A 55,960-nucleotide genomic window follows, 5' to 3' on the forward strand; every position below is an offset into this window, starting at 1 on the left:
CGATCACCATCACCCACTGATTTCACGCCACTGAACCTGCAGGAATGTGGCTTCGCGGAAACGCCGGGGTCCTGCCCCCTGGAACGAAGAAAGCCGGCCCCAGGGCCGGCTTTTATCGTTTCCACCGCTTCACCGGCAACGCCGGGAACAGGTGGTGGGCGGTACAGGGTTCGAACCTGTGACCCCTACCATGTCAAGGTAGTGCTCTACCGCTGAGCTAACCGCCCATCTTGTTCTTGCCGCCCGAAGGCTGGCCTTGTTACGTAAAAACCCGGCGCCAGGGCCGGGCTTTGCAGTTCACGAGAGCCCTTTTGCGAGGACTTCGTGGTGGGCGGTACAGGGTTCGAACCTGTGACCCCTACCATGTCAAGGTAGTGCTCTACCGCTGAGCTAACCGCCCGTTTTGCTTCTGCATTTCCGCGATTGCGTCGGTGCAGGCCGCGTATATTACGGATGCCGGCAGGGAAGCGCAACACTTTTGTGAAGATGATGCTGCACTGCCGCGTTCAGCCCAGGCTGGCTTCCTTCAGCTGGCGGATCTGGTCACGCACGCGCGCGGCATCCTCGAATTCCAGATCCTTGGCGTGCTGGTACATCTGCTGTTCCAGCGCCTTCAGACGGACAGCCAGCTGCGCCGGCGACAGCGAACGATAGTCGGTCGCCTCTTCGGCCACGCCCGCCCGGCCCTTGCCCTTGCCCTTCTTGGCTTCCTTCTCCGCGGCATCCGAACGCGCGCCCTCGAGGACGTCGACGATCGGGCGCGCCACCGAACGCGGCACGATGCCATGTTCTTCGTTGTACTCGACCTGCTTGGCGCGGCGGCGGTCGGTTTCATCGATCGCCGCCTGCATCGAACGGGTGATCCGGTCGGCATACAGGATCGCCTTGCCGCGCACGTTGCGGGCGGCGCGGCCGATGGTCTGGATCAGCGAGCCGGTGGAACGCAGGAAGCCTTCCTTGTCGGCGTCCAGGATCGCCACCAGCGATACCTCGGGCATGTCCAGGCCTTCGCGCAGCAGGTTGATGCCGACCAGCACGTCGAACTTGCCCAGGCGCAGGTCGCGGATGATCTCCACACGCTCGACCGTGTCCACGTCCGAGTGCAGGTAACGCACGCGGATGCCATGCTCGGTGAGGTATTCAGTGAGGTTTTCAGCCATGCGCTTGGTCAGCGTGGTGACCAGCACGCGGTCGCCCGCCTTGATGCGCGCGTTGGCCTCGCTCATCAGGTCGTCGACCTGGGTACCCACCGGCCGGATCTCCACCACCGGGTCGATCAGGCCGGTCGGGCGCACCACCAGTTCGGTGATCTCGTCTCCGGCCTCGCGGTATTCATACGGACCCGGCGTGGCCGACACGTAGATGCTGCGCGGGCAACGCTCCTCCCATTCCTCGAAACGCAGCGGACGATTGTCCAGCGCGGACGGCAGGCGGAAGCCGAACTCGACCAGGGTTTCCTTGCGCGAGCGATCGCCCTTGAACATGGCGCCGATCTGCGGAATGGTCACATGCGATTCGTCGATGACCAGCAGCGCATCGGCCGGCAGGTAGTCGAACAGGGTCGGCGGCGGCTCGCCGGCGGCCTTGCCGGTCAGGTGCCGGGAGTAGTTCTCGATGCCGTTGCAGTAACCGACCTCGGCCATCATCTCCAGGTCGAACTGGGTGCGCTGCGCCAAACGCTGCGCCTCCACCAGCTTGTTCTGCGCGTACAGCTGCTCCAGCCGCTCCTTCAGCTCCACCTTGATCGTCTCGATCGCCGCCAGCACGCGTTCGCGCGTGGTCGCATAGTGGGTCTTCGGATACACGGTGAAGCGCTGCATGTTGCGCAGCGTCTCGCCGGTCAGCGGATCGAACAGGGTGATCTTCTCGACCTCGCCATCGAACAGCTCGAGGCGCAGCGCTTCACTGTCCGACTCGGCCGGGAACACGTCGATCACTTCGCCGCGCACGCGGAAGGTGCCGCGCTGCAGTTCGTACTCATTGCGCGTGTACTGCAGCTGGGTCAGGTGGTTGATCAGGTCGCGCTGGTCGATGCGCTCGCCCTTGGACAGGATCAGGCGCAGCGACAGGTAGTCTTCCGGCGCGCCCAGGCCATAGATCGCCGACACCGTCGCCACCACGATCGCGTCCGGGCGCGACAGCAGGGTCTTGGTCGCGGCCAGCCGCATCTGCTCGATATGTTCATTGATCGAACTGTCCTTCTCGATGAAGGTGTCCGACGACGGCACATAGGCTTCGGGCTGGTAGTAGTCGTAATAGCTGACGAAATACTCCACCGCGTTGTGCGGGAAGAACGCCTTGAATTCGCCATACAGCTGCGCCGCCAGCGTCTTGTTCGGCGCCATGATCAGCGTCGGCTTCTGAATGTTCTGGATGACGTTGGCGATGGTGTAGGTCTTGCCCGAGCCGGTCACGCCCAGCAGGGTCTGCTTGGCGATGCCGGCCTCGAAGTTGCTGGTCAGCTTCGCGATGGCATCGGGCTGGTCGCCCGCCGGCGAATACGGCGAGACAAGTTCAAAACTGTCGCTCATGGTGTTGCCAGTTCCCGGGAAGGATGAGTATACGGGGCTAGGGGTGACGGCTGGCTGAGGGGTGGCCGGGCAGCCCGCCACGGGGATTCCCGATGGCGGCCGCGCAGCCGGGCGCGGAGGCTGGATGCATGCACCCGACCCATGCCCCCTGCCCCCTCGGCCCCCGCTCTGCGCGGGGCGTGCACCTGACCGAACTGCTGGTGGTCATCGCCGTGCTGGCGGTGCTGCTGGCGGCGTCCTGGCCGGCGCTGCAGCCTTTGCTGCTGCGGCAACGCGCCGATGCACTACAACTGACCCTGCACGCCAGCCTGGCCGGCGCGCGCAGCGAGGCATTGCGCAGACGCGAGCTGATCGGCCTCTGCGCCAGTATCGACGGCCTGCACTGCAGCGACGACTGGAGCGCCGGCTGGATCATCTACCGCAGTGGCGACCAGCGCGGGGAGCCAACGTCGCGGGAGGCGATCCTGAACCATCACACCGGGCGCTCGGACATATCGATCCTTGCCCAGGCCAGCAGCGGGCGGCCCCAGCTGTTCTTCCAGGCAGACGGACGCAGCCCAGGGGCCAACCTGACCCTGCGCATCTGCGCGGGCAACCGGCTGCACGGTGCGTTGATCGTCAACAATGGCGGCCGCGTGCGAAGTGAACGCGTGGACCGCGATACGCCCTGCTGACTGCCTGCGCAGAAAAGCAAAAGCCGCGATTTCTCGCGGCTTTTGCAGTGTCTGGCGCCCGAAGTTGGACTCGAACCAACGACCCCCTGATTAACAGTCAAGTGCTCTAACCGGCTGAGCTATTCGGGCGGGGAGGCGCATTGTACTGGTCGATTACAGGAAGATCAACACCTGTTTCACCAGCAGCTGGCAACGCCACCGTCGGCCGTCTTGCGGTTGGCCTGGTCCACGCTCATCGTGCCGCAGCTGTCCTTGGCCTGCGTGCCCTGCGGGGTGGCGGTGATGGTGAAGCTGGTGCCATCCCCCTTGTAGTCCAGGTTGTAGCGCACGGTACCGCCATCACGGGGCGACACCTTGGTCGGCAGCGCGTAGCCGGTGTAGGAGTTGTTGCTGGTGTGGTAGCGCTCGGCGCGCTGTGCGTACTCAGCCAGGTCCGCCTTCACCACGGCACGATGCGATCGGCGCACGTATTCCTGATAGGACGGAATGGCGATCGCCGCCAGGATGCCGATGACGATCACCACGATCATCAATTCGATCAGCGTAAAGCCAGCCGCGCGGCGAGGCATGTGAGTGTGCAACATGAGCGTGGATCCTCGCACTGGGGTTACTGGAGCTGGCGCCAGGACTGGCGACCGCAAGGGTAAGGCAGATACAGCGACTGGCTGCCCGCCGCGCCGACGGCCATCCAGCAGGAGCTGCCTCCGGGCGGCGCCTTGTTGTCCGTCGGACGCGGCAGCACCGACAGCGAAACGTCACGGACCGGCGCAGTTCCTCCGGTCTTCAACGCGATGGCGGCGGTCGCTGCCCCGGGCCGGCTGCCGGTCGGCGAGCCATAGCGCACGTTCTCCAACATCGGCAAGCCGCTGATCGACGACAGCCCGAACAGCCAGTTCGAACCGCTGGTCGAACAGCCTACCGACTGCATGTTGGGCACGTAGGTCGGCATGAAGACGATGCCACTGACCAGGATCGGGTTGCCCACCGCACGCTCGCCATTGCCGGCAGGCAGCTGGATCATCCAGCCCCGGGCATTTGCCGGGGCCGTCCCCGCCGTGATCTTGCGTTCATCAACGCCTGCAGTGGCGGCCGCGGCCGTGTACGGAACCAGGTTGGCAGCGGTCACCGTCGAGGTCACCGTCTTCCCCGACAGATCGTTCACGGCGTACAGCGCCTGCTGCGCCTTGTCATCCTTGTCGCTGGTGAAGGAGAAGCTGCCGGTGCCGAAATAGAGCATCACGCCGCCCGAAGGACCGGTGGCAGCAGTCATGCCACCGGTGATCGGCTGGCGGTAGGTCTTGGTGGAGGAGTCCTGGGCAACCTGGCTGGTGAACATCGGCACGGTCAGCGTGGTGTTCGCACTGCTGGTCAGGTCGAACTTCCACACGGCGCCACGCTGATCGGCGGCATAGACGGTGTCGGCCAGTCCATCACGGCCGCGCGCATCCTGGTTGGTACCGGTCCAGCGATCGACAACCACAACATTGCCCAGTCCGTTACTCCCGGAGATGCCGGCGCCTGACGTACCCTCGACGGCTTCGATCATCCGGATGTCGCCACTGGCCATGTCGACCACGAACAGCACCGCCTTGCCATTGGCGCTGCCGTACCCATTGCCGAAGATCGCCTTCCAGGCGACGCCGGTGCCGCTCTTCACCGGCACGATCACCGGCTTGCCCAGCACGAATCCGATGTTGTTGCGCACCTCGTCCCTCAGCGACGCGTTGATGTCGCTGATTTCCCACAGCACGTTGCCGGTGCCGAAGCTGCCCGGCGTGGTGACGTCCAGCGCGAACACCGAACGGCCACCTGCACCCGTGGTGCCCACCAGGCTGGTCTGCCACGCGGTGCCGTTGTAGGTATCGGCCACGGCAATCGGGCCATCGACGTAATAGCGGTGGCGGAAGGTCTGGTCGGCCGTATCGGACTTGTAGGGGAACAGCAGGTTGGCCATGTGCCCCAGCGCGGTGGCCGGGATGTAGGCAAAGCTCTCCGTGCCGCCGGTGCCGTCCTGCTTGGCATCGGCCTTCATGCCGCCATCGAAGGCGTGCAGCATGCCGTCATTGGCACCGACATAGACCATGTACCGCTGGGACTTGGCCTTGGTCGCCAGGTAGTCGGTGTAGCTCTTGGCGTAGGTGCCGCCGAGCTGGCGGTACCCGTAGTCGTCCAGCGGCGAGCTGACCACCGGCGCCGAATTGACGATGTCACCCAGCGGCGTGGTCCGGTCACGATACTTGCCGCCGTTGCGGACCTCGGTGGAGCTGTCGGCACTGAGATAGTTGATGGCACTGGCCAGATCGGCCTTGATCGTCGTCAGCTTGTCGGTGGAGCAGACCAGCATCGACGCGTACTTGCCGTCGGGTTTGCTGCACAGATCCTGCAGGCTGATACGGGCACTGTTGAAGTCCACCGGCGAACCCAGCTTGTTGGCCACGATCCGGCGGCCGGACGACGTCAGGCGGCTGGAGGCTTCCCACACCTCGGTGAGCTCCGCGACCTGGTCGGCGTTGACCTTGACGCTGGCCGCAGTCAGCTTGCTCGACCAGTCGGTGCCGCTGTTGGTGATGTCATAGCGTGGGGTGACCGCCAGTGAGCCGGTGCCGATGCGCGCACCACTGATACCGATCGTGCCTGAAGGCGACGCACCACCACTGATCGAGGACAGCACCCGACGCATGGCCTCGGTGACGTCCGCCGGGGTCTGCGCGTTGATGAATTCGCCACGGCTGTTGACGGCCGCATGCCACAGCTCATCGATGACGGTACCGTCATCGACGTCCAGCGGATTGCCATTGCCGGCCCAGTTCGGCGCCGTCTTGTACGGATCGGCGGTTGCGGCCTGGTTGACGCCGTAGATCTTGCCCTGCGCGCCCAGGGTCACGCCGTAGAAGTTCATGTGCAGGTCGGTCTGGCAGTCCAGGCGCTTCCAGTCCGGGCTGCTCTTGTCCAGGGAGCTGCACTTGTCACTGACCGGCACCTGCCCCGCCGGGAAGCTGGTCCCGGTGCGCAGGGGGGTCCGGGCGCCTGCATAAGCCGCCGCGGCGATGTCGGCGATGGTATTGCTGTAGCCGTCGGAGAACGGAATGGACGGCAGGTGGGTCGAGTTCACCGAGTCGGCGTCACCGAAGGACGCGCTCGGTGCATTGCCGGAGTTGGTGTAGCCATCGGTGAACAGCATGCCGCCATTACGCTGGCAGGCCAGCTGCACGGGGGCATCGGCGTCGGTACGACGGAACTGGTCGACCAGATACTCCACCGCGCGACGGTTGGGCGTGCCGCCGTTGGCCGTCAGCGCATAAATCTGCTTGTAGAGGTCAGCTCGGTTGGTGACCATGTCATACATGGTCGCGTTGCTGAGCTTGTTGATGGTGAAGTAGCCCACCCGCATCGTATCCACGCTCACCAGGGCGGCGGTCGACGAACCGACGATGGCCAGCACGCGGTTGCGGTGATACTGGAACCAGTTGGCGAAATTCTGGATCGCGGCGTTGTAGGCGGCCGGACTCGAGTAATTGCCCGGCTTGATCTGGTAGCGACGCAGGTTGCAGCCCGGACCACAGGCACCGGTAATCACCGGGCGACTGGCGTCGTCGGTCTTGTATCCGTCCGGTGCAGGCGCTGCAGCCGGCAGGTAGAATGTCGCCGGAAAATAACTGATGGAGTATGTGGTATTGCCGGTGTTGCTGATCGCGGCGGTCTTCCATCCACCATCCCACCAGCTGTCGACATAGTATTCATTGCCGGTACCGGAAAGGTCGGGAATCCGCATACCGTTGACGAACTGGAACTTTTCCGACGTGTCGGCCCGATTGACGGTCATGTTGTACACGGCGTTGTAGCCGCGCTGGCCGGACCGGGGATCGGCGCGGGTCTGGGTGATGGAGGCATCTGCCCACAGCGTGCCATCGGCATTGGTCCACGGCCGATAGGTCACTGCCGGGTTGAAGTAACTGGCGTTGTAGACATGCGAACGCGCGAAGCCGTAGATATCCAGCGGCGGAATGGCGCGGCCTGGCGAGTATTCCTTGTTGAACTCCGCGTGCGGATACAGGTAGAGGTAACAGTCCACCGAGTTGCTGGCGCACGCCGAGCCCACGCTGAAGAAGCTTCCATCGTTGTTGAAGAAGCTGTTGGTGTTGCTGTTCCAGCGCATGCGGCCGTCACCACCGGGGAACATGCGTTCGAAGTTCATCGAACCCGAATCGTCCACCGCCATGATGAACGCCGGTGTCGCGCGCGTCTGCACGTTCATCGGCTCCTGTGCCAGCACGCCCTGCGCCTGTGCGGCAAACAAGGTATGCGCCAGATAGCCGCCAGCGGCCAAGACGGCAAGGCCAACGCCTGCCAGGATCCTGCGGTTGCGAGTGTTCATGGGCTCCCCACCCTCACAGCTTGAATACGGTATCGATCGCCGCACGCGACGTCGCATCACTGGTGGTATCACCGGCATAGGTCGTGATCTGGTAGACCGGCGTCGGCTTCTCCACCGACTTGCCCATGTCCAGCGCACCCTCCCCCTGGATGCAGCCCTGGATCTCACGGACATAGATGGCCGGCTTGCTGCCCAGCTTGGTTTTCGCGACCCAGGCCGAGGGGTCGAAGCCGTCATCGCACTGCTGGTTGATGTCGGAGGAGGCCACGGCCGGATTGGCGCCGGCATCCTTGCGGTTGGCGATGTTCTCCACGGCGTTCTCGGCGCTGCGTGCCGCGCCTTCCGCGTTCTGGAGCGCCATGTTGGTCGCCCGGTAGCCGGCCGCCATGCGTTCCTGCATGCCGGCCACCTGCATGCCGATCACGCCCAGCAGGGCCAGCAGCACCAGCATGATCAGCGCGACATAGAGAACGGCACCCTGCTGTCGTGCCTGGGCAACGAAGGGACGGCGTCGGGAGGAAGGATGAATGCGCATGGTCGTCAGTTCCCGAACAAGCGGTTGCGCAGCGCAACGGACGCTTCATAGGCGCCACGATGGCGCTGGTCGTAAGGATCGGCCGGGGCAAAGCCCACCCCGAGGATGGCCGGATACGTGGCCGCACTGCCCGGCGCTTCGGCCGACGCACGCTGCGGACTGCGCGCCAGCAGGCCGACCTGCACCATGCCGACGCGGCGCCACTGCCCTGCGGCGGTGGCATCGGTACCGGTACTGACCGCACTGGCCACGCGCTGGTCGACGATGCGACCGGTCGGCGGCGTGGGCAGGGCGATATCCGGGGTGGCATCCAGTCCGTACAGGAACTGCATGTTCTCGATGCCTTCCACCAGCTCCTCGCCATCGGCGTAGCCGCCGGCGCCATTCGCGCGTGCCCGGTAAAGCGCCGGCTCGCCATTGGGATTGGTCGCGATGTAGTACGCCATGCCATCGGCGCGATACAGCATGGTCATCGCGTTGTTGATCGAATAGTTGCTCAGGTCGACCTTGTCCACCTTCAAGGTCGAACCGCTGATGGTGGCGGGGAAGACGTCGGCACGGGTGCAGTCGGCTATGCCGAAGACCGTCGGCGTACCTGCGGCGTTGGCCTTCAGTCGGGCCATGCCATCACTGGAGACGGTCAGCGTGGTCGCACCCGCGGCCACGGAGATGCCGGTCACCACGGCCCCTTCCGGACTCATCAGGCGCAGCACAAGGATGTCGCTGCCAGGCAACGGCGCCGGCTTGAGGTTGGTGATGCTCTTCGGTACCGACTGCGCCGCGCTCCACGCACGGCCCAGCGTCAGCGTGGCGCCCGGCGCCGTACCTGCTGCCTCATACCCCTGCACCGGAACCGAGAAATCCTGCGGGTCGCCACTGCCCGAGCTGATGCCCAGGTGATAGCCGATATCGCCGGTGTTCTTGACCACGTGGGCCTGGTCGTTGACGCAGCCGAAGTGGCCGGCCATGCGCAGGTCACGCTGCAGGAAATCCAGCGCGAAGCGCGCGTTCTCCTGGGTACGGGCCGCGCCTTCGGACAGCCGCGACGCCGCACGCGAGGCGATGAAGATCTGGGTGACGCCCAGCATCAGGACCAGGCCGATGACCATGGCGATCATCAGTTCGATCAGCGACAGGCCTCGGGCTCGCGAAATTGGACTCATGGGCGCGTTCACAGGAAGGTCGTCAGGCCGAAGGTGGTAAGGCTGTCGGGATCCTTCGGATCCCAGCGCTGGTCACCCCAGCTGATGGCCACGGTGACCTGGCCGGTGCTCTGCACGAAGGTCACCTGCGCGCTGGCCTTCTCGCCCAGCGTGCGCGCGACCTCGCACTGCCAGCGCGCCACGTTCGTCTTCGGCGTCACGGCAGCGCCGGTCGGCCAGGCGCAGACGCCGCTGGGCTTCACCGAGCCGGCCGAGAACGAGGCCGAGGAGTAGGCGCCACCGGCCAGGGTATCGGTGCGCTGGGCGCGCATCAGTTCGATCAGGTCGTTGGCCAGGTTGGTCGCCTGGGTGCGGTAGTTTGCGCTCTGCACGAAGCGGACGTTGGTGGTCTGCAGCAAGGCAAAGCCCAGCAGCCCGAACGCCAGGATCAGCACCGCCACCATCACTTCGATCAGGCTGAAGCCACCCTGCGACGAGCGCGGGCGGGCCAGGTTGCGGCGGCTCATGAGCAGGCTCCCTTGGTCACCCGGACCTGGCCGGATTGGTTGATCGTCAACGTGCTTTTCGATTCACCGGCCTTGCACGCATCCGGCGACAGCACCAGGGTCTGATCAGCGACCGCCCTGCGCCGGCCGCGCCCGTCGAAGGCGATGACCGCGCCCGGTGGGCCGACTACGCTCAGCTGCGGATTGCCCTGAGAAAAGCGCAGCGCGACGTCATTGCTGCCCATCTGGCCGTCGCCATCCAGGTCCGACCAGGCCAGCACACCCTTGGACCAGTCGCCATCACAGGCCTTGCCATCGGCGCTGCCACAGACACCGCCACCGTTGCTGTTGCGGATGCCTTCGCTGCGGGCCAGGTTGGCCAGCGCGATCAGTTCATTGTTGGCGGTCGCCAGCCGGTTCGAGCGGATCATCCCGCGGAAGCTCGGATAGGCGATCGACGCCAGGATCACGAAGACGGCCAGCGTGACCATCAGTTCAACCAGCGTGAAACCGTTTTGCCGGCGCAAAGACATTGGACGCTCCCCAGCGTGTTGGTGGCCACGATGGGCCATCGTCCCGCCACCGGCAAGCGGCGGCAGGATGAACGGTCAATCCGGGGCGACGGGCGTCAAAGGCTTGACGACCCGCCCTCCCCTGCCCGTGCCGGCGCGATCCCCATCGCGCCGGCACGGGTTCAGGCCAGCACCTGGTAGCAGGGCTGGTATTCGCCGGAGATCTTCATCCGGCGCTGCTCGACGAAGGCGCGCAGCAGCGCATCCAGCGCCTGCATCATGTCCGGATCCCCGTGGATCTGGAACGGCCCGAACTGCTCGATGCGGCGCATGCCGTCCTCCTTCACGTTGCCGGCGACGATGCCCGAGAACGCCCGGCGCAGATCGGCCGCCAGCGCGTGCGGCGCACGCCCGTGGTGCAGGTCCAGCGCCGCCATCGCCTCGTGGGTCGGCACGAACGGCTGCTGGTACTCCCACGGGATCTCGATCGACCAGTTGAAGAAGAACGAGTCCTTCTGCGCCAGGCGGTGCTCGCGCACGCGCTTGATGCCGTTGGCCATCTTCTTGGCCACCGCGACCGGGTCACCGATGATGATCTCGTAGCGCTCGGCAGCCTCATCACCCAGGGTCAGGCGGATGAAGCGGTCGATCTGCTCGAAGTACGGCGCCGCCACGGTCGGGCCGGTAAGGATCAGCGGGAACGGCAGGTCCTTGTTCTCCTCGCGCAGCAGGATGCCGAGCAGGTACAGGATCTCTTCGGCAGTGCCGACGCCACCGGCGAACACGATGATGCCGTGGCCGATGCGGACGAAGGCCTCAAGGCGCTTCTCGATGTCCGGCATGATCACCAGGTGGTTGACGATCGGGTTCGGCGACTCGGCCGCGATGATGCCCGGCTCGGTGAGGCCGATGTAGCGCGTCACGGTACGGCGCTGCTTGGCATGGGCGATGGTGGCGCCCTTCATCGGGCCCTTCATCGCACCCGGACCGCAGCCGGTGCAGATGTCCAGGCCGCGCAGGCCCAGCTCGTAACCCACCTGCTTGGTGTACAGGTACTCGTCGCGCGAGATCGAATGGCCGCCCCAGCACACCACCAGGTTCGGATCGCCCGGGTTGAGGATGCGCGCATTGCGCAGCAGGCCGAACACCGCGTTGGTGATGCCCTCGGACGACTCCAGCTCGGCCGCGTAGGCCGGGCCCATCTCGATGGCCATGTAGGCCAGGTCGCGCACGACGGCGAACAGCAGTTCGGCGACACCGCGGATGATCTCGCCGTCGACGAAGGCCATCGCCGGTGCGTTGACCAGGTCGATGCGCACGCCGCGATCCTGCTGCGCCACCTGGATGTCGAAATCAGGGTAGAGGTCGCGCGCCGCGCGCGGATCGTCCGAAGCGCTGCCGCTGGTCAGCACAGCCAGCGCGCAGCGGCGCAGCAGCTCATGCATGCCGCCGGCGGAGGCATCGCGCAGGCGTGCGACCTCGGCCCGCGACAGCACATCCAGCCCACCGCGCGGGTAGATCCGCGCATCCTGCACCGGCAGTGCACGGGCTGATTTTTCGTTCGTGGTCATATCCAATTTTTCGCTTCCTTCAAGGTTTCCGACTGTACTGCCGCCCCCTTAAAAAGCAAAACGGCCGGGAAGCCCGACCGTTGGATGTGTGCTGCCCGCGTTCGCCTGTCCGGGACCGCCTGGGCGGCGTTGACGCCGCGCACATTTCCAGATGCTACGCCGTTGCCCAGCGCCCCGCAAGGACTTTCGCCTGAACGGGAAACGGCCGGGTTTCCCCGGCCGTTTCCGTTTACAGCAGCGCTACGTCAGTGCATCAGAACTGGTAGCGGAAGCCCAGCTGCATCGACCACTGCGAGACACCGACGTCGAAGCCGTCAGCATCGGAGTTGGCGACGCTCGGCAGGTCCGCGCCACGGTAGTTGTAGACGTACTTGCCGTTGTACAGGCCCTGCAGGCTGGCAACACGAGCGTTGGCGTAGAAGCCGTAGTCGTAGATGTTGCCCCACTTCTTGTTGAGCATGTTGCCGACGTTCTGGATGTCCAGCCAGATCTCCGACTTGTGGCCCTTCATGAAGCCCGGCAGCTGCTGGCTGATACGGATGTCGAAGGTGTTGATCCAGCCGGTACGGAACTGGTTGGCCGGAGCCACTTGGCCTTCGTACTTGGCCAGCTGCGGGTTGGCCGCCAGCCAGTCGAAGAACGACTTCTCCATCGCCGCATCGGCGGTGAACTTGCCGTTGTTGGACAGGGTACCGAACAGGACCTCGCCGCGACGCGGCACGTAGAACAGGTCGTTGCCCGAACGGCCGTCGCCGTTGGCGTCGTTCACATAGATGTAGCTGTACGGGCGGCCGCTGCGGCCTTCGTACACCAGACCCACCTTGGTCTCGTAGTCGCCGAAGAACTTGTGCTTCCAGTTCAGCGAGCCCGACAGGCGGTCTCGGATCTGGTAGCGCGAGGTGTTCAGCATTTCCTCGTTGGCATTGAAGGCGTACTGGTAGCCCCAGCCCGAGCTGGCGGTGGAGCTGGTCAGGCTACCCACTTCCTTGGCATCGGTGTAGGTGTAGCCCAGGTTCCAGGACCAGTCGCTGCTCGCGCTCCACGGCTTGCTCAGCGAGACGGTGAACTGCGAGGTGCGGCCCTGATCGGTGTTGTCGATCAGGTAGACGTTGTTGAAGCCCTGTGCGGCATAACCATTACGCGCATCGTTGGTGCCCCACGCCCTGCCGTCAGCCGAAGGCACGTAGTAGTTCACGCGACCATCGGCACCGACCTGACGGCCCTTGCCCAGGTTCAGGTGCTGGTAGTACAGGCCATCCTTGACCTTGGTGACCAGCAGCTCGGCCGAGGCGACCATGCCGTACCAAGGCAGCTCGTGATCGAAGGCCAGGTTGGCCTTGTACAGCGACGGCAGCTTGAAGTCGCGGCCGACGAAGTTGACGTTCTGCAGCGCGCTGCCCGGAGTGGTCGGGACCGGCTGGTTGTCCTTGTCCGGATTGAACTTCTGGCCGTTGTAGCGGCTGATGTTGTACGAGTCGTAGTTGAAGCCGGTGGTGGAGTAGCTGTTGCTGATCCACACCTGCGGTGCATCACCCTGGAACAGGCCGATGCCGCCGCGCAGCTGTGTCGGGCGCTCGGTGTCGAAGGTGTAGTTGAAGCCGAAGCGCGGCTGGATCAGGAACTTGCTCGGGAACACCGCACTATTGTCATAACCGAAGACAGTCTGCGCCTTCTGGTTGTACGCCGGCGCCGGGCTCACCTTCGGCCGGTCGCCACGCAGACCCATGGTCAGGGTCAGGTTGCTGTTGACGTACCAGGTGTCCTGCACGAACAGGGCCAGGTTGCTGTACTTGTAGTCAGCCGCGATCGAGTTCGCGCTCTTTTCCTTGTTCAGCTGGTAGGTCTGCCACTGCCCCTTGGCGAAATTGTCCAGGCCATAGAAGGTGTAAGCACCCCACGAGCCAGCGCCAAAGTAGTTGTAGACATCGTTGGTGTCGTACGAACCACCGAACTTCAGGTCGTGGTCACCCAAGGTCAGCGTACCGGCGGCGTAGTAGTTCCACGCCTTGGTTTCCAGCACGTTGTTCTGCGAGTTGGTCTCGGTACCCAGGAACAGCGAGTCGCCTTCCGGCGTGGTCACATCGCCACCGCGCGGGAAGTAGATGCGGATGCTCGGGGCATTGGTCGGCACCTCGCGGACGGCCGAGTACTCGCGGTACGAAGCCTTCAACTCGGTCGAGAAGGTGTCGGTCCAGTCGCTGAAGACCTGGGCGACGTAGCTCTCGTTGGTCTTGACGTGCTGGTACCAGTAAGAGCTCAGCGAAGCCTGCGAGGTCGAGCCCATGCCGTTGATGCGCAGCTTGCTCTGCTCGAGCTTGCTGTAACGGATGTTGGCGCGGTGGTTCTCGTTGATGTTCCAGTCGAGCTTCAGCGCGTACTCTTCCAGATCCGTGTTGCCGTTGCTTTCGATACCGCCGGCATCGAAGCCATAACCCTTGGCGATTTCCTGGGCACGGGTCACGTCAGCCATGCTGTAGTCGGCATTGGCCTTGCCCAGCGCGGTGCTGGACAGATCGGCGCCCGGCGCGGACTGCTTGAACTTCTCGTAGTTGGCGAAGAAGAACAGCTTGTCCTTGACGATCGGGCCGCCCAGGGTCATGCCGTAGGTCTTTTCGTCATTGAAGCCGTTGAACTTCTTGCCTTCCGGGTTCTTGCCGAACCAGTCACCGTCACGGTAGGTGCCGTACACCGAACCGTGGAATTCATTGGTACCGGACTTGGTCACCGCATTGACGGTGGCACCGGCAGCGCCAGCGATGCTGACGTCGTAGTTGGACAGGTTGATGTCCAGCGCTTCGATGGCTTCCATCGCGACCGGCTGGCGGCGGGTCGGCATGTTGTTGCCTTCCAGGCCGAAGGTGTCGCTGGCCGAGACGCCGTCGATGTTGATCGAGTTGTAGCGCGGGTTCTGGCCACCGGCCGAGATCGAGCCCGAGGCGCGATCGATGAAGGTGACGCGCGGATCCAGGCGCATCAGATCCTGGATGTTGCCGCCGATGGACGGCGCAATCTCGATCTGCTCCTGGCTGATGTTGGTGCCCGAGCCCATCTTGGTGGCACTGAACACCTCCGAGCCGCCGCCGACGGCGGTGACCTGCACGGTGTCCAGGTTGGTGGCCTTGGCCACGTCACCGGTCAGGATGGCATTGATGGTGCCGGTCTGGTTCACGCCCAGGTAGACACCATCTTCGGTCTTGGTGCCTTCACCCGGCTTGGTGATGGTGATGGTGTAGGGACCACCCACGCGCAGGCCGCGCGCGTTGTAGCGACCCGCCGCGTCGGTAGTAGCGCGCGAAACCGTGCCCGACTCGGTGTGGGTGATGGTGACTTCAGCACCGGCGACGGGCTGGCCGCCGCTGGTCACGACCTGGCCGCCGACACCGGCAGTGGTGGTCTGGGCGAAGGCGGGAGCGGCAGCAAGTGCAGCCACGAGACCAAGGGTAAGCTTGGACATCCGGAGTGGGTGGGTCATTTTTCGGTAGCCTCGATGCGAGTTGGCGATGGCGGAAAAAAAGCGCATCCAAACAGCCCTGCGGGTGGCTGGTCGGAGAGTTATCTGGGGTTCCCTACCGCTTGGCTGAAGGCAGCCATAACGGTTAACACTAGATTAACACGCTACGCCATCAATGTGACGGTTGTGCGACAAACGGCACCGGTTCGCAACGCAATCGTGACGGGTTCTTCACTCCGGCTTTCCCCGGGGCTCACTCGCGGGGAACTGCCTCGCTGGCATCGAGAATCGTCCCCCGCCAGGCATGGCCGGCCCGGGACAACAGGGTGACGGCCGCAGCGGCGGCCGCTTCGGGCCCTTGCGCGGCCGGGTCCTGGTCGACGGAATAGGCGCGGGCGCGCAGTGCCGTGCGCAGGGGCCCCGGGTACAGGCCACTGACCCGGACCGGGCCGCGACCCAGCTCATCGTGCAGGCTGCCGATCAGGCCACGCAGGCCGTGCTGGGCCACGCCATACCCGCCCCAGTAGGCCTGCCCCACCCGTTCGGGGGCATCGACCGCGAAGACCAGGGCGGCATCCTCGCGCTGCCGCAGCAGCGGCAGGCAGGCCTGGGCCAACCAGGCCGGGGCGGTCAGGGTGACATGGACCGCGCGGGCGAAACTGGCCGGGTCGGCCAGCTCGAACGGGGTCAGGCCGGGGAAATGCGCGGCGCAGACCAGCAGGCCATCCAGCCGCCCCAGCTCACGCTGCAGGGCCTGGGCCAGTTCGGCATAGTCATCGGGGCCGGCACCCTCCAGGTCCATCGGGTACAGCAGAGGTTCCGGGCCGACCGCCTGGACCTGGGCATAGACCCGGTCCAGCCGGCGCGGCTTGCGCCCCAGCAGGACCACCGTAGCCCCGGCCGCCGCAGCGGCAATCGCCGCCGCACTGCCCAGCCCGCCGCCGGCACCGGCAACCAGCACCACGCGGTCCTGCAACGGGCGGCCATCGAGCGCCCCGTCAGTCGGTGACGTCGACGGCCAGGCACTCATCCCTGGGTCGCCTCTTCGACGATGCGCTTGAGCTCGCCGGATTCAAACAGTTCCATGACGATGTCGCAGCCGCCGATCAACTCGCCGTTGATGAACAGCTGCGGGAAGGTCGGCAGGTTGGAGAAGCGCGGCAGGTTGGCGCGGATCTCCGGTTCTTCGAGCACGTTGACGTTGCGCAGGGTGACGGCGCCGGCAGCCATCAACGCCTGCACGGCGCGGCTGGAAAAGCCGCACATCGGGTACTGCGGGGTGCCCTTCATGAACAGCACGAGCGGGTAACGATCGACCTCGGCCTGGATTTGCTGCATTACCGCCACAACCACACTCCTTGCTTCGCCGGACAACCCGACCGTGATGGTCGGCTAGACTGCCCACGGTAGCCGCCATTGTAAGCGGATGGAACAGGCTGCCGCCGTCCCCTGGCCACGAACCTGCACATGCCCGTCGAATTGCCCGCCCTGCCCTACCTCTCCGGCTCCCTGCAGCCCCACCTGTCCGCGCAGACCGTGGAACTGCATCACGGCCGCCACCACCGCGCCTATGTCGACGCGGTCAACGCCGGCACCCTCGGCACCGAGTGGGAGGAGGCGTCGCTGGAAGAGATCGTGCGCCATGCCCAGGGCACGCTGTTCGATGCGGCCGCCCAGGCCTGGAACCACGGCTTCTACTGGCAGTGCCTGCGCCCGCGCGGCGGCGGCGAACCGCAGGGCCGGCTGGGCGAGCTGGTCAAGCGCCAGTTCGGTGACGCGCAGCGCCTGCGCGAGGAATTCAACCGCGCTGCACTGGGCCTGTTCGGCTCGGGCTGGGTGTGGCTGGTGCAGCACCCGGGCGGCCAGCTGGGCATCCAGGCCACCCGCAACGCCGGCACGCCCCTGACCGGCGACAGCACCCCGCTGCTGTGCTGCGACGTGTGGGAGCACGCGTACTACACCGACTACCAGAATGACCGCGCGCGTTACCTGGACGCGTTCTGGCAGATGGTCAACTGGGAATTCGCCGAGAGCCAGCTGCGCTGAGGCAGCGGCTCTGTCACCGGGTAGTGCCGGCCGCTGGACGGCAACCCACTGGACGTACAAGGATGCCGGGGTTGCCGGCCAGCGGCCGGCACTACCGGGCAGCAGAGCGTGGCTTCACGCGCTCTCGTGCGCGGCCACCGCATCCATCACCCGCGCCGAGTACACCAGCGCGGCGCCGGCGTTGAGCGAGACCGCCACGCCCAGCGCCTCGGCGATTTCCTCGCGACTGGCGCCATGCTTCAGCGCCGCGTCCACGTGCACGGTGATGCAGCCGTCACAACGGGTGGTCACCGCCACCGCCAGCGCGATCAGCTCCCGGGTCTTGGCATCCAGGTGGTTGGTCTGGGCACCGGCATTGGCCAGGGTGGCGTAGCCCTTGACCGTATCCGGCGAGAGCTTGCCGATCTCGCCGATGCGGCCCTTCAGTTCCTTGCGGTAGGCATTCCAGTCGAGCATGGTCGTGACTCCTGTGAAAGGAGCTCCACGCTACCACCGGGAATGTTGCGCCGATGGCTGCACCGGTGCGCCACACCGTTGCACTGCTGGCCTGCGGCCGGCACTACCGGACTCAGCGGTTGCGCAGCGCGTGCACCGCCGGTGCCACCTGGGCCTGGCGGTCCAGTTCCAGGCCCACCTGGTCCAACGCGTCGGCCAGTGCTGCGGCATCGTCATCGCGCAACGTGGCATGGCCGACCTTGCGGCCTTCGCGCGACTCCTTGCCATAGTCATGCCAGTGGCCACTGGCCTGGGCCAGCACCGGCAACGGGTCGGGCATCCGGCCCAGCCAATTCAGCATGCAGGCATGGCCGAGCATGCGGGTGCTGCCCAGCGGCAGGCCCAGCACGGCGCGCAGGTGGTTCTCGAACTGCGAGGTCTCGCTGCCTTCGATGGTCCAGTGCCCGGAGTTGTGCACGCGTGGCGCCATCTCGTTGGCCAGCAGCTCGCCATCGCGGCAGAACAGTTCCAGCGCGAACACGCCGACGTACTGCAGGTGTTCGGCGACACGGCGTGCATAGCCGATGGCTGCCTGCTGCTCGGCGGCGGACAGCACGGCCGGGGCCACGCTGGCCGACAGCACACCGTCGACATGCCAGTTGCCGGTGATCGGCCAGGCTTCGAAACTGCCATCGCGGCCACGCACGGCCACCACGCTGACCTCGCGCTGGAAGGCCACGAAGCCCTCCAGGATCAGTCCGGTGCGCTCGACCTGTGCACCCAGCGCATCCCAGGCGGCATCAATGTCGGCTTCGCTGCGCAGGCGGAACTGGCCCTTGCCGTCGTAGCCCAGGCGGCGGGTCTTGAGGATGCACGGCAGGCCGAATTCGACGGCTTTCGCCGCCAGCTCGTCACGGCTGCGGATATCAGCGAAGGCCGGCAGCGGAATACCCAGCTGCTGGAACAGGGTCTTCTCGCTCAACCGGTCCTGGGCCACCGCCAGCGCGGCCGGCGGCGGGTAGACCGGCACGCGGTCGGCCAGGAACTGTGCACTGTCGGCGGGCACATTCTCGAAATCGAAGGTGACCACATCGACCTTGGCAGCGAAGTCCGCCAGCGCCTGGCGGTCGTCGAAGGCACCGACGGTGAGCGGCGCCAGCGGGCCGCTGCAGGCGTCGGCCGCCGGGTCATACAGTTCGAAGCGCAGCCCCAGCGGCGCACCGGCCAGGACCATCATGCGGGCGAGCTGGCCGCCGCCCAGGATGCCGACGGTCAGGCTCATTGGCGCGGATCGTCGTGGGCCATCACGTCTTCGGTCTGGCGTGCACGGAAGGCGTCGAGCGCCTGGCCGATCGCCGGCTGGTCGCTGGCCAGCATCGCGGCGGCGAACAGCGCCGCGTTAGACGCGCCGGCATTGCCGATGGCGAAGGTGGCGACCGGGATACCGGCCGGCATCTGCACGATCGACAGCAGCGAATCCATGCCGTTGAGGGCCTTGGACTGCACCGGCACGCCCAGCACCGGCACGGCGGTCTTGGCGGCGATCATGCCCGGCAGGTGGGCGGCCCCGCCGGCACCGGCGATGATCGCGCGCAGGCCACGCGGGCCCGCCTGCTCGGCGTAACTGAACAACACATCCGGCGTCCGATGCGCGGACACCACCTTCACTTCGAACGGAACACCCAGGGCTTCAAGCTTCTGGGCGGCGTGCTGCATGGTTTCCCAGTCGGAACGGGAACCCATGACGATGCCGACAAGCGGCGCGATCGGGTTGGGGGTCATTGGCCGTCACCTGCCTTAAAGACGTATTCTAGCCATCTTCCACGCAAGACGAAGAACCATGGATCGCAAGCTGCTCGACCTGCTGGTGTCGCCTGACACCCGCCAGCCCCTGTCCCTGCTGGATGGCAAGGGCCTGGAAGCCCTCAACAAGGCCATTTCCGCCGGCGCGGTGAACAAGGCCGATGGCAACCCGCTGGCGCAGCCGCTGCGCGAAGCGCTGGTCACCCGCGACCGCAAGCAGGTCTTCCGCGTCGACGACGGCATCCCGGTGCTGCTGGCCGAGGAAGCCATCCCGACCGCCCAGATCGCCGATTTCCCGACCGCATGAGCACGCTGCCGACGCCGGATGCGGCCGTTGTCGCCGCCGATGTCGCGCGTGCACTGGCCGAGGACCTGGGCAGCGGTGATGTCACCGCCGCCCTGCTGCCCGACCAGGCCGACAGCGCCTACCTGCTGTGCAAGCAGGACGGGGTGATCGCCGGCCGCCCCTGGTTCGACGCCACCCACCGCGCGCTCGACCCGGACGTACGCATCGAATGGCAGGTTTCCGACGGCGACGCGGTCACCGCAGGCACCGTGCTGGCCCTGCTGCACGGGCGCAGCCGCAGCCTGGTCAGCGCCGAACGCACCTCGCTCAACTTCCTGCAGACGCTGTCCGGTACGGCAACCACCACCGCCCGCTACGTGGCGGCGGTGGCCGGTACCGGCACGCGCATCCTTGACACCCGCAAGACCCTGCCCGGCCTGCGCCTGGCGCAGAAGTACGCGGTGCGCTGCGGCGGTGGCGAGAACCATCGTTTCGGCCTGTACGACACGGTGATGCTGAAGGAAAACCACATCCGCGCTGCCGGTTCACTGGCCGACGCCGTGGCGGGCGCACGCCGGCAGTGGCCTGCGCTGCCGCTGGTGGTCGAGGTCGAGGATCTGGCGCAGCTGCGCCAGGCGCTCGACGCTGGTTGCGAACGCATCCTGCTGGACGACTTCAGCCCCGACCTGCGCCGCGAGGCGGTACGCATCACGGCCGGCCGCATTCCGCTGGAAGTGTCCGGCAGCGTCGGCCTGGGTGGCCTGCGCTCGATCGCCGAGGATGGCGTCGACTGCATCTCCATCGGCGGCCTGACCAAGCACGTGCAGGCCATCGATCTGTCGTTGAAGCTCGGCCCACCGCCGGGCTGAGGCCTGGCTTGGGGTCCGATCCCTTTTTCATGGGAAAAGGGATCCGACCCCGTTCTCACACCCGGCGTTCACGACAGCGCTGCGACGCTGCGGGCATCCCCCACAGGAGCCGCGCATGCGCCGGATGCTCTTGCCTGCCTGTCTGCTGCTGGCCGCGGCCCCCCTGTCCGCAGCGGCGGCCGAAGCCTGCGATGTGCCACCGCGTTTCGGCCTGAGCCCATTGGCGGTGGCCATCCGCACTACTGCCTGCAATGAACACCGGCTCTGGTTCCGGCCCTTCATCGATCGCGATGGCCGCGCGGCGAGCCTGAGTGTCACCGAGGCCGAGAACGAACATCTCGCCGACAACGGGCTGATTGCCTGGCAGCGCGTGGCCGGCTACTGGCGCAACAGCGGCACGCTCAACGCGATGGGCAGCATCGCCGGCGCCAGCAGCTGTGTGGCACCACTGGGCACGCGCTACACCGACAGCGACTGCCGCACCTTCCTGATCGACAACCCGTGGTCGGCCGCGTTCATTTCCTGGGTGATGGTGCAGTCCGGCGTCCCCGGCTTCAACGCGTCGCCACGCCACATCGACTACATCCGTGCCGCGTACCAGGGCGGACCCTCGGGCGTGCCGTACCGGCTGGTCGATCCCGCGACCGCAAAGCCCGCACCGGGCGACCTGCTGTGCTTCCTGCGCGATCGCAGCACCACGCTCAGCTACAGTGGGCTGATGCAGGCACTGGGCAACGGTTCGGTGGGCCACTGGAAATCACATTGCGAAGTAGTGGTGGCCGCCAACCTGGGGGGCGACCAGACCCTGTACCTGGTGGGCGGCAACGTGATGAACACGGTGGCGATGCGACTGCTGCCGCTGGACCGCACCGGGTTGATCAAGCTGCCGCCGGCGCGCGAACGCAACAGCACCGGCATCGAGCCCAGCTGCACGCCGGGCCGCGAGGACGAATGCAGCTTCAACCGCCAGGACTGGGCAGCGCTGCTGCAGCTGACGGCGACCGCGCCATTGGTGATGCCTTCGCCCTCCGCCGCGCCGATGCAGACGGTGCCGGCGACGGCGCCGTCTACCGCGCCCGCATCACCGGCGTCCAGCGAACCGCAGCCACGGCGGTGAGTGCAGCGCTTGATCCAGCGCGCGTTCGCCGCCATCTTTGCGGGATCGACCTCTGACGGCTGACGCCATGCCCACCCTGCTGTTGTTGCTGATTGCCGGCGGAATCATCTATTTCTTCTGGAATGCGGCGCGTTCGGCCGCCGAGCGCGCGGTCGAGCTGGGCCGCAATGCCTGCCGCGCTGCCGACGTGCAGTGGCTGGATCAGGCGGTACATGCCACCGGCCTGCGACTGTCGCGTGGCGAGGACGGACGGCTCGGTTTCGAGCGCACCTTCAAGTTCGAGTATTCCTACGATGGCATCGATCGCCACGTGGGCCGCATGGTGCTGCGCGGCGACCAGCTGATCTCGTTCACCGGCCCCGGTGCCGCGCGGATCAGCCAGATCCGGCCGGATGTGGAGGATGCCGAGGATGTGTAAGAACTGAAGGTGTGCCGACCAACGGTCGGCACCCACACAATTCCGGCACCCACCGGTAAAACCTGCAAAGGAAGACGCCGCCCAGCGGGGCGGCGTCGGAATGGTTACTTGACCACGCGCAGGTTCGGGCGGCCCTTGGGCGGCGGACTGGCCGGTGGCGTATCGTCCGGCGGCGTGCCGTCCTCGTGCAGCAGTTCGTCACTGGTCGGCGCGGTCTCGCTGCCCGGAATGTCATCCGGCAGCGCCATGCCCTGCCCGGTCTCGCGGGCATAGACCGCCAGCACGGCGCTGATCGGTACCTGCACCGGGTAGCTGGTGCCGGAGAAGCGGGCCGAGAAGCTCACCATTTCGTTGTCGATCATCAGCCGCACGACGGCGCGTTCGGCGATGTTGAGCACGACCCGGCCATCCTTGACCGCCGAAGGCGGCACCTGCACGCCGGGGACGCCGGCGTCGACCAGGATGTGCGGGGTCAGCTGGTTGTCGTTGATCCATTCCACCAGCGCCCGCAGCAGGTACGGGCGGTGGCTGGTCATGTGGAAGAAGTCTTCGGTCATGCGTGAAGTGTACGCGCCCGGCGCCCCGCCGGGGCGGATCGCCTGCACGCCGGTCGGCGTGCAGACGGGTTACGCAAGGTCGGATCAGACCGGCAGATCGCGCAGCTTCTTTTCCTGGTCGGTCAGGCTGCGGACGAAACCCGGGTGACGGAAGATGCGGTTGCCATAGTCCTCGATCGCCTTGCCGTCCTTCGGCAGCGGCACGTCCAGCGACTGCAGGCGCCAGATGATCGGTGCCATTGCGCAGTCGGCCAGGCTCATTTCCGGATTGAGGAAGAACTTGCTGGCCTTGAACAGCGGCAGCGACGCGGTCAGCAGTTCCTTCAGGCGCTTGCGGCCGGCCTCGGCCTGGGTCTTGTTGCCCAGCTGGATGGCCTGCACCTGCGGTACCCAGTCGTGCTCGATGCGCAGCATGGCCAAGCGGATACGCGCACGCGAGAGCGGATCGACCGGCATCAGCGGAGGATGCGGGTAGCGTTCGTCCAAGTATTCGCTGACCACCGACGCGGCGTACAGCACCAGCTCGCGCTCGACCAGGGTCGGCACCGAGTGGTACGGATTGAGATCGATCAGGTCTTCAGGCGGGTTCTGCGGATCGACCGGGACAAAGTCGAAGGTGACCCCCTTGGCCGCCAGCACCAGGCGTACCCGGTGGCACAGTACGTCGTCGTTCGAGGAAAACAGCGTCAGTGTATTGCGCATGCGTACGCTCGCCGCCATCAAAGGCTCTCCCACGACAGGAGACCGCCTGCCGCATCGGCGCCGCCGGCACCGTGCCAGCGGTCGACTCCACCCCGAGTGTGCAACCGACCATCACAAAAGCCAATAGGCCCGGGCGATGGCCGGCGGCAGAATCAGTGGACGTCCTTCCAGTATTCCTTCTTCAGCAGGTACAGCAGGAAAGTCAGCAGGGCCAGGAACAGGATCACCCATACGCCCAGCTGCTGGCGCTTAAGCGCGGCCGGTTCACCGGCGTATTCGAGGAAGTTGGTGATGTCCCGAACGGCCTGATCGTACTGGCCGGCATCGACCGACCCGGGCGTTTCGATTTTCAGGCCGGTCACCGGCGGGTCCATGCCGGGCGCTTCCGCCTTGCCGTGCACCGCATGCTGCAGGCCCTGCATTTCCCACAGCGGGTTGGGCATGGAGGCATTGGCGAACAGCGCGTTGTTCCAGCCCAGCGGGCGGCTGCTGTCCAGATAGAACGACTTGAGATAGGTGTAGACCCAGTCACTGCCCCGCACGCGCGAGATCAGGCTGAGATCGGGCGGCATCTTGCCGAACCACTTCTCCGCGTTCTCCTTGGGCATCGCCACCGGGATCGGGTCGCCGATCGCCGAGCCGGTGAAGTTGAGGTTGTTCATCACATCTTCCTCGGTCAGGCCGAGGTCCTGCGCCATCCGCGAATAGCGCAGGTACTTCAATGCGTGGCAGCCGGAGCAGTAGTTCATGTACAGCTGCGCGCCGCGCTGCAGCGAGGCGCGGTCACCGAGGTCGTTGCCGGCCTGCAGCAGCGGGGTGCCGCCTTCGGCGGCGGAGGCCAGGAAACTGCCCAGCATCAGGGTGGCCGCCAGGGCCAGCCGGACCATCCAGCGCTCAGTCATGCGTGGTCACCCTCTCCGGTACCGGCTTGGTCCTGTCCAACCTTGTCCATAGCGGCATGGTGATGAAGAACGCGAAGTACAGGAAGGTCAACACCCGCCCGATGTAGGTCTCGTGCACATCGGTGCCCGGGCCGGAACCAATCACGCCCAGCCACACGAAGCACACCGCCAGCACGCCCAGCATCACCTTCGAGATCCAGCCGCGGTAGCGCACCGATTTCACCTTCGCCTTGTCCAGCCACGGCACCAGGAACAGGATCGCGATGGCCGAGAACATCACCAGCACGCCGCCCAGCTTGTTCGGCACCACGCGCAACATCGCGTAGTACGGCGTGTAGTACCAGACCGGCTTGATGTGTTCCGGGGTCACCAGGCGGTTGGCTTCGGTGAAGTTGTCGTGCTCCAGGAACAGGCCGCCGAAACCGGGGGCGAAGAAGATGATGAAGGCGGCGATGATCAGCAGGAAGCCGGCACCGACGCCATCCTTGAGCGTGTAGTACGGATGGAACGGAATGCCGTCGGCCGGGGCGTTCGGCGACCAGCGGTTGCCCTTGGGCCCCTTCTTGATCTCCACGCCATCGGGGTTGTTCGACCCCACCTCGTGCAGCGCGCCCAAGTGCAGCACCACCAGCAACAGCAGCACCAGCGGCAGTGCGATGACGTGCAGCGCGAAGAAGCGGTTGAGCGTGGCGTCACTGGGCAGGTAGTCGCCCATGATCCACTCGGTCAGGCCGTTGCCGATCACCGGTATCGCGCCGAACAGCGAAATGATCACCTTGGCGCCCCAGAACGACATCTGCCCCCACGGCAGCACGTAGCCCATGAAGGCTTCGGCCATCAGCACCAGGTAGATCAGCATGCCCAGGATCCACACCAGCTCGCGCGGCTTCTGGTAACTGCCGTACAGCAGGCCGCGGAACATGTGCAGGTAGACCACGATGAAGAACAGCGAGGCCCCGGTGGAGTGCATGTAGCGGATCAGCCAGCCCCACTCCACATCACGCATGATGTATTCGATGGAGCCGAACGCCTCGGCGGCGTTGGTCTTGTAGTGCATCGTCAGGAAGATGCCGGTGACGATCTGGTTGACCAGCACCAGCAGCGCCAGCGAACCGAAGTAGTACCAGATGTTGAAGTTCTTCGGCGCGTAGTACTCGGTGACATGCTTGCGATAGACCGGCATCAGGCCCGGCGCGCGGGCATTGACCCAGTCGGCCACGCCGCTGGCGGTACGAGCGAGGATATTGGCCATCAGGCTGCCCCCTGCGGATCGACACCGATGATGATGGTGTTGTCGTCCTGGTAATGGTGCGCGGGCACCTTCAGGTTGATCGGCGCCGGCACGTCCTTGAAGACGCGGCCGGACATGTCGAAGCGCGACTTGTGGCAGGGGCAGAAGTAGCCGCCCTTCCACTGCGGGTCATAGGGTTCAGGCCGGATCTCGGCGACCATTTCCGGCGAACAGCCCAGGTGCGTGCACAGGCCGACCAGCACGGAAATGTCCGGCTTGATCGAGCGCAGCTCGGGGTTCTGCTTCAGCACGTAGTCCGGCTGCTGGTCCTTCTCGCCGGACTCGGGGTCCTTGAGGCGGCCATCGAGCCCGTGCAGTGCATCGAGGATCGCCTTGGACCGCTTGACGATCCAGATCGGCTGGCCACGCCATTCCACGATCAGGCGTTGGCCTTCCTGCAGGGCGCTGATGTCGGCCACCACCGGTGCGCCGGCAAGCTTGGCACGGGCACTGGGGTTCCAGGATTTGATGAAAGGAACAGCGGTGAATCCGACGCCGACGGCGCCCACCACGGCTGTGGTGGCAGAAAGAAAACGCCGACGTCCGGTGTTGACTGGATCGTGTACCCCATCGTTGGCCATCCGGCACTCCGATATTGATTAGGTAGCTTTAAGGCTGCCAGCGGATCCGGTGGGGGCCAGAGCCGCATTGAATCATGGGCGAGTGTAGCGGAACCGTCGAGCGCCACACAACGCATTGCAACAACATTGATTACGGGGCTGCCAGCCAGTGGCCGGTCGGTACCGGCCATTGCCCAAGGTTGCCGGCCAGCGGCCGGCACTACTGGTGCGTCAATGCGGTGCGGTAACGCTCGGCCAGCTGCCCGACCCGGCGCACGTAGTACTGGGTCTCGCTGTAGGGCGGCACGCCACCGTGGCGGTCAACCGCGCCTTCGCCCGCGTTGTAGCCAGCCGCGGCCAGGGTCAGGTCGCCATTGAAACGCTTCAACAACCACGCAAGATACTGCACGCCACCGCGGATGTTCTGCCCGGCATCGTAGGAATCGCTGACTCCGAAACGGGCCGCGGTTGGCGGCATCAGCTGCATCAGGCCCTGCGCGCCGGCGCGGCTGAGCGCGGTCGGGTTGTAGGCCGACTCGGCGTGGATGATGGCGCGCACCACGGCTTCGTCGACGCCGAACTCGCGCGCGGCCGAGCTGATCTCGGTCTGGAACGCGGTGGTGTTCAACCGCACCGAACCGAAGTCCACGCGCGGGTTGACGCCACAGGCATAGCAGCGCTCCATGAAACTGTAGCGGATGGTGCGCACCGGGCCGAGGTTGGCGACCTGGGTCGGGCGCGCACTGGTGTAGTGGCGCACGCCGTCCTTCATGAAGGAATAGACCTGGCCGCTGACCATGCGCCCGCTGCGCGAGGCGACCGGGGGCGCGGGCACGGCGGCTGGCGCAGCCGCCGGTGCCGCAGCGCTGGCCGCCACCGCCACCGGGTTGCGCTCGATGCTGGCCACGGTGGTCGGCGCCGGCTTCGGCGCGGCCACCACCGGGCGCGGTGCCGGGCGGAGGTCGCGGCTGTAGCTGATGGCGCTGCAGCGGGCCCCGGCCAGGCGCTTGCTGACATAGCTGGTGACCCCGTCGGCGCCCTGGCACTTGAACAGGGTGCCCGCGCTGGCCGGCGCAGCGGTCAGCGCAGCGATGATGATCGCCGTTGTCCCCAGTATCCCCTTCATGCCGGCGAGTGTCCCAGCTTCGCCGGGGCTTGCCAAGCGACGCGGCTCAGCCTGTGACCGGCGGCACAGCCAGCACCTGCCCCAATCCGGCCAGGCGCTGTGCCAGTTCATCGCGCAGCCCCGGCGGCGTGGTCCACACCGCCACCGGCACCCGGTCCAGGCTGAGGATCTGCGCCAGCATCATGCCGCGGCTCTCGGCGCCCATGCGCAGCAGGCAATGGTCGGGCCCATCGTGCTCCAGCACACCACACCAGGGCGGGATGCGGCCTTCCAGCTCGGCGCGGCTGCCGGCCAGGCGGACGATGGCCTGCAGGGCGAACGGGGCCTGGCTGACCGCCTGCCGCACCATCACATCCGGCGGTGCGGGCGTACGGCGGTGCATGCCTGGCTCGGCGCATTCGCGCACCGCGCCCATCCGGTCCACGCGCAGGGTGCGCCAGTCCTGCCGGCCCAGGTCCCAAGCCAGCAGGTACCAGCGCCGCCCGTAGTTGACCAGGTGCTGCGCCTCGACCTCGCGCTGGGTCACCGCTTCCTGGGCACTGCGGTATTCGAAGGCCAGCCGTGACGCCTGCCGGCAGTGCTGGGCCAGCTGCCCGAGCAGGCGTGCGTCGGTGGACGGAAGGTCGGACAGGGTGGCGGTGGCGGCATGCACCTCGCCGGCCTGCTGGCGGCGACGGGTCGGCACCAGCGGATCGAGCTTGGACAACAGGCCGCGCGCGGTGTCGTCGATGCCGGCGACGGTCGCCGAGGCCGCGCGCAGGGCGATGGCCAGGGTAGTCGCCTCCTCCTCGTCCAGCAGCATCGGCAGCACCGGCGCCCCTGCCCCCAGCTGGTAGCCGCCGCCAACCCCGGACGAGGCCCGGACCGGATAACCCAGCTCGCGCAGGCGCTCGACGTCACGGCGGATGCTGCGCCGGTCCACGCCCATGCGCTCGGCGAGCTCGGCCCCGGACCACTGGCGGCGGGCCTGCAGCAGGGCGATCAGGCGAAGCAGTCGATGGGCGGTATGGCGCATGAAGGATCGAGGACAGAAGTCGTCCGCAATAGTGCCCCAGGATGGCCTCCAGTTCACCACCCACCGCAAGGAGCAATGCCATGAATTCACGCCAGATCACCCTGTACCACGCCGCCCGTTCCCGCTCGAGCGGCGCCGTGGCCCTGCTCGAAGCACTGGGTGCCGACTACCGCATGCAGGTGCTGGACCTGAAGGCGGGCGCCAACCTGGCCCCGGCCTACCTGGCCATCAACCCGATGGGCAAGGTGCCGGCGATCGTCCACAACGGTGCGCTGGTGACCGAGCAGGTGGCGATCTATCTGTACCTGGCCGACCTGTATCCAGAGGCCGGCCTGGCACCGCCGATCGGCGACGCCCTGCGCGGGCCCTACCTGCGCTGGATGGCCTTCTATGGCGCCTGTTTCGAGCCGGCGATGATCGACAAGGCGATGCACCGCGAGCCGCCGCCGCGCCTGATGTCGCCGTATAACGACGCCGAGACCGTGCTGCAGGTGATCGAGGCCCAGCTGGCGCAGGGCCCCTACCTGCTCGGCGAAACGATGAGCGCCGCCGACGTGCTGTGGGGCAATGCGCTGGCCTGGACCACGGCCTTCGGCCTGGTGCAGCCCGCGCCGGCCACGGCCGATTACATCGCACGGATGAGCGCGATGACCGCCTTCGACCGTTCGCGGCAGATCGATGCGGAGCTGGCGGCGTAAGCAGCGGCCCCTTGTAGAGCCGAGCCCACGCTCGGCTGCTCCTCCGCCTTGCAAAGGCAGCCGAGCACGGGCTCGGCTCTACGGTGATGGCCACGCTGGGCATGGGCTCGGTTGCACGGGCGCGGCGGCTGGCGCGGGATGCGGGTAGAATTGCCCGCTTTCCCGCCACCCGAATGGATTAAGCGCCATGACCGGGACGCCAGACGTCTTTCCGCCCACCACACCGGGCGGTACCCCGCTCGTTGCCCTGCCCGCTGGTCCGCGCAAGCCCGACCAGGTGAAAGGCAAGCTGTACATCAAGACCCACGGTTGCCAGATGAACGAGTACGACTCGGCCAAGATGGCCGACGTGCTTGCCGCCAGCGATGGCCTGGAACTGACCGACAGCCCGGACGACGCCGACGTCATCCTGGTCAACACCTGCTCCATCCGCGAGAAGGCGCAGGAGAAGGTGTTCAGCCAGCTGGGCGTGTGGAAGGGCCTGAAGAAGAAGGGCCGCGAAGTCATCATTGGCGTCGGCGGCTGCGTCGCCTCGCAGGAAGGCGAAGCGATCATCAAGCGCGCGCCGTTCGTCGACCTGGTGTTCGGCCCGCAGACCCTGCACCGGCTGCCGGAGCTGATCCGCGCACGCCGCGAACAGAAGCGCCCGCAGGTCGACATCAGCTTCCCCGAGATCGAGAAATTCGATCGCCTGCCCGAGCCGCGCGCCGAAGGTCCCTCGGCATTCGTGTCGATCATGGAAGGCTGTTCCAAGTACTGTTCGTTCTGCGTGGTGCCCTACACCCGCGGCACCGAAGTCAGCCGCCCGTTCGAGGATGTGGTGGTGGAGGTGGCGCAGCTGGCCGCACAGGGCGTGCGCGAGATCAACCTGCTCGGGCAGAACGTCAACGCGTATCGCGGGCCCTATGGTGACGGTGAGTTCGCCGACCTCGGCCTGCTGATCCGCACCATCGCCGAGATCGATGGCGTCGGCCGCATCCGCTTCACCACCTCGCATCCGCTGGAGTTCAGCGATTCGCTGATCGATGCGTTCCGTGACGTGCCACAGCTGGCCAACTTCCTGCACCTGCCGGTACAGGCTGGCAGCGACCGCGTGCTGTCAGCGATGAAGCGCGGCTACACCGCGCTGGAATTCAAGTCGAAGATCCGCAAGCTGCGTGCGGTGCGCCCGGACATCTCGATCAGCTCGGACTTCATCGTCGGCTTCCCCGGCGAGACCGATGCCGACTTCGAGAAGACCATGAAGCTGATCGAGGACATCGGCTTCGACCACAGCTTCTCCTTCATCTATTCGCGGCGCCCGGGCACGCCAGCCGCGGACCTGGAGGACACGATCAGCGATGCCGAAAAGCACGCGCGCCTGTCGCGCCTGCAGGAGCGCATCAATGCGCATGCCGCTGGCATTTCCGAGAAGATGGTCGGCACCGTGCAGACCGTGCTGGTGGAAGGGCCCTCGCGCAAGAACCCGAACGAGCTGACCGGCAAGACCGAGAACATGCGTTCGGTGAACTTCCCGGCGCCGGCGCGATTGATCGGCCAGTTCGTGGATGTGGTGATCACCGAAGCGCTGACCAATTCGCTGCGCGCGCGGGTGGTGGCGGAATGAATCTTCGGGTCGGAGCCCCTGCGGGGATCCGACCCCCTGCCTTCAATCCAGGCGCTTGCGGAAACGCAGGATGGCCAGGGTCATCATCACCACGATGAAGGCCAGCAGCGCCAGCGCGTCGTGCCACAGCTCCCACAATGAGGCGCCGCGCAGCATGATGCCGCGCACCAGGCGCAGGAAGTGGGTCAGCGGCAGCACCTCGGCCAGCCACTGCACCGGCCGCGGCATGCCGGCGAACGGGAACATGAAGCCCGACAGCAGGATCGACGGCAGGAACAGGAACAGGGTCATCTGCATCGCCTGGAACTGCGAGCGCGCACGCGTGGAGATCAGCAGGCCCAGCGCCAGGTTGGCCAGCACCAGCAGCACCGCGGCCAGATAGATGTCCAGCAGGCTGCCGCGAATGGGTACCTGGAACAGCCAGGTGCCCAGCACCAGCACCAGCGTGGTCTGCAGCAGGCCGATGGCCGCATAGGGCAGCACCTTGCCGACCATCAGCTCGCTGCGCGACACCGGCGTGGCGATCAGCAGTTCCATGTTGCCGCGCTCGCGTTCGCGCACCACCGCTACCGCCGTGAACATCACCAGGGTCATGGTCAGGATCACCCCGATCAGGCCCGGTACGATGTTCACCGCCGAGCGCCGCTGCGGGTTGTAGAAGCTGGTCACGCTGACCGGACCACTGGCGATGCTGCCTTCGCGCAGGGGACGGGTGTTGCTGGTCGGGCGCGTGTCCAGCGGCACCTGCGCCAGCTGGATCGCCGCGCTCTGCACCACGGTGTCGCTGCCATCGACCAGCACCTGCACCGCCTCGCGTCCATCGAAGCGGCGACGCTCGAAGTCGGCCGGCACCACGATGCCGACACTGATCTCGCCACGGCGCAGCGCCTGCATCAGCTGGGCAGGCGTGTAGGCTTCGCTGCGCGGCGTGATCACGCCGGTGGCCACCATGTCCTGCACCAGCGCGCGCGAAGCGGCGCTGTTGGCCTGATCGGCGACACCCGCATCGAGATGACGCAGGTTGAGGTTGATCGCATAGCCGAACAGCAACAGCTGCATCACCGGAATGCCAACGATCATCGCCAGCGTGATGCGGTCGCGGCGCAGCTGCCGCAGCTCCTTGAGCATGATCGCCCACAGCCGGCGCAGGTTCATGCCGCCGGCTCCCGGCCGCGGCCACGGGTGGCGGCCACGAACACATCTTCCAGGTTCGGCGCCACTGTCTCGATGCGGGCCTGCGGGTCAGCGTTGGCAAGTGCACGGGCCAGCACTGCGACGTCCGCTGCGCCCTCATTGCACAGCACGCGCAGCTGGGTGCCGATCTGCGCCACGCTCAGCACACCGGGCAGCTCAGACAGTGCGCGGCTGGCCTGCCGCGGCTGCGACGACGTGACCTGCAACGTGCGGCCGTCCAGCCGTGCGCACAGCTCAGACGGCGTGCCATCGGCAACCAGTGCACCACGGTCCAGGATTGCCAGCCGGTGGCAGCGCTCGGCCTCGTCCATGTAGTGGGTCGACACCAGCACGGTGGTACCGGCGTCGGCAAGTTCAAACAGGGCTTCCCAGAAATCACGGCGCGATTCCGGATCGACCGCGCTGGTCGGCTCGTCCAGGAACAGCAGCTCGGGCGCGTGCACGACGGCGCCGGCCAGGGCGAGGCGCTGCTTCTGGCCACCGCTGAGGGTTCCGGCCAGCTGCGGCTGCCGGTCCAGCAGACGGTACTGCTGCAGCAGCTCGTCGACCCGCTGCCGGGCCTGCGCGCGTGGCAGATCCTGGATGGCGGCGAGGAATTCCAGGTTCTCGCGCACCGACAGGTCCTCATACAACGAGAAGCGCTGGGTCATGTAGCCGATGCGCCGGCGCAGTGCTTCGGCCTGCTCGGGAACCTGCAGCCCCAGCACCTCGATCTGCCCAGCGCTCGGTTCCAGCAGGCCGCACAGCATGCGGATGGTGGTCGACTTTCCGGATCCATTCGGCCCCAGGAAGCCGTACACCTGCCCGCGCGGCACAGTCAGGTCGACATTGTCCACGGCCAGAAGATCGCCGAAGCGGCGGGTCAAGCCCTGCGCATGCACCGCGATGTCGTCGCCGGTGTTCAGAAGCGCACCTGCACCGGCAGTCCGGCCGGAAGCTTCTGCATGTCGGTGGCCGTGTCCACTTCGATCTCGGCCAGATAGCTCTGGCGCTCGACGTCATCACCGGTCAGTGCGTAGTACGGGGTGAACGAGGGCTCGCTGCGGATTGAGCGCACGTGCCCCTTCAGCACGGTGCTGCCGCCTTCCAGCTGTACCTGCGCGGCCTGCCCGACCTTGACCTGCAGGCGCAGCGGCTGCGGCAGGTAGACGCGTGCATAGGGGCGCTCGCCAACCAGCATCACCGCCAGCGGCGCCCCGATCGGTGCCTGGTCTCCCTGCCGGTAGGGCAAGGCATCGACCACGCCATCGCGGGGTGCGCGCAGCTGCAGCTTCTGCAGGTTGACGCCCTGCACCACCTGCTGCGCCTGTGCGGCGTCGGCGGCCGCCTGGCCCTGGGTGATGTCCTGCGCGCGACTGCCGTGCACCCGCTCCAGCCAAACCTGCTCGGCGGCCCGCACGCTGGCCTCGGCATTGCCGGCAGCCGCCCGTGCACGGTCCAGCTCGGCGGCGGCGATCAGGCGCTGGCGTGCCAGCGGTTGCACCCGACGGTAGTAGGCCGTGGCTTCAGCAGACTGCGCGCGCAACGCGGCCAGCTGCGCCTGGGCCTGCGCGATCTGTTCCTGGCGCGGACCGATCTTCAGTTCTTCCAGCTGGGCCTGCGCGCGCACCGTGTCGGCCTGCGCCGCGGCGAACTGCGCGTCGCCGCGGGCGGGGTCGAGCTGCATCAGCACTGCTCCGGCCTTGACCTGCTGGCCCTCGCGCACCTCCACCGTGGCGATCACTTCGGCCGCCGGCGCCGGCACCGTGATCCGGTCCCACTCCAGCGTGCCGAGCGCTGCAGGCGGCGCCTGCCCACACCCTGCCAGCAGGCCGATACCCACCAATCCGATTCCACGCATCCCGTTGCCGATGCCCATGCCATCCCCTCCTGCGACGGCGCCACGGTGCCATCCGCCCCGTGCACCCTCAATGATTCCGATCAGCCCTGACGGTTTTTTCACCATGCGTTGGCGAGCCTTTGGCTGCAAGGCTCCGCGCCACCTATCCACAGGTTGATTCGGCATCATTCCACAACCGGTGTGGAAAACCGGCAACACGGGATCCTGTTGCTCGCCTGGCAGCGGAACCTGCGCTGCGATCACGAAGAACGCCGGCGTGCCTTGGAAGTTCTCGGCCACGCGCTGCGACGTGCCCTCCCTCCCGGTCCGCCCGTCCTGCGGGTGCCGGCACGCCCGGGTCCGTGACGATTTTTTCACCACCCCCTCATGACGCTTGTGGCACAAGCACTGTAGAGGTCTATCCACAGGTTTCCGCAGCCCCCGTCCACACCGGGTGTGGAAAAGCATGTATCGACCCCGTGCTGGCCGCGCGCCCGCTGTGCGCGCTACCCTTGTCCTCCCTGAATACACTGCGGTGGAAGGCTTCCGCCCCACCCAAGGCAATGAAAAGCATCGAACATCGAGACTTCACCCTGTCGCCGGAAGACACCGAGCGGCTGGCCAACCTGTGCGGCCCCTTCGATGGGCACCTGCGCCAGATCGAGCTGAAGCTCGGCGTGGAGATCGCCAACCGCGCTTTCGTGTTCCGCATCAGCGGGCCCAACGAAGCCATCGTCGAGGCGCAGAAGCTGGTTGAAGCGCTGTACGCCGAAGCCGGCGAAACCACCTTCGACAACCACGCCATCCACCTGCGCCTGGCGCAGGCCAACGTCGAGCAGATCGCCGAACGCTCCTACGAAGCGCAGGAGGTGGCGATCAAGGTCAAGCGCGGCACGGTGCGCGGCCGCGGTGCCAACCAGGGCCGCTACCTGCACCAGATCGCCACGCATGACATCAACTTCGGCATCGGCCCGGCCGGCACCGGCAAGACCTTCCTGGCCGTGGCCAGCGCGGTCGAAGCGCTGAACGAATCACGGGTGCAGCGCCTGATCCTGGTGCGCCCGGCGGTGGAGGCCGGCGAGAAGCTGGGCTTCCTGCCCGGTGACCTGAGCCAGAAGGTCGACCCCTACCTGCGACCGCTGTACGACGCCCTCTACGAGATGATGGGCGTGGAGAAGGTGGTCAAGCTGCTGGAAAAGAACGTCATCGAAATCGCGCCGCTGGCCTACATGCGTGGCCGCACGCTCAACGATGCCTTCGTGATCCTGGACGAAGCACAGAACACCACCATCGAGCAGATGAAGATGTTCCTGACCCGCCTCGGCTACGGTTCCACCGCCGTGGTCACCGGCGACCTGACCCAGACCGATCTCCCCAAGCACGTGAAGTCCGGCCTGCGCGATGCCATCGACGTGCTGCGCGAGGTCGAGGGCGTCAGCTTCACCTTCTTCGAGTCGCGCGACGTGGTCCGCCACCCGCTGGTGGCGCGCATCGTCAGCGCCTACGATCGCCGTGACCTGCATCAGATCCAACCTGGAGCAACTCCATGACCCGTGGTCCCGTGCGACTGGACGTCGCCGTCAGTTATGCCCTGCCGCGCACCGGCCTGCCGGCGGCGGTCAGCTTCCGCAAGTGGGTGGCTGCTGCGCTGAAAGGCCGCATCCGCGAAGCCGACCTGGCCATCCGCGTGGTCGATGCCAAGGAAGGGCAGTCACTGAACCGCCATTATCGCGGCAAGGATTACGCGACCAACGTGCTCAGCTTCCCGGCCGAAGTGCCCGAAGGGCTGCCCAAGGGCGTGAAGTTTCCGCTGCTGGGCGACCTGGTGATCTGCGCACCGGTGGTGGCCCGCGAGGCCGATGAACAGGGCAAGGCGCTCAACGCCCACTACGCACACCTGACCGTGCACGGCGTGCTGCACCTGCTCGGCTGGGACCACGAGGACGACAAGGAAGCCGACGCCATGGAACAGCTGGAGCGCGAGATCCTGGCCGAGCTCGGCATCGCCGACCCCTACGCCGGCGAGCGCTGAGGCCCACGCACACCGGGATCTTCACGGAGGACGCGCCCATCGCGCTGCTGCCCGCACTCATCGCCGCTCTTCTGCAGGTGACCACTGCCCCGGGCATCGACCCCGGCCGGGAACGACCGTCGCCGTTCCCGGCCAGCGACAGCGCCGCCGACATTGCCGCCAAGGTCGCCGAGGTGCAGGCGTTCTTTGACGTCAGCCAACAGACGGCCCGCCAGGCGGTCGCCGAGGCGCAGCAGCACGCATTGATGGAACGTTTGAAAGCGCGCCACGCGGCACGCCTCGCCGGAATCTGGGTGGACAACGCGGCAGGTTGGAACGTCGTCGTTCGACTGACTGGCCCAGCACCCGCGGCCGATGAGACACATCCAGGGGCGGATGGCCCACAACGCGTGCGCTACATCACCGGCGCCGCGATGACCGAAGCGGAGATGCAGCGCCGCCTGCACGCACAGCGGGACTGGCTGCTGGCCCAGCTGCCCGACCTGTTCGGCTATATCCTGGATGTCACGACCGGGGAACTGGAGGTTGAGCTGCGGGATACCCCGGCCAACCGCGCGACGGCGGCGGCCGTGCGCGACCACTTGCAAGTGCAACTGGGCTACCCGGTCAGGCTGCGCTGGTACCCAGCGACCACGCGCAGGCATCCGCCCTGATTGCCTTGGGGCGCTCGCGATGGCTGGCCGGGACCGGTACGATCACCGGCCTGCCTCCCGTTGCGGATCCCGTGCCCGTGCTGCGTATTGCCCTGCCCCTGCTGCTCGCAGTGTCCGCCCCGGCCGCTGCCCTGGACCTGCCGGCCCTGATTGAATGCCGCCAGGGCGTGGCCGAGCAGGCCGCGCTGGCGCCCCTGCTGGCTGATCCGCTGAAAGCCGTCGCCCACGGCCTGCAGCCGCTGCCGCAGGGCAACCAGTTCATGAGCGAGTACCGGCTGGCCCAGCCGATCAGCGTGTTCGGCGCCCGCACCGAACGGGTCGCCGTGGCCGGGTCCAGCGTCATGGCGATCCTCGACCAGGCCGATCCGCGGCCGCTGGCCAGGCAGCTGGGGCTGGAGACCGGCTACGATCAGGACGGCAAGTTCATGGCCGGCCGCGAGCTGGTCAGCCGCGACGTGACCGATCCGAAGACCGGCGAGGCCCGGATCGAGTCGATCATCCTCAGCGTCTCCACCGTGGCCTCCCATCCCGGCAAAACCCTGGCCGGCTGCACCTACAGCCTGGACCTGCCCGAGGAAGAAGCCCCCGCCCGGCCTGAACTGGCCCCGCCGCCGATCACCGGACCGGGCAGCGACGGTCACTGACAGGCCGCCACATCCTGCTAGACTTGGGCCAACGCCCGGCTTGCCGGGTGCCCTTTTTCCAGAGATGTCAGAAGACGACAGTAGTAGCTCCGCACAGGAGCCCAGTGAAAAGAAGCGCGGCTGGCTTGAACGCCTGACCTCCGCCTTCTCCGGCGAACCCCATACCCGCGACGAGCTGGTCGCTGTCCTGCACACCGCGCAGGAAGAGGGCCTGATCGCCGCCGATACCCTGAAGATGATGGAAGGCGCCATTTCGGTGGCCGAGTTGACCGTGGGCGACGTGATGATCTCGCGCTCGCAGATGGTTTCGCTGCCGGTCGAAGCGCCCTTCCTGGAACTGATGAAGCAGGTGGTCGAATCCGGCCATTCGCGCTTCCCGGTGCACGGCGAGAACAAGGACGACATCCTTGGCATCCTGCTGGCCAAGGACCTGCTGCGCGGCGTGGTCGCCGACAACGGCCCGGCCAACGTGCGCGAGCTGCTGCGCCCGGCAGTGCTGATCCCGGAGGCGAAGAAGCTCAACGTGCTGCTGAAGGAATTCCGCCTGTCACGCAACCACATGGCCATCGTGGTCGACGAGTACGGCGGTGTCGCCGGCCTGGTCACCATCGAGGACGTGCTGGAACAGATCGTCGGCGAGATCGACGACGAGCATGACGAGGCCGAGGATCCGTCGGCGCAGATCGCCATCCAGTCCGACGGCCAGTACGTGGTCGACGCGCTGACCCCGATCGGCGACTTCAACGAACGCTTCGGCGCTACCTTCTCCGACGAGGACTACGACACCATCGGTGGCCTGGTCACCGAGGCCGTGGGCCACCTGCCGGAAGTCGGTGACGAGCTGGCGCTGGACCGCTTCATGTTCCGCGTGGCCCGCGCCGATGCGCGCCGGGTCCAGGCCTTCCACGTGACCGTGCTGCCGCCGGACGCGCAGGACGACGCTTGAAGCGCGGCGCCCTCCTGGCACTGCGCCTGAGGCTGTGGCTGGCACTGTGCGTGCTGGCCACGGCCCTGCCGCTGGCCGCCTTCGCGCAGCCGGCGGCACCCGAACCTGCTGCACCCGCCACCAGCGCCGAGGCTCCCGCCCCGCGCATCGGGGTGGTGACCATGCAGCCGGGCACCGTGTTCTTCGAGCGCTTCGGCCATGACGCCATCGTCGTGATCGATCCGCTCAGTGGCGAAGCGACCTCGTACAACTTCGGCTACTTCGATCCGTCCGAGGACGACTTCATCAGCCGCTTCGTGCGCGGCGACATGATGTATTACCTGGTGGCGCTGCCGCTGCAGCAGGACCTGTCGTACTACGACGAGACCGGCCGCGGCGCCAGCGTGCAGTGGCTGGACCTGCGCCCGGAGCAGGCACGTGCACTGGCCGCCGACCTAGCCGAGCGCGCCAAGCCGGAAAACGCGCGCTACCACTACGACTACTACACCGCCAACTGCGCCACGATGGTACGCGACACGGTGGACAAGGCGCTGGATGGCGGCCTGCAGTCGCAGCTGTCGGGGCGCTCGCGCGGCAATACCTACCGCAGTGAATCGGTGCGCCTGGCCTCGCCGGCACCATGGATGTGGCTGGGCTTCGATGTCGGCCTCGGTCCGTTCGCCGACCAGCCGCTGTCGCGATGGCAGGAAGCCTTCGTGCCGATGCGCCTGGCCGACGCGCTGCGCCAGGCGCGCAACAGCGACGGCCGGCCGCTGGTGCAGTCCGAACAGGAACTGCTGCCGCACCGCATCGACCCGGAGCCGAAGGAGTTCGCGCGCCGCTGGTGGCCGTGGCTGCTGTGTGGCCTGGTGATCGCCGCCGGCATACTGGCGCTGCGCAGCCGGCCGCGCCTGCTGGCCGGGCTGGCCCTGCCGTTCTGGCTGCTGTGTGCCATCGCCGGCAGCCTGCTGGTGTTCCTGTGGGGCTTCAGCACCCACTACGCCGCCTGGGCCAACCGCAACCTGCTGCTGCTTTCGCCACTGGCCGTGCTGCTGCTGCCAGGCGCGATCGCGCTGCTGCGCCGGCGCGCGCCGGGCCGCATGTTCAGGGTCGTGCTGTGGCTGCTGGCGGTGCAGGCCGTGGCGGCGCTGGTGCTGCACTGGCTGAGCCTGCAGGCGCAGTACAACGTGCAGTGGATCGTGCTGCTGCTGCCCGTCCACGCCGCGCTGGCGTGGGTACTGGGGCGCCGTCCTCACTTGTCCGAAACACGGCACTGACGCACGATGGCGGGCATGTCATTGCCCGCCTCCGCTTCCGCCCCTGCCTCGGCCAACCCCGCCTGCGTCATCAACTGCGTCCACTACGATGACGACGGCAAACGCCACGACATCAGCCTGGATGCCATCAGCGATGTCATTGCCAGTGGCAACGGCTTCGTCTGGGTCGGCCTGTACGACCCCAACGACGATGTGCTGCTGAAACTGCAGGAAGAGTTCTGCCTGCACGACCTGGCCATCGAGGACGCGCGCAATGCGCACCAGCGGCCCAAGGTCGAGACCTACGGCAATTCGCTGTTCGTGGTGGTGACCACCGCGCAGATGGTGGACGAGCGCATCCAGTACGGCGAAACCCACGCCTTCCTCGGCCCGCGTTTCCTGGTGACGGTGCGCCACGGCGCCTCGCTGTCCTACGCTCCGGTGCGTGCACGGGTCGAGCGTGAACCGCAGCTGCTGAAGATGGGCCCGTCGTACTGCCTGTACGCGGTGACCGACTTCGTGGTCGACAACTACCTGCCCATCGTGCACCGCTTCCGCGACACCCTGGACCTGCTGGAAAAGGACATCTTTGCCGACAGCTACAAGCGCAGCACGGTGGTACGGCTTTACGAGCTCAAGCGCGAACTGAACAAGATGCGGATGGCGGTGGCACCGCTGCAGGATGTGCTGGCGCAGCTGCGCCGCTACCAGGGCGACCTGATTCCCGATGAAGTGAAGCTCTACGTGCGCGACGTGCATGACCATGCGGTACGCATCAGCGATGTGATCGACACCCTGCGCGAGATGCTGGGCACCGCGCTGAGCGTGAACCTGTCGCTGGTGACGCTGGCGCAGGGCGAGACGGTCAAGCGCCTGGGTGCATGGGCCGCACTGCTGGCAGCGCCGACGCTGATCACCAGCTGGTATGGCATGAACTTCAGCCACATGCCCGAGCTGAGCCAGCCGTGGTCGTATCCGCTGATGATTGTCGGCGTGGGCGGTGTGTGCGTAGGCCTGTACCGGTTGTTCAAGCGCGCGAAGTGGTTGTAGCGCGTATCGACCAACGGTCGATACCCACCATGCACGGGGGTGTCGATACCCAGCAATCCGGTAGGCCGCGACCGTTGGTCGTGGCACATGCCCCGCTTCTGGTAGTGCCGGCCGCTGGCCGGCAACCAGGGCAATGCCGGCCAGTGGCCGGCACTACCGTTCGGCATCAAGCCACGTAGACGGTCTTGATGTTCATGAACTCGTGGATGCCGTGGTCGGCCAGCTCCCGGCCGAAGCCGGACTGCTTGCTGCCACCGAACGGCAGCCGAGCGTCGCTCTTGACGATGGCGTTGACGAACGCGGCGCCGCATTCCATGCGCTGCGCGAAGGCTTCGCCGCGCACCGGGTCGCGCGTCCACACGCTGCCGCCCAGGCCGAAGCGGGTGTCGTTGGCCACGCGCAGCGCCTCGGCCTCATCCTTGACCCGGATCACCGCAGCCACCGGCCCGAACAGCTCCTCGTCGTAGGCAGGCATGCCTGGGCCGACCTGATCGAGCACGGTCGCCGGATAGCCCGCATGGGTGCCGGCAATGGGCTCGCCGCCGACCAGAACGCGCGCGCCCTTGGCGACGCTGGCCTGCACCTGCTTGTGCAGTTCGTCGCGCAGATCGGCACGGGCCATCGGCGCCAGCGTGGTGCCACGCTCACTGGGATCGCCATACTGGCGCTGGCCCGCGGCTTCAACGAAGCGTCGGGTGAAGTCATCGGCCACCGCATCGACCACGATGAAGCGCTTGGCCGCAATGCAGGTCTGCCCGCTGTTGTCGAAACGCGACTTCACCGCCGCCGCCACGGCCTTGTCGAGGTCGGCATCGTCGAGTACCACGAAGGCATCGCTGCCACCCAGCTCCATCACCGACTTCTTCAGCTGGCTGCCGGCATTGGAGGCGATCGAGCGCCCTGCCCGTTCGCTGCCGGTCAGCGTCACCGCCTTCACCCGTGCGTCGCGCAGCACCTCGGCAGCCTGGTCGTTGTCGATGTGCAGCACGTCGAACACGCCATCAGGCAGGCCTCCGTCACGACACACCGCCAGGATCAGGTCGGCGCACTGCGGCACGTTGCTGGCGTGCTTGAGCAGGGCCACGTTGCCGGCCATGAACGCCGGTGCCAGGAAACGGAACACCTGCCAGACCGGGAAATTCCATGGCATCACCGCGAACACGCAGCCGATCGGCTCGTAACGCACGTAGCTGCGCTGGGCTTCGGTGTCGATCAGCTGCGGCTTGAGATAGTCGGCTGCGTGGTCGGCGTAGTACTCGCAGGCGGCAGCGCACTTGTCGACCTCGGCCAGCGCCTCGGCCTTGAGCTTGCCCATCTCATGGGTCATCGCCTGCTGCAGGTCGTCGCGACGCGTGCGCAGCTGCGCGGCGATCTGGCGAAGGACGGCACCGCGATCCTGCAGCGAGCGATCGGCCCAGCCGGGGAAGGCATCGGCGGCAGCCTGCAGGCGCTGCTCGATGTCAGCAGCGCCCATCAGTTCATGGCGGTAGGTCACCTGGCCGGTGGCCGGGTCGATGATCTCGACGGTCATGGGGGATCTCCATCTGGAAGACCCCCATTGTGCGCCGCTGTCCGTGAGCCGGGTGTTGCCGGCGCTGTCGACAGGCCGTGTGCTCAGCCGTTGTCCTGCCGCGCCAGCTGCAGGTCGCGCTGGCGCCGCTTCTCGGCGCGGGCGTTGATGTACCAGCCGATCACCGCAGCGATCGACACCGCCGACACCAGCAGCGTGGCCAACGCGTTGATCTTCGGACTGATGCCCATGCGCACCGAAGCGAACACCTTCATCGGCAGCGTGGTCGAGCCCGGCGTGGCCACGAAGCTGGCCACCACCACGTCATCCAGCGACAGGGTGAAGGCCAGCAGCCAACCCGCCACCAGCGCAGGCGCGATGATGGGCAGGGTGATGCGGGTGAACACGGTCAACCGGCTGGCGCCCAGGTCCATCGCCGCTTCTTCCAGCGACAGGTCCATTTCCTGCAGGCGCGAGGACACCACTACGGTGACGAAGCAGAGGGTGAAGGTCACGTGCGCGATCCAGATGGTGGCCAGGCCACGCGCCGGGAAGCCGGGAATCGCGCCCATCGATGCCAGCAGCGCCATCAGCGAGAAGCCCAGGATCACGTCCGGCATCACCAGCGGCGCGGTCACCAGCGCGCCGAACAGTGGCTTGCCACGGAATCGCTTGAAGCGGGTCATCACCATCGCCGCCAGCGTACCCAGCACGGTGGCGGTACAGGCGGTCCAGAACGCCACCACCAGGCTGGTCCACATCGCGTCCATCAGCGCGCGGTCGGCGAACAGGTCGCTGTAGGCGCGGGTGGAGAACCCGGCCCAGACCATCGCCAGCCGCGAGCTGTTGAACGAGTAGAACATCAACAACAGGATCGGCAGGTACAGGAAGGCGAAGCCGAGCAGCAGCACGCCCAGCCCCAGGCCCTTGGCGGTACGCGGGCTCATGCCTGCTTCCCTTCCAGCAGGCGCTGCTGGGAACGGTTGAACAGCAGGATCGGCACCAGCAGCAACAGGATCATCGCCACCGCCATCGCCGAAGCGCCCGGCCAGTTGCGATTGTTGAAGAACTCGTTCCACAGCTGGCGGCCGACCATCAGCGTCTCCGAACCACCGAGCATTTCCGGGATCACGAATTCACCCACGGCCGGGATCATCACCAGCATGCAGCCGGCGATGATGCCGGCCTTCGACAGCGGCAACGTGATGCGCAGGAACGCCTGCCACGGCTTGGCGCCGAGGTCGTAGGCCGCTTCCAGCAGGCGGTGGTCATGCTTGACCAGGTTGGCGTACAGCGGCAGCACCATGAACGGCAGGTAGCAGTAGACGATGCCGATATAGGCGGCGGTCGGCGTATCGATCAGCTGCAGTTTCGGCAGCCCCATCGACGTCATCAGCGTCTGCAGGCCGGTGAACTGCAGGAACTGGTCAAGCAGGCCATTGCGGTCCAGGATCGCCTTCCACGCGTACACGCGGATCAGGAACGAGGTCCACGACGGCAGCACCACCAGCATCATCGCCACGTTGCGCGCGGCCGGCGACAGGCGCGCGATGGCATAGGCCATCGGATAGCCGATCAGCAGGGTGAAGAAGGTGGAGATCGCCGCGATCTTGATCGAGCTCAGGAACGCCTGCGCATAGATCGAATCGCGGAACAGCGCCAGGTAGTTCTCCAGGTTCAGCTTCAGCGAGAAGCCGCCGTCGGCGTACTGCAGCAGCCAGGTATACGGCGGCGAGCCGACCCGGCTGAGCGAGAAGCTGATCATCAGCACGATCAGGAACGGCACTGCGAAGAACAGCAGCAGCCACAGGTACGGAATGCCGATCACCGTGGCACGCAGCCCCGGCAGCCAGCGCTTCAGGCCGGCGACGCTCATGAGGTCAGCACCACGCCGTCGTTGTCGCGCCAGTGCACCCACACGCTGTCGCCCCAGGTCAGGCCATCGCTGGCCCAGCGCTGCGAATTGGCGAAATTGGCCAGCACCTTGGCGCCGCTGGGCAGGCGCACGTGGTAGACCGAATGGCTGCCGAAATAGGCGATGTCCTCGATCACGCCCTGCGCTTTGTTGGTGTGCCCATCCGGCTCGTCCTTGCCGATCATCACCTTTTCCGGGCGCAGCGCGAATGCGACCGGCTGCCCTTCGTAGCAGGTGATGCCATGGGCGATGTAGATCGGTGCCGGGAACAGCGGCGAGCGCACGGTCACGTACTCGGGCAGGTCCTCGTCGATCACCCCGTCAAACAGGTTGACCGAACCGATGAACTCGGCGACGAAGCGGTTGGCCGGCTGCTCGTAGACCTCGTCCGGCTTGCCGACCTGCTGGATCCAGCCGGCATCCATCACCGCGATGCGGGTAGCCATGGTCATCGCTTCTTCCTGGTCGTGGGTGACCATCACGCAGGTCACGCCCGACGACTCGATGATGCTGACCAGTTCCAGCTGCATCTGCGAGCGCAGCTTCTTGTCCAGTGCGCCCATCGGCTCGTCCAGCAGCAGCAGCTTCGGCCCCTTGGCCAGCGACCGCGCCAGCGCCACGCGCTGCTGCTGGCCACCGGACAGCTGGTGCGGCCTGCGCTTGCCCAGGTGGCCCATCTGCACCAGGTCGAGCATCTCGCCGACGCGCTTGCTGATCGCGTCCTTGCCCAGGCCATCCTGCTTCAGGCCGAAGGCAATGTTCTGTTCGACCGTCATGTGCGGGAACAGGGCATAGGACTGGAACATCATGTTGACCGGCCGCTGGTACGGCGGCAGCGCGTCCAGGCGCTGGCCATCGACGGTGATGCTGCCCTTGGTGGGCGTCTCGAAGCCGCCCAGGCAGCGCAGCAGGGTCGATTTGCCGCTGCCGGAGCCACCGAGCAGGGCAAAGATCTCGCCCTTGCGCACGTCCAGATTGACGTCGTCGACGGCGACGAAACCGTCGAATTCCTTGCGCAAATCACGAATGGAGAGATAGCCGGGCGCACCGGTCGTGTCGACGACGGCGGCTATCGGCTGGGCTTCAACGGGCATGGGGGCTCCGGGAGCGGGCGGTGGACAGCGGCCGCCATTCTAACGGCCGGGGGCCGCAGGGGATATGACGGCAACGGGTGGCACCCACCGGGCCGGGGGGGATCTGCAGATCTGGTGGGGGCCGACCGTTGGTCGGCCCTGCCGGAAAAGCATGCCGACCAACGGTCGGCACCCACCTGCCAGCCAGCCCTTAGCGCCCGGTCTTCACCTCGGTCCACAGCCGGGTGTAGAGCTTGTCGGTCTCCGGCGTGTTGATCGAGTAGGTGAACATCTTCTCGGCCACGTCGGCCGGCGGGTAGATGGTCGGGTCGGTACGGATCGCCTCGTCCACCAGAGGGGTCGCGGTCGGCACCGGATTGGCGTAGTGGATGAAGTTGGTGTTGGCCGCGGCAACCTTCGGCTGCAGCAGGTAGTTGATGAAGGCGTACGCGGCTTCCGGATGCTTGGCGTCCTTCGGGATCGCCAGCATGTCGAACCACTGCGGTGCGCCTTCCTTCGGGATCGAATAGGCCACGTGCACGCCATTGCTGGCTTCCTCGGCGCGGTCGCGGGCCTGGATGATGTCACCCGACCAGCCGACCACCAGGCAGGTACCGCCGTTGGCCAGCGAACCCACGTACTGCGAGGAGTGGAAGTTCTGCACGTACGGGCGGATCGACTTCAGCAGGTCGGCGGCCTTCTGCAGCTCGGCCGGGTCGCCGCTGTGCGGGTCCAGGCCCAGGTAATGCAGTGCGATCGGGATCATGTCCGCCGGCGTGTCCAGGATGGTCACGCCGCAGTCCTTCATCTTGCTGATGTTCTCCGGCTTGAACACCAGGTCCCAGCTGTTGGCGATGTCGGCGCTGCCGCCGAAGCGCTGCTTCAGCATGTCCACGTTGTAGCCGATGCCGGTGGTGCCGATCATGTACGGCACGCCGTACTGGTTGCCCGGGTCCTGGGTGGCGATGCGCTTCATCACCGCCGGATCGAGGTTGGCCAGGTTCGGGATCTTGCTCTTGTCCAGCGGCAGGAACACACCGGCCTGGATCTGGCGACCGAAGAAGTTCAGGGTCGGCACCACCACGTCATAGCCGCTGTTGCCGGCCAGCAGTTTGGTCTCGACCATCTCGTCACTGTCGAACACATCGTAGGTCACCTTGATCCCGCTCTCCTTCTCGAAGGTCGGAATGGTGTCCTCGGCGATGTAATCGCTGTAGTTGTAGACGTTCAGGACCTGGCTGTCCTGCGCGCCGCCATTGCCACCGCCACAGGCGGCGAGCATGGCGGAGGCCAGGCCGAGCGTGAGGATACGCAGCTTCATCGGGTGCTCCAGAATGCGGGAAGGGGGGGGCCGGCGGGGCCGGCGACGGGTGCCAGCCTACCCCCCGGCGGCGGATTTTTCTATTCCGGATGCTCAGACGTTCAGCAGCAGGAACTCGCGCTCCCACGAGCTGATGACGCGGAAAAAGGTCTCGTATTCCTTGCGCTTGACCGAGATGTAGGCCCGGCAGAAGCGCTCACCCAGCAGGGCCTGCAGCTCGCTGCACCGCTCCAGCCCGTCCAGCGCCTCGCCCAGCGAGCGCGGCAGGTTGTAGCCCAGTTCCTTGGCGCTGCCGGTCACCGGCGCATCCGGTGCCAGCCGCTCGCGGATGCCCAGCAGGCCGCAGGCCAGGGTCGCGGCCATCGCCAGGTAGGGATTGGCATCGGACCCGGCGAAACGGCTTTCCACGCGCATGTTCTCCGGCGTGTCCAGCGGCACGCGCAGGCCGCAGGTGCGGTTGTCGAAACCCCAGTGGACGTTGCTCGGCGAGACTTCGCCGAACACCAGCCGGCGGTAGGAGTTCACGTTCGGCGCGAAGAACGCCATCGCCTGCGGTGCGTACTTCTGCAGGCCGCCCAGGTAGTGGCCGAACACCGGGCTGAACTCGCCCTCGGCATCGGTCTCGCCAGCGAACACGTTGCTGCCATCGCTCACCCGCACCAGGCTCTGGTGGATGTGCATGGCACTGCCCGGCTCGTTTTCCATCGGCTTGGCCAGGAACGTGGCATACACCCCGTGGCGCATCGCCGCTTCGCGCATGGTGCGCTTGAACAGGAACACCTGGTCGGCCAGGTCCATCGCATCAGCATGGGTGAAGTTGACCTCCAGCTGCGCCGCGCCCGATTCGTGGATCAGCGTGTCCACATCCAGCTTCATCGCATCGGCGTAGTCGTACATCAGGTCGAGGATCGGGTCGAACTCGTTGACCGCATCGATCGAGTACGATTGCCGCGCGGTCTCCGGGCGCCCGGAGCGGCCGGCCGGTGGCAGCAGCGGGAAGTCCGGGTCGGTGTTCTTCTGCACCAGGAAGAACTCCAGTTCCGGCGCCACCACCGGGCGCAGGCCCAGCTCGGCGTAGGCTGCCAGCACGCGGCGCAGCACGTTGCGCGGCGCCAGTTCGTGCGGCTCACCGCTCTTGGTGTAGCAATCGTGGATGACCTGCGCGGTGGCGTCGGCCGCCCACGGCACCATGCGCACCGTGTCCGGATCGGGGCGCAGCATCATGTCCGAGTCCGACGGCGAGGTCAGCTCGTAATAATCGTCAGGGAACTCGCCGGTGACGGTGGTGGCGAAGATGCCCTCAGGCAGGCGCGTGCCGTAGTCGTGCGAGAACTTGTCGGCGGGAATGATCTTGCCGCGCGCGTTGCCGGTGATGTCCGGCACCAGGCATTCCACCTCGGTGATGCGCCGCTCCTTCAGCCAGCGCAGCAGCGTGCTTTCCTGCGGTGCGGGGGGCGTGGCCGTCTTGCGCGGGCGCGTTCGGGAACTCATCGGGAATCCAGTCGGTTCTGTTGGTGCTGCCGGCAAGCCTGGCCGAACGCACGGAAAATAGCGTGATAGAACGGCGCCTGCATGACACGCCACTCCGGGTGCCACTGTACGCCGAGCACGAAACGATGGTGCAGGCTGCGTGCCGCTTCGACCAGCCCATCGTCGGCCACGGCCTCGACCTGCAGCCCCTGCGCCAGGCGGGCGACACCCTGCCCGTGTACCGAATTGACCTGCGCGCGGCCACTGCCGTGCCACTGCGCCAGCCAGCCATCGGCGGCCAGCGTGACCGCGTGCGCCGGCCCATACTGCACCTCCACCGGCGCCTGCGGTTCTTCGCGATGGTCGGCCAGGCCAGGCACCGCGTGCACCTGCGGATGCAGGCTGCCGCCCAGCGCGACGTTCAACTCCTGGAAGCCGCGGCAGATCGCCAGCACCGGCAGGTCCAGCGCCAGTGCCTCGTGCAGCAACGCAAAGGCATTGGCATCGCGGGCCGGGTCATGTGGATTGCCTGGCCAGCTGCGGCCACCTTCGTAGTGCTGCGGTTCGATATTGCTGACCGCGCCGGTCAGCAGCAGCCCATCCAGCCCCTGCAGCCAGTTACCGGCCGGCAGCGGTGGCTGCAGGCTGGGCAACACCACCGGGGTCACCTCGGCCGCCTCGGCCAGCGCGCGAATGTACTTCTCGCCGGCCATCGCGAAACGGTGATGGCCGAGCACGGTGCTGTCGGTGGGCAGGCCCACCCAGGGCAGGCGGCGCATGGGAAAACTCCTTGGCGTGCCAACACGTTACCCGTCGCCCGGCGAAGGCGGCAAGTCGGTGCCGTCACACCACAGCCGTCACGCATCGGCGAAACTACCCGGGTGAACGCCGATCGACCTGCCCCGCTCCGCCCTCCCGCCCTGCACCCGCGAGGCCTGCAGTGAGCGCCGCCTTTCCGCCCAGCTGGTACGCCGCCAGCCTGCCCGAACCGCCCGCACTGCCCCCGCTGCAGGGTAATGTGCAGGCCGACGTTGCGGTGCTGGGCGCCGGCTATACCGGCCTGACCGCAGCCCTGGAACTGGCCGCACGTGGCCGGCGCGTGGTAGTGCTGGAAGCGCAGCGGATCGGCTGGGGCGCGTCCGGCCGCAACGGCGGGCAGGCGCTGGTCGGCTATGGCTGCGAGGTGGACGAACTGGAGCGTCAGCTCGGTCGTGATGATGCGCGCCACCTGTTCGACTGGTCGCGCGACGCGGTGCAGGCGATGCGCGCCCGCATCAATCGCCACGGCATTGACTGCCATTGGGTGGAAGGCCACGCCAGCGTCGCCATCCGCGAACGCCATGAACGGGAACTGCGCGTCCACTGCGAGCACCTGCAACGCCACTACGACTACCCCATGCAGTGGTGGGACCGTGACGCCCTGCGCGCGCAGCTGGACAGCCCGCGCTATCGTGCCGCGATGTTCGATCCGCTCAGCGCGCACCTGCACCCGCTGGCCTATGCGCGCGGTCTGGCCGATGCGGCGCGCGCGGCCGGCGTGGTGATCCACGAGCATTCGGCGGTAACCCGCGTGCAGCGCGGACCGCAGCCGACCCTGCACACCGCCCACGGCAGCGTACGCGCCGCGCATCTGGTGGTGGCCGGAAATGCCTGGCTGCAGGGCCTGCTGCCCGAGCTGGAACGGCGGATCATGCCGGTCGGCACCTATATCGGCGCCAGCGCGCCGCTGGGGGCCGAGCGCGCCCGCGCCCTGATCGGCAACGACATGGCCGTGGCCGACACCGCCTGGGCATTGGACTATTTCCGCCTCAGCCACGACCATCGCCTGCTGTTCGGGGGGCGCGCCAGCTACTCGGCGCTGCCCCCACCCGGCCTGCGTGGGGTGATGCAACGGCGCATGCACCAGGTGTTCCCGCAGCTGGCCGACGTGGCACTGGACCAGGTATGGGGCGGCTACGTCGACATCACCCGCAACCGCGCCCCGCATTGGGGCCGGCTGGACGGCGACCTGTACTTCGCGCAGGGCTTCTCCGGCCATGGGGTGGCCGCCGCCGGGCTGGCCGGCGAGGTGATCGCGGCCGCCATTGCCGGCCAGAGCGAGCGCCTGGACGTGTTCCAGCGCCTTCGGCATGCGCCCTTCCCCGGCGGCCGGCTGCTGCGCACGCCGCTGCTGGTGGCGGCGATGTCCTGGTACAAGCTGCGGGATGCATTGTGGTGAAGATTCTGCATCTCCACCTGTATTGAACGTTCTGACAAACGTACCGCAGCGCTGATCGTGCTGCACACGTCACAGATTTTCACGCGACATCTGTGATGGATGGCTGGACAATTTCCTAAATGCGCAGCTATGCAATTGCATAATCGTTCGCAGACCGATACCGTCCTGAGAAACCGGGCCCCGCGGCGAATGGATGCTGACAGGGGACACGTAGGAGAGGGGGACGTGCGATTGGACTGGTGGAAAGAAGGATTGTTGCTGAAGGTGCGCATTCGTCCGGCTGGCCTGATGATTGCCTTGCTTTATGCAGTTGCCTATTGGGCAACCCGACAGCTGTCGCTGGATCAGTTCTATTTGCCAGCCGGCATCCGGGTGGCAGCCGTGCTGTTGTGCCCGCCGCGCCTGTGGCCCTACCTGCTGCTGGGCGAATATGCGTACTTTGCACAGTCCCGCGTGCCGATGATCGAGAAGTACGGCCTGACATGGGTCATTGTTGCCTCCGCATTCCTCATGCCAGCGGTGATGCTGATTGTGAAGCTGCAACGGCGACTGATGGCGGAGTCGCAGACGATCGGCCTCTTGTTGATTGCCGCCGCTTCCAGCGTCGTTATTACTCTGCTCAACCTCAGCTTTTCCCATCTGCTCTGGCCAACACCTCCTTCCACACCCTTCCTGACCAATGCCGCGCGCTTCAGCGTGGGTGATTTCATCGGCATTCTGACGGTGGCCCCCATCGCCATGCTGTGGGCGCGGCAGGACGTGGGGCAGGAGTGGAACGCTCGACGAAAGACCCCGATGCTGGCAGCACTTTCATCGATGCTGCTGATCGGGATAGCAGCGACTCAACTGCCCGCAGACTGGATTGCATTGAAGGCAACGTTCCTGCTGCTGTTGGCACTCCCCGCGGCCGCGCTTACCTGCCTGTATGGCTGGAAGGGGGCTGCCCTTGCAGTGCCGGTGCTCAACATGGTCATCGGCCTGACCACGCCCAACACCCATCCCACCGCATTCGATCCCGCGGCCTTCATCACCCAGCAGATCATGGCGATCAGCGGCATCGTATTGCTGCTGCTCGGATCACGCATCACCCACTTCTACCACCGTTACAGGCTGCGCGAGATGGGGGAAAGGGACGCCATCCATCTGGCGAGGAGCTCGCAATTGGCCAGCGAGATGGAGCTGCGTGAACGTGCCCTGCACCTTCGCAAGCTCGGCGACGGCATTGATACGTCGCTGGTTGAGCTGGCCGAATGGCTCAAGGCCCAGGGACATCACGCAGTGGCCAACAGCCTTCTGCATACCTCGAATGTACATTCGCGGCTCTTTCGCGAACAGACAAGCATGGTCTATCCCTCGGGCCTGGAGCATCTTGGGCTTTACGTGGCCCTGCAGGCGGGTGGCATCCGTGAGTCGTGGAAGCTGACGGAGCGCGTTCTCCGCCCGGATCTGAAAGGCGACCCCTGCAACCTGAGCGTGGAACTGCAATTGGCCGCTTACCGGACACTGATTGACGCGGTCTCCATTCTTCTCAAGCATGAAGGTGGTCAGATTCGCATTCGTGCAAGGTGCGGCAGAATGGGCTCCAGGCGCGGAATCCTCATGGTCGTGTCACTGCTGGAACAGCGCAGACGCCTTTCCAAGCAGACAACGATGGCAGCGTTCGAGCGACTGACCGGGCGAACCCTCCCCTATGACGGGACCGTTGACTGCTATCGCAACCGGGTCAGGATTCTGTTCCTCGACCGCGAAACCAGACTGGAGGCAGTAGCCAGTACTCCATCGCGGTACGGCTGCCCCGCACCCTCTGCGCTGCAGTAGTGCATTTCACAGTCAAGCGACCGGATCGAACCAACACAGCAGAATCGCATAACGTCCCGCTCGTCCCCCTGGCCCAGGGCGTCATGGGCACCCGGCGAACACCGGGTGCCCATGCAGTCTGATACTGAAGCTGGCCGATATCCCGGCAACTGTCAGTATCAGGGTGCCTCTACTGCCCACAACACATCAGCTCCGCTTGCATATCTGACCAGCGTGAATGCGGGGGCCCGATAGACAACCGTTCTGGTGGCCTTGGCGGGAACAGGCAGGCGCTGCTCCGGCAACGACACCTTCGCAGACGGGTCACCTGCCGGCAGCACCCAGAACGTGCCGGCAGCATTGCCGATCACGATGTGCACGTGCCCTGCGAGATCGTTTACCTGGAAATAATCCATGCCATCGCGCTCGAACCCATAGACCAACCAGCCGGGATCCACGCTGAGGTCTTGTGCCTGCGGAATCGACTGGCCGAGTCCTTGGCCTGCCAACTTGATTCCATGGTCGTCACTCGGGGCAAAAGCAAAAACGGATACCGGCACCAACATCAATGCACCAGCAAATGCATGAATTCGGAAACTTCTCACACTGACCTCCAGGTTGGATGCAATACGGATCAAGAAGGATGCTACCGCCAATCGCATCAGCATATACCGGGCGGACTCCGCAGTGCCTGTCGGAGATAATCCACTGGATCGATGCAAACCCATGCCACGCCGAAGCTGCCTCCGAAATCGCCAATACCCGCGGCGAAACCCGCGCACGGTGCGGGTCAGCGGCATCTGCGACAAGGCCCTGGACAGGCGCGTGCAACAGCAGGATGTCGTCGATTGTGTGACGGCGAACACAGCGGACAGCATCAACCGCCGAATGTGGCGGGTGCAACGGCTGAAACGCGATCGACACATGGGCGCACTGATTGTGGATGATTCACCGTTCTCTGGTGGCTATGCCGCCGCACTGCCGGGCATGTAGGGCCTCGAAGCATGGGAAGCCGCCGATTGCAGCGCAAAGGGAGGCCAGACACATCGATTGCCCCCATCTCCAACTGTCGATAGTGTCTGCGGAAGTGGTCAGTCATCATTGGCCAGGAGATGAGAGGCGCGGGCTTGGACCGATTCAAAGAAGCAATTGAACTGAGCTTCCGGATCCGACCCGTCGGAATCGCACTCGCGGCCGTCTACGCCCTGGGCTGCCTTGCCTCGCGTCAGTTCTCGCTGGATCAGTTCTTCCTGCCCGCGGGCATCCGGGCAGCGGCACTACTGATCGTCCCGACCCGCCTGTGGCCCTACCTGCTGCTTGGCGAGTACGCGTACTTCGCAACCTTGCGCATTCCCATGATCGACAGCTACGGCCTGGCCTGGGTCATCCTGGCCTCGACGCTGCTGATGCCGGTGGCGATGCTGGTGGTCTACCTGCATCGCATTAGAATGCCATCGGAGTCCGCCACCGGCCTCTGGTTGCTGTCGTTGACCTTCTGCATGGCGTTGTTCGTCCCGGCTCTCAATATGGGCATTTCATTTGCTCTGTGGTCGAACCCACCGCCGAGCAACCTGCTTAGCGCAGTTGATCGCACGATCTTTGGCCACTTCGCCGCCATCATCACCCTCGTGCCGTTGGCATTCCTCTGGTCGCGACGACACGCGGCCCCCAATTGGACGCGCCGCTTTGCTGCGCCTACGGTCACGGCCATCCTGGTGATGCTGGTCCTGGGCCTGTGCATGCAGCTTACGGCCATCAGCGCCCACACCACACGCACCCACCTGGTACTGCTGTCCTCCCTCCCAGCGATCGCCCTGACCTTCATGCATGGGTGGCGTGGCGCTGCCATCGCGATTCCGCTGTTGAACCTTCCACTCCATTTCGCCACACCCAGCACCGGCCTACCGTCCTCGTTCGACCTGGGCACCTTCGCCACCCAGCAGAACATGGCCGTGATGAGTGTCGCACTGCTCGCCCTGGGGTCCAGCATCAGCTATCACCATGAGCGTGCACGGTGCCGTGGACTGGCAGAGGAAACCACGTTGCGCCTGGCACGTAGTTCGCACCAGACCCGTGAGCGTGAGCTTCGCGAGCGCGCCTCCCATCTCAAGCAACTCGGCGAAGGCATGGACAGCTCGCTCGGCGAGATGGTCAGCTGGCTGAAGGCGCAGGGGCATCATGCGGTGGCCAACAGCCTGCAGCACGCCTCATCCGTGCACTCGCGGCTGTTCCGTGAACAGGCCAGTCTGGTCTACCCCACGGGGCTGGAGCAGGTTGGGCTGTATATCGCGCTGCGGGTTAGCGGCGCATGCGAAAGCTGGGACAACTCCCATCGCGTGATTCCGCCCCGGCTGGAGGGCAACCCCTGCCTGCTGACTGTCGACCTGCAGCTCGCCATCTATCGCTCGCTGATCGAGGCGGTGTCGCTGCTGCTGGAACTGGAGTCGGGACAGGTCAGCGTGCGCGCCCGGAGCGGCCAGGCGGGCGACCGGCGCGGCATCGTGGTGGTCGTTGGCCTGCTTGACCGCGGTCGCACGCTGTCGAACCGGACCGTTCAGCAGGCCATCGAGCGTCTGGCCGGCCGGATAATGGCCTACGGCGGCACGGTGCATTGCCGTGGCAACCGGCTCCGGCTCGTCCTGCACGAATCGCTTGCGGGTACAGCGGCGGCATTCGCATCGCCTGCCTGATCGGTGAACGACGCGCAGGGCACGCTGCTCCGGCTAAAGTTGCACCCGAAACCGCCGCTATCCGTGCCGAGTCCCTCCCTCGTGAGCCACCGCATCATGCCCGTCCTGCCGCAGGCCGCCGTCGATGGCGACCTGGCCGATCCGCTGCCGCAACGGATCCTGCTGGTCGAAAACTCCCGTGCGTTCACCGGCATGCTGCGCGAGGCCATCGAGCAGCGCCTGGAACTGCCGGTGGTGATCGCTTCCACCCTGGCCGAGGCCGATCGCCTGCTGAGCGAGGATGGGGGCTGGTTCCTGGTACTGACCGGGCTGGTGCTGGCCGACGGCGACCGCGACGCGGTGGTCGAGTTCTTCCTCAGGCGCGGCCTGCCCACCGTGGTGGTCAGCAGCGTCTACGACGAGGATCTGCGCAAGCGCGTACTGCAGCAGCAGATCATCGACTACGTGCTGAAGAACACGCCGGGCAGCATCGACTACCTGGTGTGGCTGGTGCAGCGCCTGGAGCGCAACCGGCGCATTGCGGCACTGGTGGTGGACGACTCGCCGTCCGCGCGCGGCTATGCCGCCGCCCTGCTGCGCATGTATGGCCACGAGGTGCACGAGGCCGCTGACGGCAACGAGGGCCTGGCCGCGATCGAGGCGCATCCTGCGATCCGCCTGGCCGTGGTCGACCAGGAAATGCCGGGCATGCAGGGCGTGGAGTTCACCCGCCGCCTGCGCACCCTGCGCTCGCGCGACAAGGTGGCGGTGATCGGCATTTCCGGCAATGCCGATGCCTCGCTGATCCCGCGCTTCCTGAAGAACGGCGCCAACGACTTCCTGCGCAAGCCGTTCTCGCGCGAGGAGTTCTTCTGCCGGGTCTCGCAGAACGTGGATCAGCTGGAGCTGATCGGCACGCTGCAGGACCTGGCCACCCGCGACTTCCTCACCGGCCTGCCCAACCGTCGCTGCTTCCTGGAACAGAGCCAGCGCCAGCTGCCGCAACTGCAGCTGCATGGCCAGTGCGTGGCGGTGGCAATGATCGACATCGACCACTTCAAGCACATCAACGACACCTACGGTCACGAAGCCGGCGATGACGCGCTGCGCGCGGTGGCCGGTGCGGTGGCCGCGCATGCCCGCAGCCACGACCTGACCGCCCGCTTCGGCGGCGAGGAGTTCTGCCTGCTGGTGCCGGACATGGAGCAGGACGAGGCCCTGCTGTACTTCGAGGAACTGCGCCAGCGCATCGCCGCGCTGGAAGTGGACATCGGCACCGCCAGCCTGCGCATGACGGTGAGCATCGGCCTGTGCTGCCTGCGCCCGCAGCGCGATGCACTGCATCGGCTGATCTCCGAAGCCGACCGCCAGCTGTACCTGGCCAAGGCCGGCGGCCGCAACCGGGTCAGCTGCACCACGGTGGCCAGCCCGCTGCGCCCGCGCGAGCCCGCGCTGACCTGACCGGGCAGCCTTGATCCAGATCAACGCCGCGCCAGCGCGGCAGCTCTACAGTCAGCCCCGACATACGCATGAAGGGGAGCCGGGGATGGCACTACTGGTCTGGCAGGACGATCTGAACATCGGCATCGATGTGATCGACCAACAACACCGCCGCATCATCGAGATGCTCAACCATTTGCACGTGGCCCAGGCCAGCATGCAGCGTGCGGCAGTGGGCGAGGTGAT

General features: G+C 66.3%; 54 protein-coding genes and 3 tRNA genes (2 of these 57 only partly in view). 22 read left to right on the forward strand and 35 right to left on the reverse strand.

What is annotated here, in order from left to right:
• Positions 1–20, forward strand: partial view of a hypothetical protein gene (locus tag AC5QAB_RS08595; RefSeq protein ID WP_495233349.1) — the final stretch only. It extends 283 nt beyond the left edge of the window; only the last 20 of its 303 coding nucleotides appear in the window; its start codon lies beyond the left edge, outside the window; the stop codon is at positions 18–20.
• A gap of 132 nt (positions 21–152) precedes the next feature.
• On the opposite strand, the gene AC5QAB_RS08600 is transcribed toward AC5QAB_RS08595, so the two are convergent.
• The 3 genes from AC5QAB_RS08600 to uvrB all read right to left on the reverse strand — a co-directional run bounded on the left by AC5QAB_RS08600 (position 153) and on the right by uvrB (position 2,531).
• Positions 153–227 (reverse strand) — tRNA-Val (locus tag AC5QAB_RS08600).
• Positions 228–325: 98 nt separating this feature from the next.
• A tRNA-Val gene (locus AC5QAB_RS08605) sits at positions 326–400 on the reverse strand.
• Between the two features lie 106 nt (positions 401–506).
• The gene (uvrB, locus tag AC5QAB_RS08610; RefSeq protein ID WP_014646599.1) at positions 507–2,531 is read right to left on the reverse strand and encodes an excinuclease ABC subunit UvrB; all 2,025 of its coding nucleotides are present in this window, start codon (positions 2,529–2,531) and stop codon (positions 507–509) included.
• 128 nt (positions 2,532–2,659) lie between these two features.
• Here uvrB and AC5QAB_RS08615 point away from each other — a divergent pair, with 128 nt between their 5' ends.
• Positions 2,660–3,205: a GspH/FimT family pseudopilin gene (locus tag AC5QAB_RS08615; protein WP_197556761.1), complete on the forward strand. Its 546-nt coding sequence runs from the start codon at positions 2,660–2,662 to the stop codon at positions 3,203–3,205.
• Between the two features lie 52 nt (positions 3,206–3,257).
• Here the strand turns inward: AC5QAB_RS08615 and AC5QAB_RS08620 are convergent.
• From AC5QAB_RS08620 to grxD, 11 genes are all read right to left on the reverse strand, one after another.
• Positions 3,258–3,334, reverse strand: a tRNA-Asn gene (locus tag AC5QAB_RS08620).
• 47 nt (positions 3,335–3,381) lie between these two features.
• Complete coding sequence (locus AC5QAB_RS08625; RefSeq protein WP_014646597.1) at positions 3,382–3,789, reverse strand: type IV pilin protein; 408 nt, start codon at positions 3,787–3,789, stop codon at positions 3,382–3,384.
• Between the two features lie 23 nt (positions 3,790–3,812).
• On the reverse strand, positions 3,813–7,580 hold the full coding sequence (locus AC5QAB_RS08630; protein ID WP_049407951.1) for a pilus assembly protein: 3,768 nt from the start codon (positions 7,578–7,580) through the stop codon (positions 3,813–3,815).
• 13 nt (positions 7,581–7,593) lie between these two features.
• On the reverse strand, positions 7,594–8,115 hold the full coding sequence (locus AC5QAB_RS08635) for a pilus assembly PilX family protein (protein ID WP_164166001.1): 522 nt from the start codon (positions 8,113–8,115) through the stop codon (positions 7,594–7,596).
• A 5-nt stretch (positions 8,116–8,120) separates the two neighbouring features.
• Positions 8,121–9,278: a PilW family protein gene (locus AC5QAB_RS08640; RefSeq protein WP_046429811.1), complete on the reverse strand. Its 1,158-nt coding sequence runs from the start codon at positions 9,276–9,278 to the stop codon at positions 8,121–8,123.
• An 8-nt stretch (positions 9,279–9,286) separates the two neighbouring features.
• The gene (pilV, locus tag AC5QAB_RS08645) at positions 9,287–9,784 is read right to left on the reverse strand and encodes a type IV pilus modification protein PilV (RefSeq protein WP_046429810.1); all 498 of its coding nucleotides are present in this window, start codon (positions 9,782–9,784) and stop codon (positions 9,287–9,289) included.
• Positions 9,781–10,296: a pilus assembly FimT family protein gene (locus tag AC5QAB_RS08650; protein ID WP_041863227.1), complete on the reverse strand. Its 516-nt coding sequence runs from the start codon at positions 10,294–10,296 to the stop codon at positions 9,781–9,783. Before AC5QAB_RS08650 ends, pilV begins: the two co-directional genes overlap by 4 nt.
• Before the next feature lie 161 nt (positions 10,297–10,457).
• On the reverse strand, positions 10,458–11,846 hold the full coding sequence (gene ppnN / locus AC5QAB_RS08655; protein ID WP_014036604.1) for a nucleotide 5'-monophosphate nucleosidase PpnN: 1,389 nt from the start codon (positions 11,844–11,846) through the stop codon (positions 10,458–10,460).
• A 253-nt stretch (positions 11,847–12,099) separates the two neighbouring features.
• Positions 12,100–15,318: a TonB-dependent receptor gene (locus tag AC5QAB_RS08660; RefSeq protein ID WP_462458799.1), complete on the reverse strand. Its 3,219-nt coding sequence runs from the start codon at positions 15,316–15,318 to the stop codon at positions 12,100–12,102.
• A gap of 232 nt (positions 15,319–15,550) precedes the next feature.
• A complete protein-coding gene (locus AC5QAB_RS08665; protein ID WP_414934980.1) occupies positions 15,551–16,327 on the reverse strand; it encodes an SDR family NAD(P)-dependent oxidoreductase in 777 nt (258 codons plus the stop codon).
• Entirely contained in the window at positions 16,324–16,644 is a 321-nt protein-coding gene (gene grxD / locus AC5QAB_RS08670) for a Grx4 family monothiol glutaredoxin (RefSeq protein ID WP_495233381.1), read from the reverse strand. The genes AC5QAB_RS08665 and grxD overlap by 4 nt, the downstream gene beginning before the upstream one ends.
• Before the next feature lie 120 nt (positions 16,645–16,764).
• On the opposite strand from grxD, the gene AC5QAB_RS08675 reads away from it, so the two are divergent.
• The gene (locus AC5QAB_RS08675; RefSeq protein WP_049408054.1) at positions 16,765–17,343 is read left to right on the forward strand and encodes a superoxide dismutase; all 579 of its coding nucleotides are present in this window, start codon (positions 16,765–16,767) and stop codon (positions 17,341–17,343) included.
• 114 nt (positions 17,344–17,457) lie between these two features.
• Here AC5QAB_RS08675 and AC5QAB_RS08680 read toward each other — a convergent pair whose 3' ends face one another.
• From AC5QAB_RS08680 to purE, 3 genes are all read right to left on the reverse strand, one after another.
• Complete coding sequence (locus AC5QAB_RS08680; protein ID WP_004152082.1) at positions 17,458–17,799, reverse strand: carboxymuconolactone decarboxylase family protein; 342 nt, start codon at positions 17,797–17,799, stop codon at positions 17,458–17,460.
• Between the two features lie 112 nt (positions 17,800–17,911).
• Positions 17,912–19,060 carry a 5-(carboxyamino)imidazole ribonucleotide synthase gene (locus tag AC5QAB_RS08685; RefSeq protein ID WP_032960908.1) on the reverse strand — a complete coding sequence of 383 codons (1,149 nt, stop codon included), beginning with the start codon at positions 19,058–19,060 and terminating at the stop codon, positions 17,912–17,914.
• A complete protein-coding gene (gene purE / locus AC5QAB_RS08690; RefSeq protein ID WP_005412808.1) occupies positions 19,057–19,560 on the reverse strand; it encodes a 5-(carboxyamino)imidazole ribonucleotide mutase in 504 nt (167 codons plus the stop codon). Before purE ends, AC5QAB_RS08685 begins: the two co-directional genes overlap by 4 nt.
• Positions 19,561–19,618: 58 nt before the next feature.
• Here purE and AC5QAB_RS08695 point away from each other — a divergent pair, with 58 nt between their 5' ends.
• The 4 genes from AC5QAB_RS08695 (at position 19,619) to AC5QAB_RS08710 (ending at position 22,271) form a co-directional block, all read left to right on the forward strand.
• Positions 19,619–19,888 carry a Trm112 family protein gene (locus tag AC5QAB_RS08695; RefSeq protein WP_014036599.1) on the forward strand — a complete coding sequence of 90 codons (270 nt, stop codon included), beginning with the start codon at positions 19,619–19,621 and terminating at the stop codon, positions 19,886–19,888.
• Complete coding sequence (nadC, locus tag AC5QAB_RS08700; protein ID WP_014646586.1) at positions 19,885–20,736, forward strand: carboxylating nicotinate-nucleotide diphosphorylase; 852 nt, start codon at positions 19,885–19,887, stop codon at positions 20,734–20,736. Before AC5QAB_RS08695 ends, nadC begins: the two co-directional genes overlap by 4 nt.
• A 115-nt stretch (positions 20,737–20,851) precedes the next feature.
• Positions 20,852–21,853, forward strand: a complete 1,002-nt coding sequence (locus AC5QAB_RS08705) for a DUF2272 domain-containing protein (protein WP_197561459.1) — start codon at positions 20,852–20,854, stop codon at positions 21,851–21,853.
• Positions 21,854–21,920: 67 nt separating this feature from the next.
• The gene (locus AC5QAB_RS08710) at positions 21,921–22,271 is read left to right on the forward strand and encodes a DUF3301 domain-containing protein (RefSeq protein ID WP_005415950.1); all 351 of its coding nucleotides are present in this window, start codon (positions 21,921–21,923) and stop codon (positions 22,269–22,271) included.
• Positions 22,272–22,375: 104 nt separating this feature from the next.
• Here the strand turns inward: AC5QAB_RS08710 and AC5QAB_RS08715 are convergent, their stop codons facing one another.
• From AC5QAB_RS08715 to AC5QAB_RS08745, 7 genes are all read right to left on the reverse strand, one after another.
• Entirely contained in the window at positions 22,376–22,828 is a 453-nt protein-coding gene (locus tag AC5QAB_RS08715; protein ID WP_014646584.1) for a ClpXP protease specificity-enhancing factor, read from the reverse strand.
• Positions 22,829–22,912: 84 nt separating this feature from the next.
• Positions 22,913–23,548, reverse strand: a complete 636-nt coding sequence (locus tag AC5QAB_RS08720) for a glutathione S-transferase N-terminal domain-containing protein (RefSeq protein ID WP_005408842.1) — start codon at positions 23,546–23,548, stop codon at positions 22,913–22,915.
• 134 nt (positions 23,549–23,682) lie between these two features.
• Complete coding sequence (locus AC5QAB_RS08725; RefSeq protein WP_197561458.1) at positions 23,683–24,432, reverse strand: cytochrome c1; 750 nt, start codon at positions 24,430–24,432, stop codon at positions 23,683–23,685.
• Positions 24,425–25,684 (reverse strand): cytochrome b, encoded by a 1,260-nt coding sequence (locus AC5QAB_RS08730; RefSeq protein ID WP_014646581.1) that lies wholly within the window; start codon positions 25,682–25,684, stop codon positions 24,425–24,427. Before AC5QAB_RS08730 ends, AC5QAB_RS08725 begins: the two co-directional genes overlap by 8 nt.
• Positions 25,684–26,304, reverse strand: a complete 621-nt coding sequence (gene petA, locus AC5QAB_RS08735; protein WP_004151998.1) for a ubiquinol-cytochrome c reductase iron-sulfur subunit — start codon at positions 26,302–26,304, stop codon at positions 25,684–25,686. The genes AC5QAB_RS08730 and petA overlap by 1 nt, the downstream gene beginning before the upstream one ends.
• A 199-nt stretch (positions 26,305–26,503) precedes the next feature.
• Positions 26,504–27,409: a lytic transglycosylase domain-containing protein gene (locus AC5QAB_RS08740; RefSeq protein WP_014646580.1), complete on the reverse strand. Its 906-nt coding sequence runs from the start codon at positions 27,407–27,409 to the stop codon at positions 26,504–26,506.
• A 46-nt stretch (positions 27,410–27,455) separates the two neighbouring features.
• Positions 27,456–28,424, reverse strand: a complete 969-nt coding sequence (locus AC5QAB_RS08745; protein WP_032960913.1) for a helix-turn-helix transcriptional regulator — start codon at positions 28,422–28,424, stop codon at positions 27,456–27,458.
• Between the two features lie 80 nt (positions 28,425–28,504).
• Here AC5QAB_RS08745 and AC5QAB_RS08750 point away from each other — a divergent pair, with 80 nt between their 5' ends.
• Positions 28,505–29,122 carry a glutathione S-transferase family protein gene (locus AC5QAB_RS08750; RefSeq protein WP_014646578.1) on the forward strand — a complete coding sequence of 206 codons (618 nt, stop codon included), beginning with the start codon at positions 28,505–28,507 and terminating at the stop codon, positions 29,120–29,122.
• Between the two features lie 187 nt (positions 29,123–29,309).
• Positions 29,310–30,728 carry a tRNA (N6-isopentenyl adenosine(37)-C2)-methylthiotransferase MiaB gene (gene miaB / locus AC5QAB_RS08755; RefSeq protein ID WP_197561457.1) on the forward strand — a complete coding sequence of 473 codons (1,419 nt, stop codon included), beginning with the start codon at positions 29,310–29,312 and terminating at the stop codon, positions 30,726–30,728.
• A gap of 42 nt (positions 30,729–30,770) precedes the next feature.
• Here miaB and AC5QAB_RS08760 read toward each other — a convergent pair whose 3' ends face one another.
• The 3 genes from AC5QAB_RS08760 to AC5QAB_RS08770 are packed head-to-tail and all read right to left on the reverse strand — an operon-like array spanning position 30,771 to position 33,780.
• A complete protein-coding gene (locus tag AC5QAB_RS08760; protein ID WP_032960915.1) occupies positions 30,771–31,883 on the reverse strand; it encodes an ABC transporter permease in 1,113 nt (370 codons plus the stop codon).
• Positions 31,880–32,803 (reverse strand): ABC transporter ATP-binding protein, encoded by a 924-nt coding sequence (locus AC5QAB_RS08765; protein ID WP_032960918.1) that lies wholly within the window; start codon positions 32,801–32,803, stop codon positions 31,880–31,882. Before AC5QAB_RS08765 ends, AC5QAB_RS08760 begins: the two co-directional genes overlap by 4 nt.
• Before the next feature lie 20 nt (positions 32,804–32,823).
• Complete coding sequence (locus AC5QAB_RS08770; protein ID WP_495233350.1) at positions 32,824–33,780, reverse strand: HlyD family secretion protein; 957 nt, start codon at positions 33,778–33,780, stop codon at positions 32,824–32,826.
• Between the two features lie 524 nt (positions 33,781–34,304).
• On the opposite strand from AC5QAB_RS08770, the gene AC5QAB_RS08775 reads away from it, so the two are divergent.
• The 7 genes from AC5QAB_RS08775 to AC5QAB_RS08805 all read left to right on the forward strand — a co-directional run bounded on the left by AC5QAB_RS08775 (position 34,305) and on the right by AC5QAB_RS08805 (position 40,301).
• Positions 34,305–35,291, forward strand: a complete 987-nt coding sequence (locus AC5QAB_RS08775) for a PhoH family protein (RefSeq protein ID WP_495233351.1) — start codon at positions 34,305–34,307, stop codon at positions 35,289–35,291.
• Complete coding sequence (gene ybeY / locus AC5QAB_RS08780) at positions 35,288–35,773, forward strand: rRNA maturation RNase YbeY (protein ID WP_014036587.1); 486 nt, start codon at positions 35,288–35,290, stop codon at positions 35,771–35,773. Before AC5QAB_RS08775 ends, ybeY begins: the two co-directional genes overlap by 4 nt.
• Before the next feature lie 77 nt (positions 35,774–35,850).
• Positions 35,851–36,426 carry a hypothetical protein gene (locus tag AC5QAB_RS08785; RefSeq protein WP_495233352.1) on the forward strand — a complete coding sequence of 192 codons (576 nt, stop codon included), beginning with the start codon at positions 35,851–35,853 and terminating at the stop codon, positions 36,424–36,426.
• A gap of 77 nt (positions 36,427–36,503) precedes the next feature.
• Positions 36,504–37,070, forward strand: a complete 567-nt coding sequence (locus AC5QAB_RS08790; protein WP_014646571.1) for a hypothetical protein — start codon at positions 36,504–36,506, stop codon at positions 37,068–37,070.
• 64 nt (positions 37,071–37,134) lie between these two features.
• Positions 37,135–38,016 carry a CorC family transporter gene (locus AC5QAB_RS08795; protein ID WP_014036584.1) on the forward strand — a complete coding sequence of 294 codons (882 nt, stop codon included), beginning with the start codon at positions 37,135–37,137 and terminating at the stop codon, positions 38,014–38,016.
• Positions 38,013–39,272, forward strand: coding sequence for a DUF4105 domain-containing protein (locus tag AC5QAB_RS08800; protein ID WP_262217280.1), 1,260 nt, complete (start codon positions 38,013–38,015; stop codon positions 39,270–39,272). Before AC5QAB_RS08795 ends, AC5QAB_RS08800 begins: the two co-directional genes overlap by 4 nt.
• Positions 39,273–39,278: 6 nt before the next feature.
• Positions 39,279–40,301, forward strand: a complete 1,023-nt coding sequence (locus AC5QAB_RS08805) for a magnesium and cobalt transport protein CorA (RefSeq protein WP_014646569.1) — start codon at positions 39,279–39,281, stop codon at positions 40,299–40,301.
• Positions 40,302–40,467: 166 nt separating this feature from the next.
• Here AC5QAB_RS08805 and AC5QAB_RS08810 read toward each other — a convergent pair whose 3' ends face one another.
• The 7 genes from AC5QAB_RS08810 to AC5QAB_RS08840 form a co-directional block, all read right to left on the reverse strand.
• Positions 40,468–41,832 carry an NAD-dependent succinate-semialdehyde dehydrogenase gene (locus AC5QAB_RS08810; RefSeq protein ID WP_069117304.1) on the reverse strand — a complete coding sequence of 455 codons (1,365 nt, stop codon included), beginning with the start codon at positions 41,830–41,832 and terminating at the stop codon, positions 40,468–40,470.
• An 83-nt stretch (positions 41,833–41,915) separates the two neighbouring features.
• On the reverse strand, positions 41,916–42,758 hold the full coding sequence (locus tag AC5QAB_RS08815; RefSeq protein ID WP_005415928.1) for an ABC transporter permease subunit: 843 nt from the start codon (positions 42,756–42,758) through the stop codon (positions 41,916–41,918).
• Positions 42,755–43,687: an ABC transporter permease subunit gene (locus AC5QAB_RS08820; protein ID WP_014646567.1), complete on the reverse strand. Its 933-nt coding sequence runs from the start codon at positions 43,685–43,687 to the stop codon at positions 42,755–42,757. The genes AC5QAB_RS08815 and AC5QAB_RS08820 overlap by 4 nt, the downstream gene beginning before the upstream one ends.
• Positions 43,684–44,820: a polyamine ABC transporter ATP-binding protein gene (locus AC5QAB_RS08825; RefSeq protein WP_197561454.1), complete on the reverse strand. Its 1,137-nt coding sequence runs from the start codon at positions 44,818–44,820 to the stop codon at positions 43,684–43,686. The genes AC5QAB_RS08820 and AC5QAB_RS08825 overlap by 4 nt, the downstream gene beginning before the upstream one ends.
• Positions 44,821–45,010: 190 nt before the next feature.
• Positions 45,011–46,120 (reverse strand): polyamine ABC transporter substrate-binding protein, encoded by a 1,110-nt coding sequence (locus tag AC5QAB_RS08830; RefSeq protein ID WP_014646565.1) that lies wholly within the window; start codon positions 46,118–46,120, stop codon positions 45,011–45,013.
• A gap of 93 nt (positions 46,121–46,213) precedes the next feature.
• Entirely contained in the window at positions 46,214–47,611 is a 1,398-nt protein-coding gene (locus AC5QAB_RS08835; RefSeq protein ID WP_032960938.1) for a glutamine synthetase family protein, read from the reverse strand.
• Complete coding sequence (locus AC5QAB_RS08840; RefSeq protein WP_197561736.1) at positions 47,608–48,369, reverse strand: gamma-glutamyl-gamma-aminobutyrate hydrolase family protein; 762 nt, start codon at positions 48,367–48,369, stop codon at positions 47,608–47,610. The genes AC5QAB_RS08835 and AC5QAB_RS08840 overlap by 4 nt, the downstream gene beginning before the upstream one ends.
• Positions 48,370–48,530: 161 nt before the next feature.
• Between AC5QAB_RS08840 and AC5QAB_RS08845 the strand changes: the two genes are divergently transcribed.
• Together AC5QAB_RS08845 and AC5QAB_RS08850 are read left to right on the forward strand one after the other, a co-directional pair.
• Complete coding sequence (locus AC5QAB_RS08845; protein WP_046429788.1) at positions 48,531–49,808, forward strand: NAD(P)/FAD-dependent oxidoreductase; 1,278 nt, start codon at positions 48,531–48,533, stop codon at positions 49,806–49,808.
• A gap of 225 nt (positions 49,809–50,033) precedes the next feature.
• Positions 50,034–51,626: an MASE1 domain-containing protein gene (locus AC5QAB_RS08850; RefSeq protein WP_049405548.1), complete on the forward strand. Its 1,593-nt coding sequence runs from the start codon at positions 50,034–50,036 to the stop codon at positions 51,624–51,626.
• Between the two features lie 158 nt (positions 51,627–51,784).
• Here AC5QAB_RS08850 and AC5QAB_RS08855 read toward each other — a convergent pair whose 3' ends face one another.
• Entirely contained in the window at positions 51,785–52,273 is a 489-nt protein-coding gene (locus tag AC5QAB_RS08855; protein ID WP_049405537.1) for a hypothetical protein, read from the reverse strand.
• Between the two features lie 157 nt (positions 52,274–52,430).
• Here AC5QAB_RS08855 and AC5QAB_RS08860 point away from each other — a divergent pair, with 157 nt between their 5' ends.
• From AC5QAB_RS08860 to AC5QAB_RS08875, 4 genes are all read left to right on the forward strand, one after another.
• Positions 52,431–52,598, forward strand: a complete 168-nt coding sequence (locus AC5QAB_RS08860) for a hypothetical protein (protein WP_154583325.1) — start codon at positions 52,431–52,433, stop codon at positions 52,596–52,598.
• Between the two features lie 134 nt (positions 52,599–52,732).
• Positions 52,733–54,295, forward strand: a complete 1,563-nt coding sequence (locus AC5QAB_RS08865) for an MASE1 domain-containing protein (protein ID WP_014646560.1) — start codon at positions 52,733–52,735, stop codon at positions 54,293–54,295.
• A gap of 96 nt (positions 54,296–54,391) precedes the next feature.
• Positions 54,392–55,735 carry a diguanylate cyclase gene (locus AC5QAB_RS08870; RefSeq protein WP_049405533.1) on the forward strand — a complete coding sequence of 448 codons (1,344 nt, stop codon included), beginning with the start codon at positions 54,392–54,394 and terminating at the stop codon, positions 55,733–55,735.
• A gap of 85 nt (positions 55,736–55,820) precedes the next feature.
• A protein-coding gene (locus AC5QAB_RS08875) for a bacteriohemerythrin (protein WP_004151683.1) crosses the window boundary here: on the forward strand, positions 55,821–55,960 show its 5' portion. It continues 322 nt past the right edge of the window; the window shows 140 of its 462 coding nt (coding positions 1–140); it begins with the start codon at positions 55,821–55,823; the stop codon falls past the right edge of the window.

The sequence above is a fragment of the Stenotrophomonas sp. YJH_SMC_127 genome, assembly GCF_059372445.1.

What these genes read in the sequence shown, in the direction of transcription:
- uvrB (WP_014646599.1), bottom strand. Translation starts at nt 2,531, where the DNA reads ATGAGCGACAGTTTTGAACTTGTCTCGCCGTATTCGCCGGCGGGCGAC.
- AC5QAB_RS08615 (WP_197556761.1), top strand. Translation starts at nt 2,660, where the DNA reads ATGCACCCGACCCATGCCCCCTGCCCCCTCGGCCCCCGCTCTGCGCGG.
- AC5QAB_RS08625 (WP_014646597.1), bottom strand. Translation starts at nt 3,789, where the DNA reads ATGTTGCACACTCACATGCCTCGCCGCGCGGCTGGCTTTACGCTGATC.
- AC5QAB_RS08630 (WP_049407951.1), bottom strand. Translation starts at nt 7,580, where the DNA reads ATGAACACTCGCAACCGCAGGATCCTGGCAGGCGTTGGCCTTGCCGTC.
- AC5QAB_RS08635 (WP_164166001.1), bottom strand. Translation starts at nt 8,115, where the DNA reads ATGCGCATTCATCCTTCCTCCCGACGCCGTCCCTTCGTTGCCCAGGCA.
- AC5QAB_RS08640 (WP_046429811.1), bottom strand. Translation starts at nt 9,278, where the DNA reads ATGAGTCCAATTTCGCGAGCCCGAGGCCTGTCGCTGATCGAACTGATG.
- pilV (WP_046429810.1), bottom strand. Translation starts at nt 9,784, where the DNA reads ATGAGCCGCCGCAACCTGGCCCGCCCGCGCTCGTCGCAGGGTGGCTTC.
- AC5QAB_RS08650 (WP_041863227.1), bottom strand. Translation starts at nt 10,296, where the DNA reads ATGTCTTTGCGCCGGCAAAACGGTTTCACGCTGGTTGAACTGATGGTC.
- ppnN (WP_014036604.1), bottom strand. Translation starts at nt 11,846, where the DNA reads ATGACCACGAACGAAAAATCAGCCCGTGCACTGCCGGTGCAGGATGCG.
- AC5QAB_RS08660 (WP_462458799.1), bottom strand. Translation starts at nt 15,318, where the DNA reads ATGACCCACCCACTCCGGATGTCCAAGCTTACCCTTGGTCTCGTGGCT.
- AC5QAB_RS08665 (WP_414934980.1), bottom strand. Translation starts at nt 16,327, where the DNA reads ATGAGTGCCTGGCCGTCGACGTCACCGACTGACGGGGCGCTCGATGGC.
- AC5QAB_RS08675 (WP_049408054.1), top strand. Translation starts at nt 16,765, where the DNA reads ATGCCCGTCGAATTGCCCGCCCTGCCCTACCTCTCCGGCTCCCTGCAG.
- AC5QAB_RS08680 (WP_004152082.1), bottom strand. Translation starts at nt 17,799, where the DNA reads ATGCTCGACTGGAATGCCTACCGCAAGGAACTGAAGGGCCGCATCGGC.
- AC5QAB_RS08685 (WP_032960908.1), bottom strand. Translation starts at nt 19,060, where the DNA reads ATGAGCCTGACCGTCGGCATCCTGGGCGGCGGCCAGCTCGCCCGCATG.
- purE (WP_005412808.1), bottom strand. Translation starts at nt 19,560, where the DNA reads ATGACCCCCAACCCGATCGCGCCGCTTGTCGGCATCGTCATGGGTTCC.
- AC5QAB_RS08695 (WP_014036599.1), top strand. Translation starts at nt 19,619, where the DNA reads ATGGATCGCAAGCTGCTCGACCTGCTGGTGTCGCCTGACACCCGCCAG.
- nadC (WP_014646586.1), top strand. Translation starts at nt 19,885, where the DNA reads ATGAGCACGCTGCCGACGCCGGATGCGGCCGTTGTCGCCGCCGATGTC.
- AC5QAB_RS08705 (WP_197561459.1), top strand. Translation starts at nt 20,852, where the DNA reads ATGCGCCGGATGCTCTTGCCTGCCTGTCTGCTGCTGGCCGCGGCCCCC.
- AC5QAB_RS08710 (WP_005415950.1), top strand. Translation starts at nt 21,921, where the DNA reads ATGCCCACCCTGCTGTTGTTGCTGATTGCCGGCGGAATCATCTATTTC.
- AC5QAB_RS08715 (WP_014646584.1), bottom strand. Translation starts at nt 22,828, where the DNA reads ATGACCGAAGACTTCTTCCACATGACCAGCCACCGCCCGTACCTGCTG.
- AC5QAB_RS08720 (WP_005408842.1), bottom strand. Translation starts at nt 23,548, where the DNA reads ATGGCGGCGAGCGTACGCATGCGCAATACACTGACGCTGTTTTCCTCG.
- AC5QAB_RS08725 (WP_197561458.1), bottom strand. Translation starts at nt 24,432, where the DNA reads ATGACTGAGCGCTGGATGGTCCGGCTGGCCCTGGCGGCCACCCTGATG.
- AC5QAB_RS08730 (WP_014646581.1), bottom strand. Translation starts at nt 25,684, where the DNA reads ATGGCCAATATCCTCGCTCGTACCGCCAGCGGCGTGGCCGACTGGGTC.
- petA (WP_004151998.1), bottom strand. Translation starts at nt 26,304, where the DNA reads ATGGCCAACGATGGGGTACACGATCCAGTCAACACCGGACGTCGGCGT.
- AC5QAB_RS08740 (WP_014646580.1), bottom strand. Translation starts at nt 27,409, where the DNA reads ATGAAGGGGATACTGGGGACAACGGCGATCATCATCGCTGCGCTGACC.
- AC5QAB_RS08745 (WP_032960913.1), bottom strand. Translation starts at nt 28,424, where the DNA reads ATGCGCCATACCGCCCATCGACTGCTTCGCCTGATCGCCCTGCTGCAG.
- AC5QAB_RS08750 (WP_014646578.1), top strand. Translation starts at nt 28,505, where the DNA reads ATGAATTCACGCCAGATCACCCTGTACCACGCCGCCCGTTCCCGCTCG.
- miaB (WP_197561457.1), top strand. Translation starts at nt 29,310, where the DNA reads ATGACCGGGACGCCAGACGTCTTTCCGCCCACCACACCGGGCGGTACC.
- AC5QAB_RS08760 (WP_032960915.1), bottom strand. Translation starts at nt 31,883, where the DNA reads ATGAACCTGCGCCGGCTGTGGGCGATCATGCTCAAGGAGCTGCGGCAG.
- AC5QAB_RS08770 (WP_495233350.1), bottom strand. Translation starts at nt 33,780, where the DNA reads ATGGGCATCGGCAACGGGATGCGTGGAATCGGATTGGTGGGTATCGGC.
- AC5QAB_RS08775 (WP_495233351.1), top strand. Translation starts at nt 34,305, where the DNA reads ATGAAAAGCATCGAACATCGAGACTTCACCCTGTCGCCGGAAGACACC.
- ybeY (WP_014036587.1), top strand. Translation starts at nt 35,288, where the DNA reads ATGACCCGTGGTCCCGTGCGACTGGACGTCGCCGTCAGTTATGCCCTG.
- AC5QAB_RS08795 (WP_014036584.1), top strand. Translation starts at nt 37,135, where the DNA reads ATGTCAGAAGACGACAGTAGTAGCTCCGCACAGGAGCCCAGTGAAAAG.
- AC5QAB_RS08805 (WP_014646569.1), top strand. Translation starts at nt 39,279, where the DNA reads ATGGCGGGCATGTCATTGCCCGCCTCCGCTTCCGCCCCTGCCTCGGCC.
- AC5QAB_RS08810 (WP_069117304.1), bottom strand. Translation starts at nt 41,832, where the DNA reads ATGACCGTCGAGATCATCGACCCGGCCACCGGCCAGGTGACCTACCGC.
- AC5QAB_RS08815 (WP_005415928.1), bottom strand. Translation starts at nt 42,758, where the DNA reads ATGAGCCCGCGTACCGCCAAGGGCCTGGGGCTGGGCGTGCTGCTGCTC.
- AC5QAB_RS08820 (WP_014646567.1), bottom strand. Translation starts at nt 43,687, where the DNA reads ATGAGCGTCGCCGGCCTGAAGCGCTGGCTGCCGGGGCTGCGTGCCACG.
- AC5QAB_RS08825 (WP_197561454.1), bottom strand. Translation starts at nt 44,820, where the DNA reads ATGCCCGTTGAAGCCCAGCCGATAGCCGCCGTCGTCGACACGACCGGT.
- AC5QAB_RS08830 (WP_014646565.1), bottom strand. Translation starts at nt 46,120, where the DNA reads ATGAAGCTGCGTATCCTCACGCTCGGCCTGGCCTCCGCCATGCTCGCC.
- AC5QAB_RS08835 (WP_032960938.1), bottom strand. Translation starts at nt 47,611, where the DNA reads ATGAGTTCCCGAACGCGCCCGCGCAAGACGGCCACGCCCCCCGCACCG.
- AC5QAB_RS08840 (WP_197561736.1), bottom strand. Translation starts at nt 48,369, where the DNA reads ATGCGCCGCCTGCCCTGGGTGGGCCTGCCCACCGACAGCACCGTGCTC.
- AC5QAB_RS08855 (WP_049405537.1), bottom strand. Translation starts at nt 52,273, where the DNA reads ATGCTGATGCGATTGGCGGTAGCATCCTTCTTGATCCGTATTGCATCC.
- AC5QAB_RS08870 (WP_049405533.1), top strand. Translation starts at nt 54,392, where the DNA reads ATGCCCGTCCTGCCGCAGGCCGCCGTCGATGGCGACCTGGCCGATCCG.